The organism is Bradyrhizobium sp. UFLA05-112 (assembly GCF_053572325.1).
Map to the genome: position 1 here is coordinate 1 of NZ_JBANBK010000051.1, position 53824 is coordinate 53824.

Consider the following 53824-nt stretch of genomic DNA (forward strand, 5'->3'; position numbering starts at 1 on the left):
TGTCCGCGCCCACGATCTCCGAATCATGGTTGCCCATGGATTCAGAACTTCGCAAGAAACACAACTGTAATGCTAGGCCTTACGCCCCGCAGATGATCACGCCGTACCAGCCGAGCCCGCGGTAGGTCTCATAGCCCGGCGTGGCGTGGAAGGCGACGAGGGCGCCAGTGCGGTCGTGATAGAATCCGGAGCGCTGGCCGTTCATCGATAGCGAGACGCGCTCCGACAAAATGCCCTGGCCGTCGGATGCGGCGATGACGCGCAAGTTCGAGTCGACCAGCAGCACACGCGCCTTGTCGCTGTCGCCGACGCGCACGCCCTGCACGATGGCGCGGGCCTGCGACTCCCAGTCGAAATGGATGGCGAGCACGCCGATTGGTGCGCCATTGGCCTCGCCGCCCGCGCGGACGCTCGCGCAATAGGTCGCAACCTGCGCATTGCCGAGCAGTGGCTGGTTCTCGACGTCGCCAGCGACGTAATCGTCGCCGGAACGCAAGGTGCGCGCCTCACGAAACCATTTCGTGTTGGCGACGTTCTGGCCGACTACGCGAAAACGGTCGGCGCGGCCGTTGGCGATCACGTTGCCGTCGAGGTCGCAGAGCCAGAGATCGAGATAGACGGTGTAGGCGCCGAGGATGACGCCGAGGCGCTGCGAGGCGTGCGAAACCGCCGCCGCGCTCGGGGAGGCGGCGCAGTCGACCACGGCGGAGTCGGTCGCCCACCAGCGTACGTCGCAGGTGCGTTCATAGAGGTTGCGGTCGATCAGCTCGATGGCATTGAGCGACAGATCGACCATGCGCTCGCCGCGCGAGCGCTGGCTCATCCGCTCGATCGAGGAGACGAGATCGCCGGTGCGTTTCGTCAGTTGGGTCTCGAGCTCGCGTGCGATGGTCTCGACTTGCTGGCCGACGCCGCGCACCTCCTGCGCCACCACCGCAAAGCCCGCGCCTTGCGCGCCGGCGCGCGAGCTTTCGATCAGCGCGTTCAGCGCCAGCATCTTCATCTGGTTGGTGATCTGCTGGATCGATTTGGTCTTGTCGACCGCGATCTGGTTGACCTCGGCCGTCAGGCGGTTGATCAGGGCGGAGATGTCGGAATTGTCGTCGGCGGCTTCAGGATTGGTTCCGGTGGGAAGCGGCTTGGTCTTCAGGGCCAGCGCAGCAGACATCGAGGGGATTCCCTTGCAATGAAGTCTGACCTGCAATGACCCGGAACTAAAAATTACAGATCGAATACGGGCCTTTTTCGAGGATTCCGCCTAACGCCCACTTAATTTGCTGCCGCCCCGACTGCTCAAATGATAATCAGATCGCATACGGATTCGGCAATCCACCGCTTTATTCGGCCCGGACATTGCAAATGGCTCGAGTTTCCCGGCGGAATCCTGATCGCCATAGCCACACGACCTGATCTGAACTCATCGAAGCCGCCGAATCATGATGCCGTCTGCCACCGCGTTGCCCGTCGAGCTGCCCCAGGCGTTCCTTGGCGTTACGCGCTCGCTCACCGACAAGCTCTGGCGTGACCGGCTGGACGCGCGCGGGGCGGCGAGGGCGCTCGCCATCGTCCAGCGCCACCAGCTGCCGGAGCTTTTGGCGCGGGTGCTGGCGGGGCGCGACGTCGACATCGACGCGGTCAGCGACTTCCTCGATCCGACCATCCGCAAACTGCTGCCGGACCCGTTCACGGTGACGGAGATGGAGGCCGCCGCCAAGCGCATCGCGGAGGCGGCGGTGCGGGGCGAGAAGGTCGCTATCTTCGGCGATTACGATGTCGACGGCGCGACCTCGGCCGCGCTGCTCGCCTGGCACCTGCGCCATTGCGGGCTCGATCCCCTGATCCACATTCCTGACCGCATTTTCGAAGGCTACGGCCCGAACACGGAAGCGGTGCGGGCGCTTGCTGCGAAGGGCGCGACGCTGCTCGTCACCGTCGATTGCGGCACCACCAGCATCGAACCGCTCGCCGAAGCAAAACGGCTCGGCATGTCCGTGGTGGTGATCGATCACCATCAGGCCGGCGCGGAGCTGCCGGCGGTCGACGCGTTGGTCAATCCGAACCGGCTCGACGATCTCTCCGGCCTCGGCCATCTTGCCGCCGCTGGGCTGGTGCTGGTCACGCTGGTCGCGGTCAATCGCGAGTTGCGCCAGCGCGGCTTCTGGACGTCCGAGATGCCCGAGCCCGATCTCCTGGGCATGCTGCATCACGTCGCGCTCGGCACGGTGGCTGACGTGGCGCCACTGATTGGCCTCAACCGCGCTTTTGTCGTCAAAGGGCTGATCGCGATGCGGCGGCGCGACCATGTCGGCCACACCGCGCTGATGGACATCGCGCGGCTCAACGGTCCGCCGGAGGCCTGGCATCTCGGCTTCATGCTGGGACCGCGCATCAATGCCGGCGGCCGCATCGGCCGCGCCGATCTCGGCGTGCGGCTGCTGCTGGAAGGCGATAGCGTCGAGGCCGCACGCATCGCGGCCGAGCTCGACCGCCTCAACGGTGAGCGCCGCATCATCGAGCAGGCTGCCGAAGCGCAGGCCGAAGCCGAGGCGCTCGCCTCGATCGGCCTCGAGGATAAGCTCGGCGTGATCGTCACGGCCTCCGAAGGCTGGCATCCCGGCGTGGTCGGCCTCGTCGCCTCCCGCCTGAAGGAGAAGTTTTCGCGGCCCGCGTTTGCCATCGCGCTCGAGCCCGGTGGCATCGGCACCGGTTCGGGCCGCTCAATCGCCGGCGTCGATCTTGGCAAGGCGGTTCGGCAGGCTGTCGCCGATGGCATCCTGCTCAAGGGCGGCGGGCATGCCATGGCCGCCGGCGTCACGCTGCGCAAGGAGAAGCTCGCCGAATTCCGCGCCTACCTCGAAAGTGCGCTCGCGCGCGACGTTGCGGAAGCACGCCACGTCAACGAGCTCTTCATCGATGGCGCGGTGTCCGCGCGCGCGGTGACGCCCGTACTCGCCAACACGCTCAATCGCGCCGGCCCATTCGGCAGTGGCAATCCGGAAGCCGTGCTGGCGCTGCCGGCGCATCAGCTCGTCTATGCCGACGAGGTCGGGCAGGCGCATTTGCGGTTGCGGTTCAAATCGGGCGACGGCGCGATCGTCAACGGCATCGCGTTCCGCTCCATCGGCCAGAAGCTCGGCAACGCGCTTCTCGCCAATCGCGGCCAGCAGTTGCACGTCGCGGGCGCGCTGTCGCTCGACCGCTACCAGGGCGCCGAGCGCGTGCAACTTCGCGTCATCGACGTCGCCTTGCCTGACCAGGGGCCGCAAACCATCCGATAGGCGCACCAACAAAAAAAGGAGGTGCAGGCCGCGGAGGATGTGAGCTTACGCCAAGGTATCAGCCACCCTGCCGCAGCTTCGCCAGCACCTTCAGCCCGCCATAACCATCCGTGGGTGTGATGCCAGCCCTTTGCTGAAAATCCTTGATCGCTTTCATCGTATCGTTGCCGACGCGGCCATCGGTGCCGCCGGTGTCGAATCCGGCTTTCGTCAATCGCGTCTGCATCTCCTGCACCTCGGCGAGCGTCAATGCGCGCTCCGAGCCGGGGAAAGGCTGGATGAAGGGCGGCGCGCCGAGGCAACGGTCGCCGAGATGGCAGATCGCCAGCGCATAGTTCATCGATGGATTGTAGCTCTTCACCGAATAGAAGTTTGGCCCCAGCAAGAACGTCGGCCCGCCCGCGACCGGCGTCCAGATCTGAGCCGAGGCATTGGGTTGCGGAAATGGCTGGCCGTCGGCGCGCGTGACGCCAGCGGCTTGCCAGGCCGCATATGTTCGACCGCCGCTTAGGTTGCCGGGCGCGCGTACCTCATAACCCCAATGCTCGCCGCGATGCCACTTGCCGCGGTTGACCAGATATTTTGCCGTCGAGCCCAGCGCATCATCGGGCCTGCCGAATGGTGAGACCTTGCCGTCGCCGTCATAGTCGATGCCGACATTGAGCCAGACTTCCGGCATCCACTGCGAATGCCCCATCGCGCCGGCCCAGGAGCCGTGCATCTCTTCCGGCGTGCTCCAGCCTTTGTCGACGATGCGTAGCGCGTTGATCAGCTCGGTCTGCCAATAGGCCTTTCGGCGCGGCTCGTTCCAGGCGAGCGCAGCAAGCGAGGGAAAAACCGGCTTCATGTGGTTCTGCTGCACCAGCGGATCGCCATAGGCGGATTCCACGCCCCACAGCGCAAGCAACGTGCCGCGCTCGACGCCGAAATCACGCTCGATGCGGGCGAACAGTGCCTCGTTGTTCTTCAGAGCGATCTTGCCGTTGATGATGCGCCAGTCGGAGACGCGGCGGTTGATGTACTGCCAGACCTGTTCGTTGAACTCCGGCTGGTTGCGGATCTCCTTGAACACGCTCATGTCCGGCTCGACATGCGCCATCGCGCGCTGCCAGGTGGCGGCCGAAATGCCCTTCGCCATCGCGCGTGCACGAAAACTCTCGCGCCATTCCTCGAAGCCGGGCGGGGTGGCTGCAAGGGCAGGCGAAGCGATGAGGGCGGCCGCGCCGAGCAGGGATTGCAGCGCACTGCGACGGGTCGGGTGGGGTGAGGAATCAGGCTGGTTCATGCGGGCAGTTTAGCCGGAAGCAGGCGCTCTCGTTGGTGAAACCTGAAGCCGGAGGGGCGACTTTCGGCCCATCGGTTTACGGAACTTTCGCATGTCATTGCACAGAATGACGGCCATGCAGGAGCTATTCGACCTCATCCGCGCCAATCCATGGCCCTTTGCCGCCGGGTTGATCGTCGTCATCGTGGCGATTCTGGCGGAACATTACGGACGCGGTGGCGATGGCACCGAATTCCCTGACATTTCCTGGGACGACTAGACCGGGTCTTCCTAGTCCGCCTGCAACTCCGTTGCGATCCGCGCCAGCCAGCGGCGGATGGTAGTTTCGGCCTTCGCGTCGAGCCCTGCGGCAAGGCGCTGCTCCAAAGCGAGAACACGCTCCCGGCATGTCTTCAGGAGTATCTTGCCGCGCGCTGTCAGCGTCCATTGCAGGATGCGGCCGTGCACGGGATGCGGCGACTTGCGGATCGCGCCGTCGCGTTCGAGATTGCCGATGATTACGCCGACGGTCTGCGGCGTCAAAAAGGTCAGGCGGGCGACCTCCGCTCCGGAGAGACCGGGATAGGCCTTCAGCATGGTCAGCACCGCAAATTGCGGTGGCGTGACGCCGAGATCGGTGAGGCTGCGCTCCATGCTGAGCCTCACGGCGGCCTGGGCCTGGCGCAAGAGATAGCCGAGATAGCCCGCTTCGCCGCGTTTGCCTTCGCCGGGAGCGGGCGGAGCGATTGTCCGCTCCAGTTGCATATTTGTGATCCGACGAGGCTTGCGCATAATATCAGAGCCCTGATAACTTGTAAGTACACTGACAATATCAGGAGGTGAGGTCCATGTCACACGCCCGCAGTGAATATGAAGACTTCAAGGCGCTTGCCCCGGACGCCTATGACATGACGCTCGCGCTTGGCCAGCTTGCAGCCAAGGCCGGCCTCGACAAGCATCTGCTCGAGTTGATCAAGCTGCGCGCCTCGCAGATCAACGGCTGCGCTTTCTGCGTGCAGCATCACATCCTGCTGTCCGAACGGCTCGGCGTACCCATCGACAAGCTCAATCTGGTCGCAGTGTGGCGCGAGGCGCCGATCTTCTCGGCGCGCGAGCGGGCGGCGCTCGCCTGGACCGAGGTGCTGACATTCCTGCCCGAGGGTGTCAGCGACGACGTCTATGCCGAGGCAAGCCGCGAATTCTCGGCGGTGGAGCTAATGTACCTGACCTCGGCGATCGCCTCGATCAATGTCTGGAACCGCTTTGGGGTCGCCTATCGCTGGACGCCGCCGCAGCGGCCGGCCGTGGCGCACGCCAAGGCGTCATGATCCGTTACCCTTTCGGGAGGACACAAGAATGTCGTCAACGATATCAGCCATCTCCACTGCTCCCTGGCGGCTTCAATCGCGACCGCTGTCGCTCGCGATCGTCGCGGGGTTCGCCTGCGCGTTGGCCGTTGGAAAGGCGCTGCCGGTAACGATGGACACCGTCTCCGGTGCGCTGGCGCCGCTGTGCGCCAACGCAGCGGATGGATCGTCGCTCGACAAGGTCGAGCCTATCGGCTCCTATGCGCTGCCGAACGTGCCGGGTAAGCGTGTCACCATCGTGCGCGTCACTTACGGCCCGGGCGGCTTCTCGCGGCCGCACCGGCACGCCGGTTCCGTCACCGCCTATATCACCAAGGGCGAGATCCGCTCTCAGCTCGGCGGCGGCCCGGTCGAGACCTTCACAGTCGGGCAATCCTTCTTCGAACCGCCGGGCTCGACGCATCTGGTGTCGGCGAATGCGAGCAACACGGAGCAGGCGGAGCTGATCGCCGTGTTCGTGGCGGATGAAGGCGCCCAGCTCACGACGTTCATCGACTAACGCTGTGTGGTTAGAATGGCGCCGGCGTAAGTTCGCGCTATTGCGTCGCCTTGCCGGCGCCCGACACCATCGACTTCCAGTCGATCGCGGAGGCATGATCGGAATGGATCATGCGCTCGAAGTTGCGTTTGGCCTTGCCCGTGTCGTGATTGATGGAGGCATCCTTCAGCATGGCGGAGGCATCCCGATGCGCGCACAGCAGAAATACGGTGCTCGCAAGCACGGCCAATGTGGATGGTCTTTTCTGCATGATCCGGACATCCTATTCGGTGTAATCAGTGGCGCGCGACGTGCCGCACAATAGGGGCTCGCGGCGCGTTCCGGAACCGAGGGCAGCGTCAGAAGATCGTGAACCACGGAAGTTCCGAACCTAACCGACGCGCCTCGACCTTCTGCGCCGGCTGTCGCGATATTGCATCTCGGACGTCATAGCCTGCGGCCATTCCCACACTGCGAATGCCGACGATGATGGGGATTGGGGACATCGCGACTGTGAGAGCATTTTTGCATGCCATTGGCGTTCCAAACGCCAGGATGTTCAAAGCGCCTCGCATTGCGCCAAGCGCGGCTCGCCTCAATTGTCTTCGCTGCTTGAGCCTTCGCGCTGGTCCGGCTTGACCGCATCTTCGGGTAGCGCGTGCGCAAGCGGTTGCGCCGCGCCGGCGACCTCCGGGCCGATCTCGCGGCCGCGGCCGCGGATCAGGCGTTCATAGGCGGAGACGAGGGTGACGTAGGGATTGACCCAGATCCAGCCGTCGCGGGTGAACACTTGGACGTCGAAATGCAGGTGCAGCGAGGTGCCGCCGGGATGGTCAAGATAGTTGGAGATCACGCCGATCTTCTCGCCCTCGCTGACGGCGTGGCCGTTGACGAGGCCGTCGGCGTTCATCGCGGAGGGGTTCATGTGCATATAGCGGAAGCGGATATGCTCGGTGCGGCTGTTGACCTGGAGCGTCGCCGCTTGGTCATTCGGCCCGCGGATCACGGTCGCATCGCGCACGGCGACGACGCTCCGCTGCTTGGGGTCGCAGCGTTGGCCGGCGTCAGTATTCGCCGCGCAATCGGCGGCGCGGATGTCCTCACCCTGGTGGCCATAGCCGCCCGGGCACTGCCAGACCGCGAAGCTGCGGGACTCGCAAAAATTATCGCGCCAGGGATAAGTGGCCGGCCCGTCGATCCGGTCGCGCTTGCCATAGGATTGCGAGCGGACGAAGGCCGTCGCCTTCGCCAGCGGAAAGCGAATCTGCGCATAGGCCATGACGTCGGGATGGCCCGTCTGCTTGCGGTAGCCGGTGTTGGGAATGATGTCGCCGCTCGGCCGGTAGTCGAAATCCGCCGATCGCCCCAAAGGCCGATCGACGATTTCGGAGGCGATGTCCGTCAGCGGACGCACGCGCTGGCCGCCTGCCACATGCAGCGCCTTCAGGAAACGCTCCGCGACCGGGTAGGCCTCCTTGCAGGCGAGCCGCCGCGGCTTGGCAACGCTGTCGAGGCACTGGATCGACACGACATAGGCGGCGCCGAAGCGGCTGAAGGCGTAGCGCACATAGCCTTCGCGGATGAAACGGCGCAGATCCGGATATTGGCCGGATAGGGACTTGACCGGCTCGCCCTTGCCGCCGGCGGGATCGGCAAGATCGTAAATCAGGGCGGAACCAGTGATCTGGACCTCTACCGGCTTTGCGAAAACCCGTTGCGGCAGGCCGTCGCCGGCACCCGGCTCGAGCGAGAAAACGGCGTTGTAGCCGGCAGGTCCCGCATCGAACAGGTCGGCCGCACTGAAGTCGGACTGGTCGCGGGTAAGCGACAGGTTCGCTGGCGCGCCGCTGCGCTGCGCGTCGAGATAGGCGGCGGCATCGAAGGGCAGCAGCACCGGAACGGAGCTGCGGGCGATACCTGAGAAGAATTGCGAGGAAACCCCGTTGAGTTGCACCAGCGCTGGCAGCGCGCGAGGGTCGAAGCGGCCGACCGATCGGCGCTGTGCGAACACGAAGTCACCGGCGATCGCGGGATGGGCGTTGATTTCGCTGCGGAGCTGGTCGAGAGCTACACGCCAGTCGATGCGCAGCGCCGTGAGCGAGGGGGTGCGGAATTCGTCCGCGGACAGCGGCACCGCCTCGGCAACCAGAAGCGTAAGCAACCCCAGAAGAGACGAGACGAAGCGGAACCTGTGCCTGCCCACTGTTGTCCCGCCCCCCGGCGACCTTGCCTGTTCCGACCGCTCGGCCGCTTTGCCTAGTCCTTGGCGCGCTCGGAGTATGAGCCGTCTTCAGTCATCACCACGATGCGGGTGCCGACCGAGATGTGCGGCGGCACGGTGGTGCGGATGCCGTTGGAGAGCACGGCGGGCTTGTAGGACGACGAAGCCGTCTGGCCCTTGGTCACCGGCTCGGTCTCGACCACTTCCAGTGTCACGCGCTGCGGCAGAGCGAGCGAGACCACGTTGACATCGTGGGTCGACAGCTTGACGGTCATGTCTGGCTGAAGATAGGCGGCGGCATCGCCGACGACGTCCTTGGGGACCTGGACTTGGTCATAGGTCTCGGGGTTCATGAAGTGGAAGCCGTCGCCATCTTCATAGAGGAACGTGTAGTTGCGCTCTTCGATCGTGGCCTTCTCGACCTGGTCGGTGGTCTTGTAGCGCTCGGAGATCTTTACCCCGTCCGAGATTCGGCGCATTTCGATCTGGCTGACCGGCGTGCCCTTGCCGGGATGGATGTTCTCGGCGCTCACGACGACATAAAGCTTGCCGTCTTGCTCGATCACGTTGCCCTTGCGAATAGAACTGGCGATGACTCTCAAAGCTGTATTTCCTGCTTGCTTAGCCCGGCACCGGCCAGGGCGTGGTCAAATTGATGGGGGACTGCGGGCCTTGAGTCGGACCTCGGCGCCCTTTTCGGGCCGCAACATACTGATTTTGCCGTTGGATGCCAGCATTTTGCTGCCCCCCGGGATGGTCCGTTGATGGTTGGGGACAAGCCCATCAGCCCGTTTTGGGCCCCCAACCGGCACATCGACCGACGACCGTTCCTCCAGGCAAGGGGGGCGATCACGGCGGCAGTCCGGGCCTTCTTCGCCGAGCAGGGCTTTGTCGAGGTCGAAACCTCGGTTTTGCAGGTCTCGCCGGGCAATGAAACCCATCTGCATGCGCCCCGAACCGGGATCATTCGCCCCGACGGTAGCGCGGTGACGCGGTATTTGCGGACTTCGCCGGAATTTGCCTGCAAGAAGCTGCTTGCGGCCGGTGAGCCCCGGATTTTCGAGCTGGCGCGGGTGTTCCGCGACCGGGAGCGGGGCGACCTGCATCTGCCCGAATTCACCATGCTGGAATGGTACCGCGCTGGCGCCCCCTATGACGCCATCATGGCCGACTGCGTCGTCGTGATCGCACACGCCGCGCAGGCGACCGGAATCGGCCGGTTCTCATTCCGTGGCCGGACCGCCGACCCCTCCGCGGAGCCGGAGCTTTTGACGGTTGCCTATGCCTTCGAGCAATTCGCAGGCATCGACCTGCTGTCGACCATTTTAGGCGACGAGGGCGACCGCGATGCGCTCGCCGCTGCCGCCGGGACGAAGGTGCGGGTGACGGAGGACGACACCTGGTCGGATATCTTCAGCAAGGTCCTGGTCGAGCACGTCGAGCCGCATCTGGGGCAGGGGCGTTTGACCATTCTGTTCGAATACCCATCTCCCGAGGCAGCGCTGGCCCGGGCGAAGGCGGACGATCCGCGGGTCGCCGAACGGTTCGAGGTCTATGCCTGCGGGGTGGAGCTTGCCAACGGCTTCGGCGAATTGACCGATGCCCCGGAGCAGCGCCGGCGCTTTCAACTGTCGATGGCGGAGAAGCAGCGGCGCTACGGCGAGGCGTATCCCCTGGACGAGGATTTTCTTGCCGCCGTCGGCCAAATGCCGGAAGCGAGTGGCGTGGCGCTCGGCTTCGACCGGCTGGTGATGCTGGCGAGCGGCGCACAACGGATTGATCAGGTGGTATGGACGCCGCCTCAGGGTGAGACATGACGAAGGCCAATCTTGCACGCACCTTGCGTGAGCCCAGCGAGCTCGTAGAGCGCGGTCTCGCGCCGGCCCCGGAGCTCGCGGCGCTCGAGCGCGTCGCCTCGCGCTACGCGGTCGCGATCACGCCGGAGCTCGCCAGTCTCATCGACAGCTCAGATCCCGATGATCCCATCGCGCGGCAATTCGTTCCGAATGCTGCGGAACTCGAGGTCCAGCCGGGCGAGGATGCCGATCCGATCGGCGATCACGCCTGGTCGCCGGTTCCTGGCATCGTGCATCGCTATCCCGACCGGGTTCTGTTCAAGCTCGTGCACGTCTGCGCGGTCTATTGCCGCTTTTGCTTCCGCCGGGAAATGGTCGGCCCGGGCAAGGAGAACGCGCTGTCGGAGAGCGCCTATCGCGCAGCGATCGCGTATATCCGCGCGCGCAGCGAGATCTGGGAGGTGATCCTTACCGGCGGCGATCCCCTGATGCTGTCGCCGCGGCGGATGGGCGAGATCATGGCCGATCTCGCCGGGATCGATCACGTCAAGGTCATCCGCCTGCACACCCGCGTGCCGGTGGCCGATCCCGACCGCGTCACCGACGAGATGGTCGCCGCCTTGAAGGTGAAGGGCGCCACGACCTGGGTCGCGCTGCACGCCAACCACGCCCGCGAGCTTACGGACAAGGCGCGCGACGTCTGCGCCCGCCTCGTTGATGCCGGTATTCCGATGGTCAGCCAGTCGGTGCTGTTGCGCGGCGTCAATGACAGCGTCGCCGCTTTGTCGGATTTGATGCGTGCTTTCGTCGAATGCCGGATCAAGCCCTACTACCTGCATCACGGCGACCTCGCGCCGGGCACGTCGCATCTGCGCACCACGCTCGCGGACGGGCAGGCCTTGATGCGCGAGCTGCGCGGCCGGGTGTCGGGATTGTGTCAGCCGGAGTTCGTGCTCGATCTTCCCGGTGGCGCCGGCAAATCACCGGTTGGCCCGAATTACGTGTTGGCGGTGCAAAATACCGCAGCCGCCAAAGGTGATGCGGCGTCGGAAACGCGCTATCGTATCGTTGACTATTGCGGCGACGTTCATCTCTATCCGCCTGAGAGCTGAGCGGACAAGACGAGGACGCACCGGCCTTTCGGAGTGGAGGAGCAGAATGAGAAAAATCGTCGTGGCACTGTCGCTGCTGGTCCTGTTCGGCGGCACGGCCATCGCCCAGACCGGCAGCAAGGGATCGACGACGTCGGGTCAATCCGGCGGCGGATCCGTACTGCCCGCACCGGTCGGCCATCGCCAGCCGCGCGCCTCGGACGTGCCGAACGAGAAGAACCTCAGCGATCCCAGTGATCCCCTGAGCAAGGAAAACCAGGCGCTCGACAAGAAGATCAAGAGCATCTGCCGCGGGTGCTAGGTTATTCTCCGCGGGCAGGGCGCGACAGCTCGCCCCGCCCGCAAGGGTCCGCCTAGGCAGAGCGCTCGTGAATGCCCGCGCGCTGTGCGTTGCGCCGGATCTCGACCGCGTCGGCGAGCTGCTCGAGCGCACTCGCCGTCGTCGTCCAATCGATGCAGCCGTCGGTGATGCTCTGGCCGTAAGTGAGCGGCTTGCCCGGCACCACGTCCTGGCGGCCGGCGACGAGGTTGCTCTCGATCATCACGCCCATGATGCGGCTCTCGCCACCAGCGATCTGGCCGGCGATGTCGGCGGTGACGATCGGCTGGTTCTCCGGCTCCTTGCTCGAATTGGCGTGGCTCGCATCCACCATCAGGCGCGGCCCAACGCCGGACTTGGCGAGCTCGTTGCAGGCCGCCGCAACGCTCGCAGCGTCGTAGTTCGGCTTACTGCCGCCGCGCAGGATGATGTGGCAGTCCTCGTTGCCGGCGGTTGACGCGATCGCCGAGCGGCCGCGCTTGGTCACCGCCATGAAATGGTGCGGATGGGCGGCCGATTTCACCGCGTCCGCAGCGATGCGAACATTACCGTCGGTGCCGTTTTTGAAGCCGACCGGGCAGGACAGCCCCGATGCCAGCTCGCGATGGATCTGGCTTTCGGTCGTGCGCGCGCCGATCGCAGCCCAGGACACGAGGTCGGCGATGTATTGCGGTGTCGTCATGTCGAGGAATTCGGCGCCGGCGGGCAGGCCGAGATTGTTGACGGCCGAGAGCACGCTGCGCGCAAGCCGCAGGCCCTTGTTGATGTCGAAGCTGCCATCGAGGTCGGGGTCGTTGATCAGACCCTTCCAGCCGACGGTGGTGCGCGGCTTCTCGAAATAGACCCGCATCACGATCTCGAGCTGGTCGGCAAGATCCTCGCGCAGGCGTGCGAGCTTATCGGCGTAGTCGATCGCGGCCTCGGGATCGTGCACGGAGCAGGGCCCGACGACGACCAGAAGGCGGTCGTCCTGGCCGTTGAGGATGGCATGGATCGCATTGCGCGCCGCCATTACCACGCGGGTTGCGGTGAGCGTGCGCGGGATCTCCCGCATCACCTCTTCCGGCGTGCTCAGCTCTTTAAGTTCGCGGATGCGAAGATCGTCGGTCGTGCTCAGCACGGCGGGCTCCTGTTGTTAGAGAACCTGCCGGCCAATAAAAAAGCCGCCAGGTCTGGCGGCTGTTCAGATGTCTTGCTGCAATGTGTCAGATTGAGCGCGATCCTCCCGCCGCCAGCGAGCTGTCGTAGCTAAAGTACCAAAAATAGCTGGTGGCGAAGGTGATCATGGCGGGCTCTATAGCGCAGCATTTAGGGCTTGTCACCCCCCAAACAAGAGGGTGAGCGCGACGCGCCGATCAAGTGTTGCTGTTGCGTGCCGCAAGCGAGATGCCGATCAGCGTGGCGCCGCCGAACAGGAGGTTGATCCCGACGAGGATACCGATCGCCCATTCGGCCGAGCTGGGCAGGCCCGTGATGACCAGGAACGAGATCACGATGTCGACGAGGCCGGAGATCACGAGCCACGACCAGCGGCCGGTCAGCTCGCGGCGATGCTCCAGCGCATACATGATGGTGGCGACGCCTTCGGCGAGGAAATATGCCCCGAGCACGATCGTCAGCGTCAGCACCGCCTGCATCGGCCGCGCCAAAAGGACCATGCCGGCGAGCACGGCGAGCGCCGCGGAGATCAATGACCACCAGAAGCCCGGCATGCTGCGCGCCCAGAAGGTCACGAGCAGCCCGCCGATGCCGCTGATCAGGAACATCCAGCCGAGGAAGATCGTGATCGCAAGGCTCGCGAGCGGCGGCAGGATCAGCGCGGCGATGCCGAGAATGACGAGCAGGATGCCTTCGAACAGGAAGGCTTTCCAATGCGCCTTGACTGCTCGGCTCATGGCGGACTGCAAGCGCGCAAATTGCTCGGGCGACGTCATGGAGACCTCCAGGGCCGCAACGACGAGATGCGGCTCACTCTAGTGTGTGCGTTCCGCGGTGACCACCCGCCTCAGGGCGCGGATGAGAACCCTTCCGCGCTGGTGCGGATGCGGTTGCGGCCGAGAACGTAGATCGCCGTTGTGACAACCAGTAGGGCGATACCGAGCAGGATCGAGGTCAGACCGATGGGAATGAGCACCAGGGTCACGTTGTGATCGGGATTGACCAGCCAGTGATGGATCGAGGTCAGCACGAAGGCGAGGCCGACAAAGCCGAAGCCGCCGCCGATCACCAGCAGCGCCCACATGCGCCGGAGCTGGCTGAGGCGCTCGCGCGCGACCTCAGTGCGCGGCGCGTGGTGGCGCGCGACACGCCGCACCAGGCGGATGGCGAAAGCGATCGAACTGAATCCGATCAGAAGGCTCGCCGCGCCGAACCACATCCGCACATTCGGGTCGAGGTCGGGCATCCGCTGCAAGGTCAGCAGCGGAAAATCGAAGCTCGCATGCAGTGCGAGCGGCCCCATCAGCATCAGGACGCGGCTAGAGAAACGCGCCCAGTCGCGATGATGACGATGCGCGCCGAGCGCCGTACCCGAGCGGGCGATGGCGAGATAGGCTCCCGCAATGATGCCGAGTGCGCCGTGAAAGGGCACTGTGAGCACGCTGCGCAAGGCCGCGAGCGCGCGCCACATGTCGGCATGCTGCACGAGATAGGCGAGGTTTTCGTAGGCGGCAAAGCCGAGCCCGACTGCGGCGCCATAGACCACTGTGTCCATCGGATTGGCAAAGGTCCGCCGCTTGGTCGAGGAGACCAGCACGATGGCGATGACCTTCACCGCTTCCTCCGGCAGCGCCACGCCGAAGATCGAATGCATGGCGAGCGCTGCCCAGGGATCGTCGGGGGCTGCGACCATCTTGGCGAACGGCGCACGCGCGAGCCCCAGCAGCGAAATGCTGGCCGCGCCGAGCAGGAAGGCGGTCCAGACCTGGGCCGGCGGGCCGGGGCGCTCTTCGGCCGCGATGACGAGCCAGAGCATCAACAAGGCCGGTGCGACGGCGGCCGTCCCGATCACGGTCGGCAATGCTTCAAGCAGTGTCATCATCGGCTGGACAATAGGTTCCCTTGGTCAGCTTATCCACTTGAAGCGATGCGACGATGTGTCATGTGCTTGCTGTCGCAACGCTTAACGGTCCCGACAGCTTCCGTTCATCAGTGCGCGGCGCGCGAATCAAAAGCCCCAGCGCAATCAAGTGCATAACCATTTCCGCTCGATTTTTACATCAAGCACCGCGCACATTGCATAGAGCGATGATTAGTCCGAAAAATCAAAGAATTCAGACCTTTTCTTCGCGCCACGATGCGCGCGTTCGTACCGCGTGTCCATAAGCGAAATCGCAAAAGCCGGGCAGGCGGAGGCACTTGGAGCGCCTATCGTTGAGGCGGCGATTGGTTGCGGCGCGAGCGCACCTGCTCCAGCTGCCAGAAGACCCGCACAAAACATGAGCCTAGGCAAATGATGATGAGCAATAGCACGACGGCCTGATCGGGAGCGGCAAGGTGTATCATGCCCCTGACAAAGCAACAGCTATGCCATCTGTTCCCGGCGGCGCTCCGCGTCCGATGCAGACGCGCCGCTAGTGCAGCTCACCTGTCGCCGCACCCGCATATGAGCTGTCGGAAGCTGATTGAGCGTCGGGCGAGATGTCGAACGCGCCGAGATGGAATTCATCGCCGACGGCATCGGCCGACGGCACGTGCGCGAGGAGCGTGAAGGCCGCATCGGGATATTGCTGCCAGACCTGGAGGTCGCCCTCCGTGATTGTCAGCCAGCCGAACGTGTACATGTAGCGTCCAGGCTCGGTGACTCGGCCGACGCGTTCCCAGGTGATCTTGTTGACAGCCATTCGGTCTCCGATCGCAAGCGAGCAATGACAACGATGGCCGCGCACAAGGCACGGTCGACATGAGTTTGCCTCAGCAATTTGGGCCAAGACAAGGCAATCAGTCGAACGCGGTTAAGACCGCCCCGCGGCCATCGAGACCATGGGCCGGCCCGTCATCGCGAAAGCACGTGACCGCGACGCACGGGGGCAACCAGCCGAACGACTTCGCAGGTCGCAACGAGGCCGATCAACCATGCGATGTTGAGCAGTCCGAGGCGCGCCACGACTGCCGTCGTGAAGGCACCGGCACCGCCAAGGAGAGGCGTGACAGCGAGCAGCGTGAGCTCGTATGCGCCGTAGGCACAAAGGAGCGCAAGCGTGAGCACGAGCAGCGTGCTCTTCGAGGAGAGATGCTGGAGCACGACTGATGCTGCCGCGGTCGCAGTCAGTGCGGCGGCACCGATCGCAAGGCCCCAGGCCATCGTGCTTGGCTCGATCGGATAGTGAAGCGCGGCGAACCCGATGGTCTGATTGACGAGCCACGCACCGGCGACGACAAGCAGCGCCGGCCGTAGCGGCAGTGTCGCCGCGGCAATGACCGAGAACGCCGCAAAGGGCGTTGCACAGGCGAGCGCGAAGCTCGCAAGCATGCATGAGACGATCAGCAGCGCGAAACTGAATGCCGGTGCATGGTGTGGCTCGACCGGACGAAGGCGGACGTCATCGACGGAAGGCAGCATGAAATATCCTCTCGTCGAACTCTATTACATTTTCAGATCTGCGACAGTCCGGATGAGGTCTCGGGCTGGCGGAACCTAGATATCACCGGCCGATGAGCAGGACGATCGTCGCCAAGACAATGGCGAACCCGATCGCGGGGAGGATGATCCAGACTGTTTCGTTCCTCATGCCGACCGATGAGGCCGGAATTCGCGGTATTGCGATAGCTATACGTTGGTTTCGGCAAGTCCGGCGCTGGCTCCCCCGGCGGAGCCGGTAGTTCCTTCAAACTCAATTGGTTGATGAGCGTATGGGGGAGCTCCAATAGCTTTTTTCGCGTCTCCGACGCGAGGGCGCTCCTTATCCTCGCCGGGACGGGACATTCTGATTTCGACGATGGCAATCTTACCCGTCACCAGCCTACCCGCAGTCCGGCCTTGCCGGTGTAGGCGAATCCGCCGCCGTCAAACCGGCTCTGGTAGGACACGTTGGCGTAGAGCGTTGTGTTCGGTCTCACCTGCGCGCTGACACCGACATTGAGCTCGCCCCAGAGACCGCCGAGATCAGCAAAGAACGGAATGAAGCCGGTCTCTGAAGAGAACGACGTGACCGGGTTGCCGCGGAATTCGTTCCAGAGGTTTGGCCGGATCCAGGCGGTAATTTGTTGCGCGAACCCGTCAAGTGCCCATGTACGACCAAACCTTGCGCCAAATCGAGCGGCGAGCGAATCGACGTCGGCAAAGCGGACCTGGGCGGCGACGTCGGAGGCGTCATGGATGTTGATGTTCTGATAGATCAGCTGCGCCTGCGGTTCGATGAACCAGCCGCCGGCGAACTTGAAGGGATAGCCGCCCTCGAACGAGGTGGCCAAACCCTGGCCTTGAGTCCTGAATGTCGGCAGGCCGCGGCTAGCCGTCGAGTTGATGTCGTAGAAGGTGCCCTGCAGGATCGCATCGAGGTACCAGCCGCTCGGCCCGAAGTGAGTCCAGTAGCCGCCGAGCGTGTAGGCGGTGAAGTCGCTGTTGCCTTCCCTGCCGTCGAAATGGGTGACCTGTCCCTGGTTGCCGCCGATTGCGAAATAACCACCGGCGTGATCGCGCGAACCATCGGGTCGGTCTTGGCGGAGGAAATCCATGCCCGCCTGCAGCCCCAGGAATTGGTATTCAAAACGCGGACCGCCGGTGCCACCACTCAACACGCCGAGGCTATCGCCGTGCTGGGTACCGTTGACGCCGATGATCCGACCCCAGCCAAGATATGGTGAGCCGGGAACGAGCGGGGCGGCCTTGTAGTATCCGGCTGGGGCCGCGGTTGGATCGAACTCCTCTCCGACGCGCTCGTGCAATGTGTCGAGCAGATTGCGGCCATACAGGAGCGCCATCGACGGGATCGCCGCATAGAGGGAGGTCTCGATGCGGAAGTTTGGAGTGGTCGGCGTCGGTGGAATGGGAGGAACCGGTGTCTGACACTCCGGCAAGTTCGGGGTCAGCGTGCAATTCAGCGTCGAGCGCAGGTACCAGTTGCCGTTTCCTGCATCGGCGCCGACGCCGCCCAGGAACAGGGTGTATTCGTAAGGGCCGGCGACGGCGGGAGCGCCGAGCGTGAATACGCCACCGGCTGACCGGCCGGGATCAAGTGCCTGCACGACCAGGATGCCGTCGTTGACCGTCAGCGCGCCGGCACCACCGGCATTCTTGGCAAAAAGCCGCGTCGCACCGCCAGCGCCAAGGGAGGTGCCATCGACCACGAGCACGTCGGAATGCGAGTTGGCGCCCCCCTCGTTCAGCACGGTATCGAGCAGGAGCTGACCGCCGTTCGCGATGAATGTGCCACCACCGTTCATTCCGGGCGTATGGCCACCCGAAATCAGCAACACGTCACCGGCAACCGGATTGGCCTGCAGATCGATGATGCCGGAATTGGTGAAGCTGGTCGCACCGAGAATCTGGCCCTGCACCGGGCCGCCGAGCGCCATCGCGTTGAAATTCAGTCCCAGTGGCAAATACTGGCCGGTGGCATCAAGGATGGTCGCCCCGGGACCGCCCAGCAACGCCAACGTTCCGTTATTGGTGAAGGTACTGGGACCGCCACCAAGATCTGAAACCGCGACACGCAGCGTGTCGCGAACTCCGTCACCATTGGTGTCGGCGAAATGGCGCAAGTTGAAGATGCCGTTGTTGATGACATCGTTCACACCCGCGAGCTGGACAAAACCCGTGATGGTGCCGTTGTTGATGATGATCGGATCGCCGGCAATGGCGCGATCGGACAGTGCCCCAATACTTCCGTCATTGGTCAGGGTCGCGATCCCACCGGCGGAGCTGAGGAAAACACCGGTAGCCTGCAAACCCCAAATCGGTCCGACGCTGGTCAGGTCGGCCTGCCAGCCGCCCATGATCGATCCGCCTGGCGCGATATTGACCGTCACGCCACCGCTGCCGCTGGTTGCGCCGATTGCGGTACCGAACTGTCCCGGTGTCGATACGTTGGCCGCGTTGACTTCGACATGTCCTGTCGTTGTGGAGCGCGCAATCGGCCCGTGCAAAGTCTGGGTATCGGTGAGCAGCCCGTTGCTTCTGGCGAGTATCGTGCCACTGTCAGCCAATATGCCAACAGCATTGGAGCTGTTGGTCGTATCGATCGGCCCGGTGGCATTGACGGTGATGCTGCCACTGCCGGAAAGGGCAACGATGCCAGCGCCGCCACCGCCCTGGGTGGTAATGCCCGGACCGGTGTAGGTCACCGTGGTTGGCGCGTCGGCGTAACTGATGGTTCGGATAGCTACGGGGTTGTTGAAAATATTCGAATCGGGGACCGCGGTCCCGAAGCTCATGATGGTCGATGCTACGCTCGCAGTTAGCGACCGACCGTTTGCTGCGGTGGCCGAATCCAACTGGACGGCGATCCCAGCCTTCACAGGTTGTGTAGGGCTGCTGTCCCCGGGGTTCGCGCCACTGACTGTGATGACGGTGCCGGGGCTGGTGGTGACCGATGCCGACCCGTCGCCCTCGACCCATACGACGATGCCACGAGGCCTGTTTCCAAACACGTTGATCGTGCCGCTATTGTAAGTCACCGACGCATCGCCGGCTCCCGACGGGACAAGCAATGAGTCTCCGGCATGAGCGATCAAGCCGTAAAAGCCGGACCCACTCACACCCGGCGTGCCCGTGATATTGCCGGAAGCAACTATTGCGGCATTTCCTGTTCCGCGGTTATCGGCCTGGATGCCAGTAGCCTCGGTTCCGCTGGAGGTTAGGCTCCCGCCGCTCCAGGTTACGCCCGCCAGATGAGGAATCCCCGTCAGGTTTGGCATCGCGAACGCAACGATCGCGTCCTCGCTTGCGGTGCCGGCCACGTCGATCGTGGTGTTCGTTGCGCTGATGATCGCGCCGCCGCTCGACTGGATTCGCAATCCGGTGTTGTTCGCCGTGAGAGGATTGGCCGTATTGTTGATTGTTACGCCATCCGTAGTGATGGTGATGTTGGCACTCCCCGAAGTCACGCCCGTGGAGTTGGCGGCGTTGACAGCGTTAACGCCGCCTGCGCCAGCGGGGATGACGACATTGACACCGGGTAGAAGTGTGAGGCCGATGGGGGTGCCGCCGGTGCCGTTGTTGGTATCGACGTTGATGCCGCCGGAATAGGGGTTGCCGCCAAGCGTACAGATCGTGTTGCTCGCGGGACCTGCGCACTGCGCCAGCGCTGGCGACAGTCCCGCATCGAATGCGGCTTGGGCAGTTACAATGGCGGCTAACGAAACGGTTGATAGCAGCCGATAGCGAAGCAATCGACACGAGACAGGATTACGAACCAGTCGGGAGAGCGCGGCACTCGCAATCGAATGGTGTTCTCGGCGCTTTAGGGTGTTCCGGACTTGCCGATCCGACACACAAGCGCCGACGGCCGCGAATCCATACTTCATCGCTCTCCCCACCGAGGTGATACAAGCAAATGAAAAAGGCGCGCCGTCCCGTTTGGTTGGAACGCAAACACAATCGTTGCGTCACACGATCAGCATGACGCTTAAATTCAAGCTCCCCAGCCTGACTGTAAACCAACACCACAATCGTCAATGAAGTCGCGAGCGTCTCCTTGTCCCCGCGCGACGCCATCTGTGATTTGTGGTCGCAATCCCCAGCAACGGTCCGGCAACTGGCGGCAGCTACGGGACCGTTGCTTGTGAGGCCTGTCGGGTTGCCGATAGGCACCCTGATAAAAGACGACAAATCCAGAGCGTGCAATTGTCCTTAAAGACAATTGCCCGTCAAAGGTGTCGTCCTGGTTGTGACGATCAGCGGCACACTGTCCTTGAGCTGGTGCTTTGAGCACGCAAGGTGCGAAAGAAATCTTGCGAGCTCGGGCGAGGGAGGGAAAAATTTCGGTACAGCCATCCCATTCACGGAACTGCCCGACGCGCAACTTTAGGAGATCGCAGGACCGTCGGAGTCGCACACCGCGATGTCCCACTCGATCCGGCAGATCACCGGTCGGTATGGGGGATCTCGTAGCGCTCCAGCCGCTCGACGGCCGCCTGTTGCTCGTGATGTCCCAACCACAGGACGAAGAGGATCAGCGAGCCGCCTAAAGCAGCCAAGCCGAAAGCAAGCTGCCTCATCCCGCTTGAATGCGCAGGAGGGACCGACGTTCCAGCGCCGGCGCCACTTCGGTTCGGCGCCCTATATTGAAGGGCTGACCGATCCGCAGGGCATATGGGTTCTGACCAGGCGCCCGTGCAGGCACTCTCCATGTCGCTCGTGGACGAAGGCAAGCAAGCCCATGACAATCAAAGCGGCGACGACACACACGGTTACGAAGTTCTGCGTCATGGTGCCACTCCAGTTGCTGGAGTCTGATCCGCGGTTATCGGGCGGGATCAGCACATCATCGACGAGCTCGGCGGTGAACGACCAACTGCCAGCCCCTAGGCCGGCGGGTTCTCCATGCGCCGCGGCCGCATCCTGACAGGTGGCTTTTTTTGCTTTGTGGGAGAGCGAACCTGCGGACTGTCGCTGTCGGGCTGGCGTTCTTGCTGAGCTGGCGAAATAGACCGTTCAAATCTGGCGGCCCACCGCTGCGCGGACCGCCTTTCAAGTTCTAAAGGGACCATACTCACGACCGGAACTCCGGGTTCGCGATCCTGCCCTGGCTTGAAGACATCAACGCTCGCCACGTCTCAAAGGTCCATCGGACACAGCGGAAGAAGGAATGGGCAAGTCTTTGATTTTGTTGGCGCTCCCTAGCGGAATCGAACCGCTCTCTCCACCGTGAAAGGGTGGCGTCCTAACCGATAGACGAAGGGAGCAAGACTTGCGCCGGGGCCCCAAACGAGTCGTACCCGGAATGCCCTGCGGCGGGCGAACGTATAGTGGCCTTTGGCCGGTGGGGCAAGCCATTCGGGAACGTCTTTTGGGACCGGTGGAGAAACTCACCATCGGGAAAGTTCGGAGCCAATTTCAACGGTTTCTTAGGGTTCCCTGCGGTAGCGCTGGAGGGGGAGATTTCCAACCGATGGCCGCAACCAAGAAGCGGGCAGCACGCAAACTGCTGTCCCAGCACGCCTGGATCACGCTCGAGGGCGGGTTCGCCGCGCGGCATTGCCTCGTGGCCGACATCTCCACCTCGGGGGCGCGCATCACGCTTGACGAGGACGCGGCTCAGTTGCCCGGCGTCATCCGGCTGGCCTTCGCGCGCGATGCCCGGACGGGGCGGAGCTGCCAGGTGGTCTGGCGGCGCGGCAACTCCGCCGGGATCAAATTCATCTGACCTTGGGCCGCGCCGGCCCGGATGGAAACCGGATCGTACCCGCGCTACAAGGCGACATGCGCGCGCTCTCCATCATCGCCATCGGCTGTCTCGCAATCTCGTCGGCAAGTGCCGAGACGGCACGCCTGCCTACATCGGAGCGGTCGCCCCCGACCGGCAAGGTGCTGCCACTCAAGGGTACGGGGAACGCCAATGCCTGCGCCGCCTACGGCCCGGGCTTCGTCAAGGTCGAGGCCACCGGAAGCTGCGTGAAGATCGGCGGCGCGCTCGATGTCGGTGTTGGCGCCTCGATCCGGCGCTAGCGGCGCATGCCGGCGAACGGGCTGTCGCTCGATATCATCGTTCCCGTGCTGATGTATTGCGCCCTGCTCTGGTGGGTCGGACGCGGCATGAGTTGGACCGCACGCCTCGCAACCGCCGCCGTCACGCTGGTGCTGGTCGTCTGCGTGCTGCTGGTCGAGCGCGGCTGGCGCTAACCTTCACGACATGGGAGGTGCGACGTACTTTTCGAAGCCTGGCCTGTTCGCGAGCTCTGCAAACCAGCGGTTCAGATTGGAAAGCGTCGGGCGGGCGATGCCCTCGACGCCGAGCCAGCGCCGCGCATAGGCACCGAGTGCGATATCGGCAATGGTGAAGTCATCGCCTTCGACGAAGCGGCGTGATGCGAGCTGCTGATCGAGGATGCGCCACACCTCGGCCGCCGCGTCCGCATCCTTCTGGATCTGCATCATGTCGCGCGCGGCCGGCGGCGTGCGCACGATGCCCCAGAACACGGGCCGATCGGCCGGCTGCAGCGTCGAGAGCGTCCAGTCGAGCCAGCGATCGACGCCGGCGCGTTGTCTCGCGGCTAGCGGATAGATCGGCGTGCCCTGACGGTAGGCGAGACAGAGATAGCGCATGATGGAATTGGATTCCCACAGCACGTAGTCGCCATCGACCAGCGTCGGGACGCGCGAGTTGGGGTTCATCGCGAGGTAGTCGGCCTCGCGCGTGCGGCCGAACTGCATGCCGGCATCGATGCGCTCGAAAGCCAGATCGAGCTCGGTCAGGCACCACAGCACCTTCTGCACGTTGACCGAGTTGACGCGACCCCAGACCGTCAGTTGCGGCTTTTGCTCTGGCACGCTTGCTCCTCCCGCGTTCATGCGTTGCGCGGGTGATAGCGGAATATCACGCACCGCGCGAGCTGCGTTCGCGAAGCCGCCTCATGCAAAAAGCTCCGCCCGGGGCGGAGCTTTTAGACGCATCCGACAACCGGTGACAATCAGTGGCCGAAGAATAGCCACAGCAGAATGATCACCGGAATCGGCACGCCAAGCAACCACAGCAACAGCCCTCTCGCCATTCGCGTCCTCCTCCAGATTTCCTAGTCGAGGAGAGAACGCCGACGGGCAGGCCTCGTTCCAGACGGAACGCGCGTGCTGCTTTACCAGTGACCGGTGTTCGGCATCGACAGCCACGGCTCCTGCGGCGGTTTCGGCTCGCCCTTCTGGAGCAGTTCGATCGAATGCAGGTCGGGCGAGCGGACGAACGCCATGTTGCCGTCGCGCGGCGGGCGATTGATGGTGACACCGGCCTTCATGAGCCGATCGCAGGTCGCGTAGATGTCGTCGACCTCGTAGGCGAGGTGGCCGAAATAGCGGTCCTCGCCGTATTTCTCTTCGTCCCAATTATAGGTGAGCTCGACCAGCGGCGCGCCGCGCGTCGAGGGCTGCCTCTTGAGCGCTTCGAGATCGTCCGCCGAGCACAGGAAGACGAGCGTGAAGCGCCCCTTGTCGTTCTCGATCCGCCGCACCTCCTTCAGACCCAGTGCATCCTGATAGAATTTCAGCGCGACATCGAGATTGCGCACGCGCAGCATGGTGTGGAGGTAACGCATGGTTTTTTCTCCCTAGACGGTCTTTGATTGAGGCGGGCTTGGTTCGGCCGTTCCATAGCAGCAAACGCGCGCTGAGGGCAGGGGTAGGAGCGTGCAACCGGCTGCATGGCAGGCTCGCGATTCACGCCGCTGCTCGACGCTGTCGGCGCCAGGTTGTATCCTAGGGCCGCCATGAAGAACGGGCTCTACTCCATTCACATCCACATGCTCGACGGCGTGAAAGGCCGCGACAGCGGCGTGCTGATCCTGCGCGATGGAGTGCTGCTCGGCGGCGGACCCTATTTCTGGTCACAAGGCTCGTACACCGTCGGCAACGGCACCTGGAAGGGCGAGCTTGCCACCAACCAGCACACGCCATTTGCCGACCCCTTCGTCCGGCCGCTGTTCGGCGGGCAGGAGGTCACCAGCGGATTCTCCGGGACGTTCACCGACAAGGAGGCGGAGGTGTTCGGCACCGTGCTGGTCGGCAACCGCAGCCTGAGCTTTCGTGCAACGTTGAAGCTGCTCGCCGACGTCTGATCGCCCACCGGAAAGCGCCGCGCGGCAAAGCCTAACGAAAGCTTGCACGAGATCGGATAACCCTATTCGGTTAGGTTAAAAGCCAGATCGCGTTGCACTTGCGACGCATTGCGATAGGTGTCGGCTCGCAGGCAAAGCGAAACGAGAGAGCCAGGCACGATGGCCATGACACCACCTTCGACGCCATCCTTTTACCAAGCCGACCGACAGACTTTTCGTCGTGTCGCCGTCGTCGGTGTGCTGTTCTGCGCCGTATTCGTAGTGATCAGCTTTTCGCTTCGTCCGCAGGTGGAAGACGGGGCGCACGTACTCGTCAAGGCCGACCGGCTGGTGCGGACGGCGGGGCAACCGCCGCAGGCGCATTGAGTGCGCCACCGCTCGCTCTAATCCTATCGCTGCAAATGCGAGTCATCGCCGGGGCCGCGGGCGCGCGAGGTGCTGCGCGCAGCCAACGCCAGGAACCCGGCGTAGCCAACCAGATTGAGCAAGACTTCAAGCCACGCTGGCATCGCAGCCTCTTTGCGCGAACGAGGATAGCCAACGCGCTAGGGCCAAGTTTGTTCCAGCATCGTGAGATGACGTGCTCAGGTCCGGGAGGACGGATCCAGCCACCGCCCGAGGCTGGAGACTGAGACTGCCGAAGGCGAGTCCTTCAGGAACTCCGCGATTGCGCGGGCAAGTTCGGCGTCGCTCATCGGCGTCGGTGGCGGGCGCAAAGCGCCGACGCCGAAGCTGCGAACGATCTCCTCGTAGTGTTCATCTTGGCGTCTGGGGATCAGCCTGCGGATGCGGGCCAGCAATGCGGATATCGGCAAACGGACCTCCTCACGTGCCCTCCCCATTGGCAAAGGGGCGCCTCTGCTGCCATCGCGCCCTGAAACCGAAAACCCCGCCAACACCACGGAGGATGCTGGCGGGGTCTTCGTGCTTTCGCCTCGACCCGGATGGCGGAGGCTGCCGCACTTGAAGAGCAAATGCGCCGCCGAGCACGTTTGTTCCACATTGGCTCGGTTTTTTTCAACTAACCCCGGGTTTCGCCGGAGTCGATCGGCCGCAACTATCGGACGGTGCGAGCGTTGGTCCTCCACGAGCGATGGAGGAGAAAGCGCATGAGAAAGACTTTGGCAGTTCTGGCCGCCGTTGCGACCGTCGGCGCGACCGCGATTGCGGCACCGGCAGAGGCGCGCGGGCGCGGCATCGGACCGGGTCTCGCGTTCGGTCTAGCAGCCGGCGCACTCACGGCGGGCGCGATCGCAGCGTCCCATCCATACTATTATGGTCCGGACTACTATGGTTACGGCCCGAGCTATTCCTACGGACCGGGTCCTTACGCCTATTACGGCGGACCGGTCTACTACCGGCACCATCACTGGCGCCACTGGTAAACCAAGGCGCCAAAATGAAAAGCCCGGAGCTGCGCTCCGGGCTTTTTGCTTGTTCAATTCAAAACGGCCTTACGGCCAAAGCGATGGCCGCTCGACCTTGCGGGCGTTCTCCAGCGTCGAGACAAAATATTCTTCTCGTTCGCGTTTGAATTTTTCCTGTGTCGCGCGAAAAGCGGCGACGCGCGCTGCGATCTCGTCACGCTCCCTTGCTTTACGCTGTTCTTCTTCTGTCATGTCCATCCCCTTCTTACCAACTGACCTCAAGCGCTGCCGCCGCATCGCGTTGAGTCGGATTCGACGGATGCATTGATCGACCTCGAATGGGGCGTCAATGGGGACGAGCCATTGCCGGATTGTGATAAGGGATGGGCGGAAAAACTTGCCGACCCTGGTCGCACTTCATGGTGGATAAGAGTGTCAACGATCTTGTCGCTCACGCGCTCTGACGCTAGCCCAAATGAGCAAATCAGCAGGCCGAGGTGGCGACGATCTGGAAGACTCTCGCAGCATCGTGCGATTTCGCGAGCGTGCGAACGCGAAACTCCTGGAGAAGGTCGCCGCGCTGGTGCCAGATCCACAGGCAGAGGGGCGTCATTTGCGATGAGCGAGATCATCGCGACGGGCAGGGCGTGCTATAGGAGACGCGTTCGCGAACGGATGGCTGCCTATGATTGCATCAGATCTTCGCAGCGGGGTCGACAGGCTCGGCGACATGATTGCCGCAGCACGCACCATCGTGCCGTTCACCGGTGCGGGCATCTCGACCGAGTGCGGCATCCCCGATTTTCGCTCGCCGGGTGGATTGTGGACGCGTAACCGTCCGATCCCGTTCGACGAATTCGTCGCGAGCCAGGAGGCGCGGAACGAATCCTGGCGCCGCCGCTTCGCGATGGAGCCGACTTTTGCCGCGGCAAAGCCCGGCCGCGGCCATCGCGCGCTGGCCGCGCTCTACCGCGCCGGCAAGACTCCCGCCGTCATCACCCAGAACATCGACAATCTGCACCAGGCTTCGGGCTTCGCTTCCGATCACGTGATCGAACTCCACGGCAATACCACTTACGCGCGCTGCATCAACTGCGGCGAGACCTATCAACTCGATTGGGTGAAGCGGCGGTTCGACGCAGACGGTGCCGCGCCCGATTGCAGCGTGTGTGCCGAACCGGTGAAGACGGCGACGATCTCGTTCGGGCAGGCGATGCCGGAAGATGCGATGCAGCGTGCGACCGAGCTTGCACAGCAGTGCGATCTCTTTATCGCGATTGGTTCCTCGCTCGTGGTGTGGCCAGCGGCGGGCTTTCCGATGATGGCGAAGAATTGCGGCGCGCGTCTCGTCATCATCAACCGCGAGCCAACCGAGCAGGACGACATCGCTGACCTCGTGATCCATCACGATATCGGCGAGACCCTGGGGCCCTTCGTCGGCAACTGACGACGAATTGATTCGTGGCTGTGCAAGGCTGTTCATAGGTTCCGGCGAATCTCTTTTTTGTCTATGCGCCGCAACCGGGAATGTTATCTTTTGATTCGAGAGATTCGTGTGGCGTCATGGTGAGAAGTTCTCGTCCAGACGCGTGATTCGGTACCGTCGCTGAGGGCGGTCCGCCTTTGATGTGTGAGGTCCGGGGTTATGGGGTCGTCGGACGGATTCGAGTCCAAGAAGGTCGGGGTTCCCGCGCCAGGCGCGTCGTCTGGGCGGCTGGCACCAGGCGAGATCGCAGGTGTCGGTCGCGATGCAGCGCTTAATCCTTTCACCGGGCTCGGTGAGGGCAGCGGAAATCTTGTCGAAGTCACGGGCGTCATCAAATGGTTCGACGCTTCGAAAGGCTACGGCTTCATCGTTCCCGACAATGGCTGGCCCGACGTGCTCCTGCACGTTACCGTGCTGAGGCGCGACGGTTTTCAGACCGCCTATGAGGGTGCCCGGGTCGTCGTTGAGTGCATCCAGCGCGCCAAGGGCTACCAGGCGTTCCGCGTCGTCTCGATGGATGAGTCGACCGCGATCCACCCAGCTCAGATGCTGCCGCCGCGCACCCATGTCACGGTGACGCCGACGAGCGGGCTCGAGCGGGCGCAGGTCAAGTGGTTCAACCGCCTCCGCGGTTTCGGCTTCCTGACCTGCGGTGAGGGCACCCCCGACATCTTCGTGCACATGGAGACGCTGCGCCGCTTCGGCATGACCGAACTGCGACCGGGCCAGTATGTGCTGGTCCGCTTTGGGCCGGGCTCTAAGGGCATGATGGCCGCCGAGATCCATCCCGAGACCGGATCGCCGGGGCTCCAGTCCCACTAACCACAATGCTTCCAGCCGGCTGTTCCCGGATTCGTGAGCAGCCCGGGCGGGCGGGGCCGTCTGGCATTTGCCATGATCGCCGGGTTAGGATGCGCAGCCCCATCCCCTGCCGTTGGCATGAGTGCCGTTCCATGAATTTTGATCGTAAGGCAGCCTGGTCCCTGGTCCGGGGCTTGTTGGCCATAGTCCTCGTTCTTGCCGCTTGCGCTGGCCCCATGCGGGCTGCGAGTTTCCAGCCGCTCGAGATCGCGACCAGGAACGGCGTTCAGGTATTCTCCGTCGAGATGGCCACGACCGAGCAGGAGAAGACCACGGGCCTGATGTACCGAAAGGAACTCGCAGACGGGAAGGGCATGCTGTTCGACTTCTCGCCCGAGCAGGAAGTGACGATGTGGATGAAGAACACCTACATCTCGCTCGACATGATCTTCATCGGTGCGGACGGCCGCATCCTGCGGATCGCCGAGAATACCGAGCCGCTGTCGACCAAGATCATCCCTTCGCGCGGTCTTGCCAGGGCCGTCCTTGAGGTGCCGGCGGGCACGGCACAGAAATACGGCATCCGCCCGGGCGACCGCGTCGCCCATCCGCTGTTCGGTGCCAAATAGAGCCAAGATCGGCGGCGCACAGCCGCCTTGCTGGCAGCCCTTGAAGCGTGTATCGACGGGCCTGCTGGACATTCGGGGTATAGCGCAGCCTGGTAGCGCGGCAGTTTTGGGTACTGCAGGTCGTTGGTTCGAATCCAGCTGCCCCGACCAGTAATTTCAAGCACTTACAGCAAAATAAGCGGGTCTATTCCTTCGCAGAATAGCCCTGGTTCAGAGCATCCATCCCCGCTCTGGCGAAATCCGCTTGCGCGCGACCGGCGGTTGCCCGAGCATCTGCGGATTGTCGAGATCAGGGGGAGGAGAAATGACATGGCGGAGACCGTTCATTCGGACATGATCCGAAAGCTGATTGCCGTCTCAATGGTTCTAGGCAGCACCAGCGCTCAAGCGCAAAACTGCATGCAATATCCCCCCGGTCCCTTCCGCCGTCAGTGCGCCGAAGCAAACCATCCGCAGTTCGATGCAAAGATTGAAAGGTGCAAAGAGGAGGCCCTAGCGATGGGCCTCAACCGAAGCGTGTTGGATCCGGCCATGAAGGAGTACGTGCAGGCCTGCATGCACCGTCGATAACTGCGAGGGCAAGCTCACAGACGCCACGCGGGGTGCGTCGGCGCGCCGCTCAGCCAAAGCCATGGCCGTGATGCCGCCATTTTCCGGGCGATCTTGACGCCTGATCCGGCCGGGAGCTGCGTTGAAGGAAAGGGCGGATCGTGCATCTCGCGTTGCGCCCGGCAGCATCTTCCTAAGGCGAGGCTCCCATGTCGATCACGGCGATCAGTTCGATCTCCAGCGCAGCGGCAACGTCTCACTCCGCGGCAAGCTCCTCTTCCTCGGCAACATCATCCACACCGGAGACGACCTCGTCTTCGGCGACTGCATCGTCCTCCCAGTCGGCGGACGGTGGAGCGGGCGGCGGTGGCGGCAGCTCGGCCAAAACCATCGTCAGCGAGGTCTCCACGACGGTGAATGGGATCACCACCACGGTCATCACCTATTCCGACGGCACGACCGAAGTCGAAACCTCGGTCAACGCGCAAGGCGGCCAGAACCAGGGTGGTCAGACCGGCCCGGCTGGTCAGACCTACACGGCTCAGGGCACGCTCGGCAGTGCCGGGAGCACCTGAGGCACAGGCGCGAGACCGGGAGTGGCGGTCGGTCGACGCGCCGACGTATTGCACAAGCGCCTGTTCAAACCTTGGGTCTTTGTTCGCAGCGCGTCGCGACTTCTACGCGATTTTTCAGCCAGTTGGTGCATCGGCCGCGCGCGAAATTATCAAGGCGCATCGAACCTTTGGCGTCCGCAATAGACATACGAGTATTGGGGATTTCAGCGCCCAATATCTAAACGGACGCCGCCAAGCGACGATATTCCGCTTGTGCGGCGTCGCGCTTTTCAGAGCCAACAAACTGGCCGTGCGTCCTGGAGTGCGATGAGCTTGGGATGAATCGCCATCGCGCTTGAGATCGTTGTTTGCGCATGATCTCCGCGCAAACGCGTTCCGTGTTTGTCGCGAGGGAAAACCGCTTCGCACTTTGCGCGAACGCGGCCCTTCGGGGCCGGATCATGCTCTAGCTCGACGCGCACCAACCCACCGGGAACGGGACGAGCGGCCAGACCGTCTCGTTATCGTTCGCTGCATCGGGGAGTTCTTCGGCGGCTTGTTCGACGGTCGGCGCCGCCGGCGGAGACGTGATCGCTAGATGCAAACACGCACATTGGAGATTCATGTTGAGCAAATTCATGTTGAGCAAACTCATGGCGATCGACCCGGATAGCAGGCGTCTCAAAAATTCAAATTCAGTTCAAAATCGTCACGCGCCTCAAAACGGCACGGTCATCTCAAATCTCACCCGCATTCTAGAAAAGACCGGGCACAGTTTCAACCGCCACGGCCTGCACACCCTCGATAGTTAAGGTTGACCAGTTAGGTTAAGTGCGCCCTCTTGTTGCGGCCATTTTGTCGACTGTTATCAAATCAGTCCCGGCTCGCCGCCGTGCCTACGAAAATAGCTCACACAACATCACAGACATCGCGGCGTCTTCGTTTTCTTGCGAGTTTTTCGTCATGATTTTCGATCGCAGCTCCCAAATCCCCGATTCACGATCCGGTTGGGCCGAGATCTGGCACCTGTGGACCATCATCGTACCGAGGCGCTCGATCAACGGGCAGTTGGTCTACGGCAAGGTTTGGCGCCGCCACGATGGCCGACAGTGGATCTACAAGAAGTTCACCGAATATAGCGAGGACGAGGCGGCCTGAAGCGGCCGCTTCGGGTTTGCTGCTCAGCCCGCCTTCGCGGGGGTGGCCGCTGCCTTCGTCGTGGCGGGCGGCTTCAGCGGCTTGTCCTGCCGCTTCGACCAGGAGATGTAGTAGGCGACCGTCGTCATGATCGCGATCCCGGCGATGCTGACGAACAGCTGCGCGAACAGCGAACCCGAGCTCATCGATAATTCGAAATGGCCGACGAAGGACAGGAACACGCCAACGCAGAAAACGGCGAGCGACTGCTGGCCGCAGACGATCACGGGATCGAAAATCTTCCACTCCAGACCCGGCCAGTCCTTCGGCACGAAGCGGATCACCAGGATCACGATCACGACGAAATGGATGAAGCGATAAGGCGCAAGGTTGGTCTTGTCGTTCGGGTTGAAGGCTGAGAACAGCCACTCCGGAAACATCGCGCCGAGGCTCGGGAAGCGGCCCGCCATGGTCATGGTCAGCGCGAACAGGAGGTAGGCAAGGCACAGATAGAGCGTGACCTTCGAGTTGATCAGCGTCATCGAACGCCGCGCTCCGCCCATCGCGCACCAGGCACCGAACACGAACAGCACCTGCCAGCAATAGGGGTTGAAATACCAGGTGCCGGCCGGGTAGGCGGTGAGATTCCAGCCGAAATGCCGCGCTGCCAGCCAGAGGATGATGGAGAGCCCCATCGTGAGGTCCGGTTTGCGCAGCATGAACCACAGGACCGGCGGGAATAATCCCATCAGCACGATGTAGAGCGGCAACACGTCGAGATTGAGTGGCTTGAAGCGCAGGAACAAGCCCTGCCGCAGCGTCTCGGCGGCGTTGTCGACGAGACCGGCGACATTGAACTCATCGATGATGTCGGAATCGCCGAAGCGCAGCGCCAGATAGCTGATCGCGGCGATGTAGATCACGAACAGGATAATGTGGGCGACGTAGAGCTGCCAGACACGCTTGGTCAGCCGGGTGGCGCCGACGACGAAGCCGCGCTCGAGCATCATCCGCGCGTAGACGAACGAGGCGGTATAGCCGGAGATGAAGACGAAGAGATCGGCGGCGTCGCTGAAACCGTAATTTCGCGTCGTGATCCAGTTCACGACGTTGTCGGGGATGTGATCGAGGAAGATCGCCCAGTTCGCGACCCCGCGAAACAGGTCCAGCCGGAGGTCACGGCCTTTTTCGGGAAGCGTTGCGTTGATGTTCAGGAAGGCCATTCGAAGCTGACTTTCGAGGAGGAAACACAGAACACGAGGCGCGCACGGCGAGCCGCCAGCAGATCAGCCGCACCGCGGGGGCAGGCTACCGGTCCGCGGTGAGCGGGGAGCGAGATTGTCACGGCGCAGCATAATGACTATACCCGTTGGCAACGCTACCTCCAGGATTGTGGAATCACCGTTCAAATTCCCGATACGGTGTTCTCTATACTATCCCGGTGGTTTCCACCAATAGCTTCGGTGACGCATAGAGTTAGACCGAATAGACGTTAAAGGGGTCCGGCCGTCCAATGACCGCACGCATTTTCAAGCCCGCCAAGAACGCGATGCAATCGGGCAAGGGGAAGACCCGGGAATGGCAGCTCGATTACGAGCCGGAGCAGCCGCGCGCGGTTGAGCCGCTGATGGGCTGGACCTCCTCGGCGGACATGAAGCAGCAGATCACGCTGCACTTCGAGACCAAGGAGGAGGCGATCGCTTATTGCGAGCGCAAGGGCATCGCCTACCAGGTGATCGAGCCCAAGGAGTCGATCCGCCGCTCGGTCGCCTATGCCGACAATTTCTCCTTCCGCCGCGGCGAGCCTTGGACGCACTGATCTGGACGCACTGATCTGGACGCACTGAGCCGGACGCACTGAGCCGGACGCACTGAACGCCAGCTTCCCGCTAAGGTCCTTGGCGGGGGTTTTGTCGTGTGCTCCGCTGGGCGAAGCGTGACGGGATCATGACGAGGTGGGTATGGCCGGGCGTTACCAGCTCGACAGCGTCGATCTGAGGATATTGTCGGAGCTCCAGGAAGACGGCCGCGTCCGCAACAACGAGCTGGCGCATCGTGTCGGCATCTCAGCGCCGAACTGCCTGCGGCGGCTCAAATCCCTCATCAGCCGCGGCGTGATCAAAGCAGTCCGCGCCATTCTGGACGAGCGGCTGCTTGGTTACGAGGTGATCTCGTTCGTCACCATCCAGCTCGGCAGCCAGGCCCAACCGGTTCTGGAGGACTTCGAGACGTCCGTTGCGGCGGTACCGCGTATCCAGCAGTGCTGGCGGATCTCCGGCGATACCGACTATCTCCTGAAATGCGTGGCTCCGAACATGGAAAGCATGCGGCAACAGCTCCTGAATTTTGCGGCCATGCCGAACGTGAAGAACGTGCGCAGCTTTCCGGTGCTGGGCGTTGCCAAGGATGTGTCGCTGCCGGTGCAAGCCTAGCGATACCTGGCGCGAAACTCGCGCGGCGAGGCGCCGGTCCAGTTGCGGAAGGCGCGCGAAAAGCTCTTCTCGTTGCGAAAACCGGCGATCTCGGCGATCCGCTTGATCGGCGCGCGGCCGCGCATCAAGGCTTCCCTGGCGAGTTCGAGCTTTGCCTCTTCCTTCAACGCACGTAGCGAAGTTGCCTCGTCGCTTAGGCGACGATGCATCGTGCGGGTCGACAGCGCAAGCTCACTTGCGACGTCGTCGGCGGTCAGGATCCGACCGCGCGCGCTGCGCAGCACGTGCCTGATCCGCTCCACCATCAGGCGGTCGCGTCGGTAGGGCAGCACGGTCAGGCGCAGCGCACCCTTCAGCATGTGATCGAGATCGGACGGGCTGCGCTTCAGCGGGAGCGCCAGGTAGCGCTTGTCGAAGGTGATGCTGGCGCGCTCCGCATCGAAGCGAACGTTCCTGCAGAAGATTGTTGGATAGACCGAGACGTGGCGCGGCTCGGCATGAGGGAATTCCGCGGTGCGGAGCGCGATCGCGGAATCCACGACCCAGCAGGAGAAGCCGAGCACGTAGCGCAGCAGCGTCACCAGGCAGAATTCGCGCAACGGCCCGAGGTCGCGCTGCTCGCGAATACCGATCATGGCCGTGTCGCGATCGAAGCCGAACTCGAACAGCACGTCCTCGGTGAGGATGCGGTGATGCCGGCACCAGCGCTTCAGCGCCACCTCGAGATTGGGGGCGGTGATCGAGGCCCGGCATAGCATGCCATAGGTGCCCCAGGGAAACCGGCGCGAGAACCAGCCGAGCGCCTCGTCGTCGAGTTCGCGCATGGCATGGCCCGCCAGGACCTCGAACTGGGCTGCCGTGACCCGCCCATCAGCGGATCCGAGGAGGTCCGCGGGCACCTGGCTTCTGGCTAGCGCCTCGGCCGCGTCGCGGCCATATCTGGCGTAAGCAGCAACCACTCCGCGCACGAAGGCGGCCGGTGTCATGGCCCGGCGAGGAACTGCAGCGGAGGCTTGAAAAGGCATACCGAATCTTCGCCAACTATGGCGGAAAATGCAACCTTTTCGACCGCCCGAATGCCCGATCGGGAGTAGGTTTGCGGGCAAGACAAGATCGGAGGAGCAGCCCATGAACATCCCGAGCATCGATTTCGACCTCGGCGAAGACATCACCATGTTGCGCGATACGGTCCGCGCCTTCGTGGAGGCTGAGGTCGCGCCGCGCGCGGCCGAGGTCGAGAAGGCGAACCTGTTTCCCGCCGACCTCTGGAAGCGCTTCGGCGATCTCGGCCTGCTCGGGATGACCGCGCCGGAGGAATATGGCGGCTCCAACATGGGCTATGTCGCCCACATCGTCGCCATGGAGGAGATTTCGCGCGGCTCGGCCGCGGTGGGCCTGTCCTACGGCGCGCATTCCAATCTCTGCGTCAATCAGATCCGCCGCAACGGCAACGACGCGCAGCGCCAGCGCTATCTGCCAAAACTGATCTCCGGCGACTATGTCGGCGCGCTCGCGATGTCCGAGCCGGGCGCCGGCTCCGACGTCGTCTCCATGAAGCTGCGCGCGGACCGGCGCGGCGACCGCTACGTGCTCAACGGCTCGAAAATGTGGATCACCAATGGCGGCGACGCCGACGTGCTGGTGGTCTATGCCAAGACGGATCCGGACGCCGGCCCGCGCGGGATGACAGCTTTCCTGATCGAGAAGGGCTTCAAGGGCTTTACCCATGGCCAGCATCTCGACAAGCTCGGCATGCGCGGATCCAACACCTATCCGTTGTTCTTCGACGAATGCGAGGTGCCGGCCGACAACGTGCTGGGCGGGGTGGGCGAGGGCGTCAAGGTCCTGATGTCCGGCCTCGACTATGAGCGCGCGGTGCTGTCCGGCGGTCCGCTCGGGATCATGGCGGCCTGCATGGACGCTGTCGTGCCCTACATGCACGAGCGAAAGCAGTTCGGTCAGCCGATCGGCGACTTCCAACTCATGCAGGGAAAGCTCGCCGACATGTATTCGACCTGGCAGGCGACGCGCGCCTATGTCTACGCGGTGGGGCGCGCCTGCGATCGAGGCGGTCACGCGCGGACTCTGCGCAAGGACGCTGCCGCCGCGATCCTGTATTCCGCAGAGAAGGCGACATGGATGGCAGGTGAGGCGATCCAGGCGCTCGGCGGCGTCGGCTATACGAACGAGTTTCCGACCGGGCGTCTGTGGCGCGATGCAAAGCTGTACGAGATCGGCGCCGGCACGTCTGAAGTGCGCCGCATGCTGATCGGGCGTGAGCTGATGGCGGAGACCGCCTGAACGCATTTGGAATCGCCGCGAAAATGGGTCAACCTGCCGCGGCATCTCACCACGACGAAAGAAGCGCTGGACACATGCCGCTCCATTCCACGATCGATCCTTCATCATCGGATTTCGCAGGCAATGCCGAAGCGATGCGCGGGCTCGTCGGTGACCTCCGGGAAAAGCTCGCCCAGGTCGCCGGCGGCGGCGGCGAGGCCTCGCGCATGCGCCACACAGCGCGCGGCAAGATGCTGGCGCGCGAGCGCGTCGATCTGCTGGTCGATCCCGGGACTGCGTTCCTGGAGCTGTCGCCGCTTGCCGCATATGGCCTGTACGGCGGCGACGTGCATTCGGCCAGTGTCGTCACGGGGGTCGGGCGGATCTCGGGGCGCGAATGCGTCATCGTCGCCAATGATGCCACCATCAAGGGCGGCACCTACTACCCGATGACGGTGAAGAAGCACCTGCGCGCGCAGGACATCGCGCGCCAGAACAATCTTCCTTGCGTCTACATGGTCGATTCCGGCGGCGCGTTCCTGCCCATGCAGGACGACATCTTTCCGGACGAGCGGCACTTTGGCCGCATCTTCTACAACCAGGCGCAGATGTCGGCAGCCAGCATCCCCCAGATCGCGATCGTGATGGGATCCTGCACGGCCGGCGGCGCCTATGTGCCGGCGATGTCGGACGAGAGCATCATCGTGCGCAACCAGGGCACCATCTTCCTCGGCGGCCCGCCGCTGGTGAAGGCCGCGACCGGCGAGGTCGTGAGCGCCGAAGAACTTGGCGGCGCCGACGTGCATTCGCGGCAGTCCGGCGTCACCGATCACTACGCGCAGAACGATGCTCATGCGATCGGTATCGCGCGGCGTATCGTGGGTACGTTGAAGCCACAGGCGCGGCCGAACCTCAACATGCATCCGCCGCGCGATCCGCTGTTCGCCGCGGAGGAGATCTACGGCGTGGTGCCAGTCGACGGCAGAAAGCCGTTCGACGTGCGCGACATCATCGCGCGCGTGGTTGACGGCTCCGAGTTCGACGAGTTCAAGAAGCTATACGGCACGACGCTGGTCTGCGGCTTTGCCCATATCTGGGGCTATCCGGTCGGCATCATCGCCAACAACGGCATCCTGTTCAGCGAGAGCTCGCTGAAGGGCGCACATTTCATCGAGCTGTGCTGCCAGCGTGGAATTCCCCTGGTTTTCTTGCAGAACATCACCGGCTTCATGGTCGGCAAGAAATACGAGGCCGGTGGCATCGCCCGCGACGGCGCGAAGCTCGTCACGGCGGTCGCCACCGCCTCGGTGCCGAAGTTCACCGTAGTGATCGGCGGCTCCTACGGCGCCGGCAATTACGGCATGTGCGGGCGCGCCTACAGCCCGCGCTTCCTCTGGATGTGGCCGAACGCGCGCATCTCCGTGATGGGCGGCGAGCAGGCTTCGATGGTGCTGAGCCAGGTCAGGCGCGACAACATCGAGGCCAGGGGCGAGAGCTGGTCCAAGGAAGAGGAAGAGAAGTTCCGCAGCCCCATTCGTGCGCAATATGAAAGCCAGGGGCATCCGTACTATGCGACGGCGCGGCTGTGGGACGACGGCGTGATCGATCCGGCCGATACGCGGCTCGTGCTCGGGCTTGGGCTGTCAGCGGCGTCGAACGCGCCGATCGAACCGACGAAATTCGGCCTGTTCAGGATGTGACGCAGGAACTGATGATGGACCGCTCAAATCTCTACCGGCGCTTTCGCACGCTCCTGATCGCCAATCGCGGCGAGATCGCCTGCCGCGTCATCCGAACCGCGCGCGCCATGGGCCTGCGCACAGTCGCGGTCTATTCCGAGGCCGACCGCGACGCGATGCATGTTGCGCTCGCGGACGAGGCCGTTCTGCTCGGGCCCGCGCGGACACGCGACAGCTATCTCAATGTCGAGCGATTGATCGAGGCAGCGCGGAAAACCGGTGCGGAGGCGGTGCATCCCGGCTACGGATTCCTGTCGGAGAATGCCGAGTTTGCGCGGGCGTGCCTGGACGCCGGATTGGTCTTCGTCGGCCCGACAGCCGGGATGATGACCGCGATGGGCTCAAAGTCAGGCTCCAAGGCGCTGATGGAGAAGGCCGGCGTGCCGCTGGTGCCTGGCTATCACGGCGAGGCGCAGGATGAGACGACGCTCGCGAAGGCTGCCGACAAGATTGGCTTTCCCGTGCTGGTGAAGGCTTCCGCGGGCGGCGGCGGCCGTGGCATGCGCATCGTGCGCTCGGCTGCCGAGCTTGGACCGGCGATCGTCAGCGCCAAGCGGGAAGCAAAAGCCGCGTTCGGCGACGACACCATGCTGATCGAGAAATATGTCGACAATCCCCGCCATATCGAGGTGCAGGTAATCGGCGACAGCCACGGCAATCTGTTGTCGCTGTTCGAGCGCGAATGCACTCTTCAGCGGCGGCACCAGAAGGTGATCGAGGAAGCACCTTCGCCGACGCTCAATGCCACGCAACGCGAGACCGTCTCTGCCGCCGCGCGCAAGGCGGCCGGTGCGGTGAACTATGTCGGCGCCGGCACCATCGAGTTCGTCTCCGACGGCAAGAACGTGTTCTTCATCGAGATGAACACCCGCCTCCAGGTCGAGCACCCCGTGACCGAGCTGATCACCGGGATCGATCTCGTCGAATGGCAGTTGCGCGTCGCCTTCGGTGAGGCGCTGCCGCTGAAACAGGACGAGATCCGTCTCAACGGGCACGCCATCGAGGCGCGCGTCTACGCGGAGAATCCGACCAAGAACTTCATGCCCTCGGTCGGCAGGATCTCGACCTGGCGTTTGCCCGAGGAGGCCGGCGGTCTGCGCATCGACGCTGGCTATCGCAAGGGCGATGCCGTCTCGCCTTACTATGACGCAATGCTCGCCAAGATGATCTCCTGGGCGCCGACACGGGATGCGGCGATCGAGCGATTGAACCGCGGGCTCGAGAATTCCGACGTCCGCGGCATCGTCACCAACATTCCGTTCCTCTCGGCGCTGATGACGCATCCCAAGGTCCGGTCGAACTCGATCGACACCGGCTTCATCGAGCGGGAGCTGGCCGGGCTGACGGCGGCGGGCGCCGCGCCCGGCGAGCTCGAGCTGTGTGCGGCCGTCGCGGCTATCGTCAATGAGGAACGTAGAGCCGCTCAGGGCGAAACCGTTTCACCCTGGCGAACTTTCGGCTGGCAGCCGGTCGGACGACGTCAGCGCAGCTTTGCCTTCCGTGTCGGCCACGGGCCGGAGCAGACGATTTCGCTGAATTACGGCAGCGGCCCCTCGACGCTCGTCATCGGTGAGCGGGAGCTGGCTTTCGCGATGGTACCGAAGGAGGGTGGATTCGATTTGGCGCTCGACGGCGTCAAGACGGCGGTTGCCGCGGTTGTTGATGGCCATGAGCTCTATCTGCGTACGCGCAATGGCCGGTTCGATCTGCACTGGGTCGATCCGTTCGGCGGCGAGAGCGAGGAGCATGTCGGCGAGGACAAGATTGCAGCGCCCCTGCCGGGCACGGTCGTGGCGGTGCTCGCGGAGGAGGGTGCCAAGCTCGAGAAGGGCGCGCCAATCCTGACGCTCGAAGTGATGAAGATGGAGCAGACGCTGCGCGCGCCGTTTGCAGGCGTTCTGAAGGCGATCAAGTGCAAGGTCGGCGACATCGTGCAAGAAGGCGTCGAGCTTGCCGAGCTCGAGCCGATCGGCGAGTGAGCAAGACATGAGCGACCAGGTCCGCATCATTGAAATGGGGCCGCGCGACGGCCTCCAGAACGAGAAGACACCGGTCAGCGTGGAGGCGCGCATTGCCTTCGTCGAGGCGCTGGTCGCGGCCGGCCTTCACACCGTCGAGGTCGGCGCCTTCGTCTCGCCCAAGGCGATCCCCCAGATGGCCGGCTCCGATGTGGTGCTGCGCGGGGTGAGCCACGTCAAGGGCGCCGAATTCCAAGTGCTGGTGCCGAACGAGAGGGGCTATGACGCCGCGCGCGCGGCCGGTGCGCAGGTCGTGTCCGTGTTCGCGGCAGCTTCGGAAGGATTCTCGCGGGCCAACATCAATTGCTCGATCGCCGAATCCATCGAGCGGTTCAAGCCCGTCCTTGCGCGCGCGAAAGCCGACGGCGTGAGAGTACGCGGCTATATCTCCTGCGTGCTGGGTTGCCCGTTCGACGGCGAGATCAAGCCCAACGCCGTCGCCGATCTCGCCAAGACCCTGTGGGATCTCGGCTGCTACGAGATTTCGCTCGGCGACACCATTGGCGTCGGCACGCCGACCAAGGCGAAGGATATGCTGCGCGCCGTTGCCGCGAACATCCCGGCGGCCCATCTCGCGATGCATTTCCACGACACCTACGGCCAGGCGCTCGCCAATCTCTATGCGGGGTTGGAGGAGGGCGTCCGCGTCATCGACGCAGCCGCCGGCGGGCTCGGCGGTTGTCCGTATGCGCCGGGCGCGACCGGCAATGTCGCGACGGAGGATGTCGTCTACATGCTCGAGGGCATGGGGATCAAAACTGGCGTCGACATGGAAAAGCTGCTGGCGGCGACGAACGAGATCAGCCGACTGCTTGGCCGGACGCCGGTGAGCCGTGTCGCATCGGCGCTGAATGCGAGGAAGAACCAGGCGGCTTCGTAGGGTGGGCAAAGGCGCGGAGCGCCGTGCCCACCATCTCTCAACGATCATGGTCTTGATGATGGGCACTCTTCGCTTGGCCCACCCGAGAGCGTCTACCTGCTCCCGTCAGGCCCCATCACCAGATCCGGCAGCCAGGTCGATATCTCCGGCACGAAACAGAGCAGGAGCACGGCGCCCATCATCAACAGCACGAAGGGCAGCGTGCCCCAGATCACCTCGCTCAGGGGGATATCAGGCGCGACATTGCGGATGACGAAGATGTTGAGACCGACTGGCGGGTGGATCAGCCCCATCTCCATCACGATGGTCATGACGACGCCGAACCAGATGATGTCGAAATTGGCGGCACGCAAGGGCGGCAGGATGATCGGGGCGGTCATCAGGATGATCGAGACTGGCGGCAGGAAGAAGCCGAGCACGATCACCATAGCGAGGATCGCGAACAAGAGGCCCCAGCGCGGTAGGTGCATCGCGACGATGGATTCCGCGGCCGATTGCGAGATATGCAGATAGCTCATCACGTAGGAATAGAGCAGCGACATGCCGATGATCATCATCAGCATGGTCGACTCCCGGATCGTCGACTTCATGATCGGCCCGAGATCTGTCGGCCGCCAGACGCCGTAGATCATCGCGATCAGCGCGAGCGCGAGGAGGCCGCCCAGTCCCGCAGTTTCCGACGGCGTGGCATAGCCGCCATAAAGCGCGATCATGACGCCCGTGAGCAACAGCACGAACGGAATGACGCGCGGCAGCACACTGAAACGTTCGGCCAATGTGTATTCGTCGCGGGTCAGGATCGCAGCCTCAGGGCCGCCCGTCTTGTAAACGGCTTCAGCCGCAGCATATTCCCGGCGGAAGCGGATCACGGCATAGGCGCCGAACAGGCTGACCAGCAAAAGCCCTGGGCCGATGCCGGCGAGGAAGAGCCGCCCGAGCGATTTTTCCGCGGCAACCGCAAACAGGATCATGGTGATCGAGGGCGGCAACAGAATGCCGAGCGTGCCGCCGGCGGCGATGATCCCGGCGGCAAAGCCACCGGAATAGCCGCGTTTGCGCATCTCGGGAATGCCGGCCGAGCCGATCGCCGAGCATGTCGCGGGCGAGGAGCCGGCCATTGCGGCGAACAGCGCGCAGGCGAAGACGTTGGCTACGCCAAGGCCGCCGGGCACGCGATGAAGCCAGGCATGCAGGGCCGAGTAGAGATCCTGGCCGGCGCGCGACTTGCCGATCGCCGCACCCTTCAGGATGAAGAGCGGAATCGACAGCAGCGTGATCGAGGCCATTTCCTCGTAGACGTTCTGCGTCACGGTATCGAGCGAGGCGGCCGGCATGTAGATGCCCATGAACACGACCGCGACCGCGCCGAGCGCAAACGCGATCGGCATGCCGGAAAACATCACAAACAGCGTCGCCAGCCCGTAGGACAGGCCGATACCGAACACGCTCATCGGCGCTTGGCTCCGGTGAAGGGAAGGACGAGCTGCACGATGATCTGTACGCAAAGCAGGGTCATGCCGATCGCCATCAGGCTGTAGGGAATGGCGAGCGGAGGCGACCACATCGAGTTCGAGACCTGGCCGTCGACATAGGCCTCATGCGTGAGCGTCCAGGACTTCCAGGTAAAGAAGGCGCAGAACAGCAGCGTCACGGCGTCGACGAGCCAGAGTCGGATTTTGTTCGCGAGCGGCGACAACAGCCCGACAAAGGCCTCGATGCCGATATGGCCGCGATGTTGCTGCACATAGGCCGCCGTCATGAAGGTGGCGCCGACCAGCAGGAACACGGCCGCCTCGTCCTGCCAGTAATTAGCGGCCTTGAAGAGGGCGCGGCTCAGCACGCTGTAGCTCAGAATCGCGCAGGCGGCGATCAGCGCGAGCGCAGCCAGCACGACGATAACGCTGTTGAGGACAGCGAGACCGCGATCGAGCACCGCCGCAAGCCCACGGCGTGCGGCGGCATCCACCGGGTCGTCACGATCCGGAAGCAGACCGTGCATTATGCCGAGACTTCGGAGGCGAGCTTGAGCAGGTTCGCCGCGGTCGCAGTCTTCGCGCCATAGTCCTTCCAGGCGGTATCGCGGGCGATCTCGCGCCACTTGCCGACGGTCGCCGCATCGAGTGCGCTGACCTTGGCGCCGGCTTTCTCGTAGACCTTGGCGACCTCGACGTCGTCGTCCTGCGCGCCCTTGCGGCCGAAGGCTTCGAGCTCGGTGCCGACGGCAAGCAGGATATCCCGATGGTTCTTCGGCAGCTTGTCGAAGATCGCTTTCGACATCATCAGGGGCTCGAGCATGAACCAGTAGGAGGCGCCGGCGCCCGAGGTCAGCGATTTGGCGACCTCTTCGAGGCGGAACGAGATCAGGCTGGTGGAGGAAGTGATGCCGGCATCGCAGGCGCCGGTCTGCATTGCAGCGTAGATTTCGTTCGATGGCACCGACAGCACGGACGCGCCGGCAGTTTGCAGCACCATATCCATCTCGCGCGAGCCGCCGCGCACCTTCATGCCCTTGGCATCTTCAGGCGCAACGATCGCCTTGGAGCGGCTGGCGACGCCGCCGGCCTGCCAGATCCAGCTCAGGAGGATGATGCCCTTGTCGGCGAGGAAGTCGGAGAGCGCCTTGCCGACCGGCTCCTTCTTCCAGCGCATGCCCTGGTCGTAGGTCGTGACGAGGCCCGGCATCAGGCCGATGTTCGTCTCAGGCAATTCGCCGCCGGCATAGGGCATCGGATAGAGGGAGATGTCGAGCGCACCCTTGCGCATCGCGGAGAACTGCGCGTTGGTCTTGATCAGCGAGGAGTTCGGATAGATCTCGGCGGCGATGTCGCCATTGCTGCGCTTTGCGACCTCGGCGGCGAACATGCGGCAGAGACGGTCGCGGAAGTCGCCCTTGTCGATCGTGCCGCCCGGGAATTGGTGCGAGATCTTCAGCGTGGTCGCGGCCTGGGCGGTCCCGATGCCGAAGCGCAGAATGGCGGGCGCGGCAACAGCCGTCGCGAGAAGTTGACGTCGCGTGAACATGGAATGATCCCCTTGAACGGTTCTTGATGATTGGGTCTTGAGGCCGGCGTTTAGGCGCATCCTAGCCGGTCTTTCACCCGATATTCTGTAATCTGATAGTTCGAGAGCGAATGCGGCGGCAAGTCGCGGGGGCGCCGATGCTGCGCTGCACACTCGTTCCTCAGGTTCCGCGCACTAGCATGGCAGACGCGGGCAAAATTGTGTCGGGCTGAACACGGAAACGGGGCAAGGGCTCGGAAAAAATTCGGCCGCTCGCGTAACAAGCGTGCCCGTCGACCCGTCGAGCGTGAGTAGCGGCATCCGTCGCTGGCAACCTCCACCCCTCGAAGGGAAGATGAACCATGACCATTCGCACCCGCATCGCACTCGGCGTCTCCGCTGCCGCTCTCTCGCTCAGCCTGGCGCTCGCGCCGGCCGCCTTCGCTCAGGACAAGATGGGCAAGGATGACGCCATGAAGAAGGACGCGATGTCCAAGGATGGCATGAAGAAGGATTCCATGTCGAAGGACGACGGCATGAAGAAGGACACGATGTCCAAGAACGGCATGAAAAAAGACGACGGAATGATGAAGAAGAACTGATCGCGCCGTCGTCGTCATTCCGGGGCGCGCGACAACGCGAGCCCCGGAATGCGCAACGACACGTTGTGGACTCGATACGGTTGGGCTCGTGCTTGGCGCGGTCCCGTCGCATCGCTCCGGTGTGACGGTTACTTTCGCTTGCCCTTGGCTTTGCGGGCGGCGTAGCGCGCATCGCGCTTGGCCTTCTGCTCGGCTTCGAGATCGGCCTGCCTGGCGGCGGCCTCCTCGGCTTCGCGAGCAATGCGTGCGGCTTCGGCGGCCACAGCCTCGTCCTCACGCCGCTTGTGCTCGGCCTTTTCTGCTTCGCGTGCCGACTTTACCTCGGCACGCTTGGCGGCAATCGCCTCGCGCTCGGCACGCCGCGCCGCGACCGCGGGGTCGTCGTGCCCCGGCTGCGATTTGAATTTGTTCAAAAGATTTTTGCGGGCGTCCTGTGCCGCCTTTTGCCGGTCTGCGAAGCCGGGTTCCCTGAATCCACTCATCGAACGAGCCTTGTCTTCCTCGCTTTCAATCCTACATCGGCACCTGTGGGTGCAGCGGCCGCGAACAAGCGCGCGCCGCGCGACGAACAAGCGTGTACATCTATGCGCGTCGCGAAGCCACCCATAATCGCAGCCTATCAGGTCGCGAAAAATCGCTGGAATCGCCGATCTTTCGTAGTCCGGAAAAACTGCCGAATTGTGATCCCCCTAACAAGGGAGCACGGGGGCGGCGCCTAGTGTCCGCACCGAGACGAACGGAGCTACGGCGATGACTATTTTCCGGGTGTCTTTGCGAAGGCTCGCGATCACATTTGCGACAGTGGCGCTCGTCGGCATCGTGGTTTACCTGGCCCAGCCCAAGCCAGTCGAGAGTGATTTACTCGGCGCCGAATGGCAGTGCAGCCAGACGGCCTTTGTGCTCACGACCTGCGCGCCGCGGGTACAGCAGGCCACATCGGCATCGAACAAGGTGGCACTCCGCGCACCCAAGCCTTAAAGCGGGGTGTGACGTGGCGCCGCAGAGATGGTAAGGGCAGCAATTCTCGGCTTCACCTTGCCATGCCCGATACCCAGCCCAGCTCGCATTCAAAGCCGCAGCCAAGGCCGCCCGGCGACAATCGGCGCGGCGCCATCGCCGGACTGATTATTGCCGTCGTCATCCTCGGCGTCGGCCTTTGGCTGGCGCGCGATCTCACCGCCGCCAGCAAGATGCAGGACTGCCTGATGTCGGGGCGGACCAATTGCAACGTGATCGAGCCGGCGCGCTAACGCCGCGGACGAAAAATTGCCGTGATCTTAACTGTTTGTAACGGGACATCGCTGATCAACGGGATCAACGTTGTCCGCCGGCATCAACCGGGACCTGAGATTGTTCGGGCATCCGGACCACGGCGACGACAGATGAGAGATAGAGGTAAGGGGTAGGCACCAATGCGTGCATCCAGCCGGATGAAGATTATCATTCCCTTGGTTTCGGCCGTGTCGCTGCTCGCGCTTTCGGCGCAGGCACAGGATTCAAACACGGGGAGGGGCGGTCAGCCGCCGGGTGCGGGCGCGGCGCCACACGCCAATGCTCCCACGCGAGTTGCGCCGCCGCAGCAGGCCACACGAATCGCGCCGCCTCACGCTGGGCATCAGGGTCCCCCCGGCGGATCGCCGCAGGGGCGTTACGTGGCCCGCGGACCGGTGCCGCAGCGCGATTGGGGCGGACACGCCTATCGCGGCAATCTCGCCTGGGAGGGGGGCCGCTGGCGGCATGAGAACCACAATGGCCGTTATGGCTGGTGGTGGGACGTTGGCGGCGTCTGGTATTATTATCCGGAGCGCATAGAAGGGCCGCCCGCGTACATCTCCGAAGAGTACATCGATGATGTGCCGGTGGCCTATGCGCCGCCACCTCCGGCGGCCTATGCGCCGCCTCCGCCGCCGCCTGCTCCGGCAGACCCGGGTGCCAGTGCGCTCGGCGGGGCCATCGTCGGTGGCGTATTGGGCGGGCTGATCTCCGGCAACGCAACGGGAGCTGCCGCGGGCGCTGTGCTCGGCGGCGCGACCGGTGCGATTGCCGGCGCAACGGCGGCGTCGCAGCCGGGCTATTATTGGTCGCAGGGCAATTGCTACTACCGCTATCCGAGCGGCCAGTACGTGCTTGCCGATCGGCGCGCGTGCTACTGATCCGTGGATCGATCCACGATCTGACCGAGGCGGGCTCACGGCCCGCCTCTTTCGTTTGACACGCTGCTTCGGATCGCGGCGCGATCGCGCGGCGGGCGTGCCGACAAGCGTTGTTAACTGGCCTCCGCTATGAAGCGCCGATGAGGTCTTCCACGTGCATTCCTTGGATTCTGTACGCCGCGCCGCTTTGTCTGGCGGTGCTCGCGGCCGGTCCAGTGCACGCCGGCGCGGCGGATGATGCGGCGGCGGCCGACGTCACCGGCGCGGTCGCGTCGGATAGTGTCGAAGCTCCAATGGCCGTAGATGCCGAGCCGTTTCCGGTGCGCGCATCCGTTCGCGCGCTGATCGAGAAGGAAGCCGCGAAGACGAAATTGCCGCCCGATATCGCGGAAGCGGTCGTCTTCGTCGAAAGCCGCTACGATTCCACGGTGGTCGGCCGCGTCGGCGAGATCGGGCTGATGCAGGTCAGGCCCGAGACGGCGGCCATGCTCGGCTTCAGGGGCACCACGGCCGAACTCGCCAGGCCCGAGATCAATATCCGCTACGGCGTGACCTATCTCGCCAGGGCCTGGCGGCTGGCGCATGGCGACCTCTGCCGCGCACTGATGAAATACCGCGCCGGCCACGGCGAAGAGACCATGACGCCGCGCTCCGCCATCTACTGCAATCGCGCGCGCAACCGCCTCATCGCGATGAACTCGCCGTTTGCGACAACAGACGCGGCGACGGCCGTAGCGCCGGATCCCGCGCCCGCGCGGGCGGTGGTGAGCGCTAAGCCGCAAGCACGGCCATCACCGGTCAAGCCGACCGACGTCTACGCGACCTACAAACACGGAACGGCGGCGGCCAGCCGCGCATTCTGGGCCGCGCACGAAGCACGCGTCCGCGCGATCAAGGCGCGGATCGAGGCCAAGTGGCGGCGCGTGGCGTCGCGTTAGGCAATCTGCGCAGCTGCCTGCGTCTCAATCATTGCCGGGCATGCGGATATCGTCCTTGACGAGCGCTGTGCATCCTTCGGCGATGCACAACAACTGCCTGAAAATTTCTCTGGCGCTCCCGGCCAGATCGCGGTTTTGATCAAAGAAAAAAAGTTTGAAGTTGATTCGCGGGGAAACGGGACATGCTGGATGCTATCCAAATCAGCGTTGCACTTTGGGGAATGATCGTGTGCGGCAGCATCAAGGCCGCACAACTGGCGCCACATCTTTTCTAGAAGATCAGCCAACGGACCACGGCTACTCCGGCCCAGATCAGGCCGCCGATCCAGGCGACCATGACGACGCCGATGGTCGCGAGATAGGCGAAGCCGAGCAGATCGCGACTCCGGCGCGGTGCCTGTGCGTCTGCGTCCGTGGCTGCTGCTTCGGCGTCGTGTGTCATGGCGGGGAGGGCGTCGGTTGGTGCGTCGTTGCGTGGCCCGCGGCCGCTACATCGCGCGGCCGCGTGGCCTGCCTTTTAGCCGAGGAATCGCGCCACCTCTGTGATTAAATTCACAATCGCGGCCGCTATCCGTGAACTGCCGTCAACACGACCCACCGGCCTCAGGCGGCCCGGCCCCAATCGGGCGAGGGAGCAATGGCCTCGAGCTGCCGCTGCAGGGTCGCAACCGTCGCCTGCAAGTTGTCGCGGCGTCCCCGCAGCGTCACGGCCAGCATGGGATAAGCGAGGCTCGCGGGATCGGACACGCCGGCCTTGCGCTCCTCTTCCTTGATGTCGGCGTCGAGGAGTTGAACCCTCCAGCGCAGGTCGGCGATCAAGGCATGGAGTTGTGTGGTGGCGGTCGCTTCGAAGCGGGACATCGGCTGCATGGGCTTGCCTCACTGTGAAACAGACCCACGGCGGGTCTGGCTGATTGGGCTTGGCTGAGCAAGGCGAGTGCCAATTCGAACGAAGGGCCGGGGGCCGCAAGACGTGTTGCCCGCATCTTGCTGCGCTGCCGCGTTAACCAAACCTGCATTAATGACGAAAGCCAGACGCGACGGCAGGCTTTAATGGCGTGCCAGGCCGGATGTCCCGGCCGGCTGCGTCGCGAGCTGGGGGTATGCGTCATGTCCAAGGCCATCGAGCTGATCGTCGACGGTTTTACGCGCATCAGGGATCGCCAGTCACTGGAGGATCTGCGGATGCACAGGCGGCGCCTTGCCGTCGATCTCAAATCCATCAAGGGATTCGACTGCCGCCAGTCGATCGCGCAGATTGCCGACGATATCGAGGCGATCGAGAGCGGCTTGAGAAGGCTCGACGAGCCCGCCGCGGCGACTGTGAAAGAGCTTTAGCCGCATCGAAGGGCGTCCCGCGTCGATTGCGGGTTTCCCGATTATTTCGCAGGTGCACTGTGATGACGCCCCCCGCATTCATACGGGACGAATTGTCATGCCCTCGTCCACTTTTACGAGTCATGATCGCCGTCATGAGTGCGGAATATGACCCCGAGAGTGAAGCCGCGGCGGCGATGAAGCGCGCTGCGGCCTCCGAAGGTGCCGACCGGCAGCGGCTGATCCAGCTTGCTCTGGCGTGGCATCAGCTCGCGCGTGAGCGCCGTCAGAACGACGCGGAGTAGGGCGTCCCGCAACCGGCGCTCGGCGTCTTGGAACCGTTGGCTCCTGACCGACTTGCCTTGTTGTGCCGACGACCGCCGACTGTCGGCACGTCGGAATGGCGGCCTCGGTGTGATGCCCCCCGTACCAGCCGAGGCCGTTTTTGATCGCGACAACGGACGCCGACGATGCGGCGATCTTCACTTCGACCACTTCGCTCAAAGCGTGCGCGCATGAACGTCGCCTGGTTCGCGATCGTTGCGGTGGCGGGCTTCGTCCTCTTCCTGTGCCTTCATTTTGGCGAACGCGCACAGCAGGCGGCCCTCGAGAAACTTTCGACGAACTCCTCGCAATCGGTCGGCCAGGGAAAGTGATTCTCCAGATCCGCCATCGCCCACGTCGCGCGCATTTTCGCGAGAACAACCCCATGCAAAGTAGGACGTGCCCGGCCATGACGCCCCATTCGGGACACGCCGTTCACTTCGCGTAAAATGCGCCTGCACTATGTTACCGGCAAGGCTTTGCTCAAGAGGCGCAGATTCATGGGTAGGTTTGATCGGCGTGCCAGTCCCCCCGCGTCGCATCTTGCGAGCTCACCTGAGTGAACGGCAGACTTCGTCTGCGTGACATTCCTGAACCGGGTCAAGGAAAGGTCGAAGCGGGACGAGATCCTGGTGACGTAGCGGTCATTCGCCACGTGTTGGCTCATGAAAAACAGCAGGGCTTCCGCCGCCGCGGAAGGGATGCCTGTCGTGGACCTTTCGAAAGTCTCTTGTCCGACGCCTGCGTCCTGTCTGTTTACACCTTACACGCCGTAGAAGATCTTGATTCCCCACAACACGATGACAATACCCATGACCAAACTGGCTGCCGCCAGTACACTTTCCAAGGAAGCGACTCTCATTTTACTCTCCGCTTCCCAGCCCCACTTGCGGTTTAGGTGATTCGCGGAATCCCCGGCAATTGTACGCGCGCCACGTCCAGACGTTCTCCCAGAGGTCGTGGCGTGCGCGCCACAGCCGTATTTTTCCGGAGTGAAGGGCGTGCGCGGCGATTCCCACGGACGGTGCGGAAACGGTGAAAAGCGGAGCTTAAAAGCGCAGCGCACTGCCGCGCCAGGAAAGACGCCGGCGGCCGCCGTAGATAAGCCACAGCGGACGAGTTCGCTACAAAGCAAGACGGTTCCGACATCGGACGCGCATCGGACTGGAGGCAGGTAATTTGATGGCTGATCAACGCAGGCTCATGCGCCCGGTGGCGACCGGTATCGGTCCACAACAACCCATCGAAAAGGACAATGTTGCGGAGGCAATCGATCACGCGTTGCACGAGGTGCATGCCGCACGGCGTGACCTCTCCATAACCGGCTTCTGCATGCGTCAGGCAGAGTTGCTCCGGAGAATAGATCAAGCCCAAGCCCATCTTGCTGATCTGGTGCAGTCAGGAACTCCGGAGGCATTCCTCCCGTCTCACCCGACAACGCGCTCCTTCACGCGACCCATGGCGAGATGACCCGCGGTCTTCTGACCTGGCCCCTGCGGTACGCCGATCGCCGCGCTTGGAAACCAATCCCTCAAGGCACATGCGGCACACTGATGCCCGTCTGGCCGCGCGCCACTAGCCTTTCGGAGCTCGTCTTCCGCAAAGTAGGGCGCAGTTTGCGCGGATCGTGACCGTCCATCGCGTGGATGAATTTGCGGCAAGCCCTGCGATGTCACGTGCCAGCTCTCAGGGCGTCAGGCAGTATGCTCCACGCGGGCAGCGCACGTTGGGCGTCGCGGCGCCGCCTATTCCAAACGCTCCGCTGTCTTTGGTCTCGCGGAACTGGTGCTTCGGCAACCGAATCGTCGCATTGGGACGGTCCGCGTTGGCCGGCATGTCTTTTTCTCCGAGCGGCATTTGGGAGGCCATGGCTGGCACGATGGAAACGGCAGCCAGCGCGGCGGCTGCCGCGAACAAGCGGCAAAGGGCCCTGTACATGTTTTTGATCCTCTCATGTGGTCGCTTGCATCCGTGCAAGCCGCCGCACAATGCGAGACCGGAACGTCTTCATCTATGAGGAGCGTCACGGTGCAAGCTCGGCAAAGGACGGAGCTTACAGCAACCGCTAGATATCCCGGTTGCGCGCGATTGGATTGTCCGAGGAGCGGTCGAGCCAAGCCCCATGCTCGCCAAACTCTATCGCGTCGCCATGCTCAAGGCGTACCGATACGAAAGCGCTGCCGGGCTCGAAATGCCAGTCCCCCCGGCAGCGCTCGTGTCTCAAACTGGGCGCTGAAATCCCAGTTGGTTATGAATTAGCAAGGCTCATGCCACAGGTTTGTGACAGGGCCGAAGCGGGTCTATCAGTAGGGGCCCCCGTAGGGGCTCACATAGAACCGAGGCGGAGGGGCATAAGCAGGTGGATACCCGTATCCTCCGCCATAATAGGGATCCCCATACCCGGGGTCCGGATACACGTAGCCGTAGGAGCCGTAGGAATTGTAAGGATCGTAGTAGCCGCCCCCATAATAAGGGGCAGCAAGGGCGCCTGCGATCAGACCGCCCGCAAGAAGTCCCGCGCCTACGCCCCAGCCTCTTCCATGCCAGCCGCCGCCACCCCGCCAGCCACCACCCCAGCCTCCGTGCCAGCCACCACCCCAGCGAACTTGTACCGTATTCTCAGTCGATTTCGCTAATCCGGAAAGGGACGACAGCGGTGCAGCAGAAGCGGGCGCGCTGACCAACGATATCGTGCCGGCGACAAAGAGCGCGGCTGCTGTCTTGACGATGCTCATGGATCACCTCCACTCGTAAAAGACAAAGGCGTGACCAACAACCCTGCAAAACGCCCCGGGTTCCTTATGGTCGTTGCCAGTCACAAGCCTGCTGCCCCTGCCGATGGACTTCTGCTTCTCGTGGGTGTGGAGAAATGGCGTTCGAAAGATACGCCATCGAATATAGCGCTGACCGATCTCGTCTTTCGTGTCGGCGGCAGCGCCACCGAGCAGTGAACGCGAATTCGCGGGTTGCGCTCGCGTTGCGCGGAGCGGTTTGTAATGTCCCGTAGCGCGTGGAATTTGCTGCAAGCGTGAAGTGGGGCGCCACGTATCGGTTCGAAGAGCGACGCCAATACGCCTGCCTGTCGATTTGCGGAAAATGGCGATCCCGGCAGATCTGCCAGAACCTCACGTGATCAACTGGTTACGTTTACAAACCGTTCTATCCGCGCGCCCTGAGGCTAAAGGGCTTTTTCCCAGAGTTACAAACCGCTCCCGCCAGGACGACGCCTCACCCAACGACGGCGAGGTACGCCATGACCGCTGAATCCATCGCCAAGACCCTTGGCGGATCTGGAGAATTTGCTGGTTCGACAATCAACGGTGCGCAGTATGGCGCAATCCACTACGACCATCACTCGGCGCATTCGATCAACCTTTTTTGCGCCAGCACGCCAATGTGGGTGCTGGAAAAGATGCTTGGTCTCAGGCAGCCGGTTGGCGCGCCGGCGCACTGTGGTGTTGCCGTCGAGAATGGCGTCACCCATGGCCTCATGAACCCTGAGGCGCCGCCGTCCGAGTGCGTCAAGATTGCCATTGTCAGGTACGACACGCTCATGGCGCTTTCGCCCGACGGCCGCCGCGAAAAGTATCGGCAGACCATCGAGGACATGGTCCGCCTGGCGCTGGACGAGCTTCGCCCCTATGGCGTTCCCTCGCGCACGCAAGGCCTTGTTCAGTGGAAGCCGGAAGGTCTGCGCCTGCCCATCATTGGTTATTTTGATTTCGAGTGGGCGCAGCACGGCCTGATCGTCGATTTGAAGACCACAGAAAAACTGCCGTCGCAGATCAAGGTGTCGCATGCGAGGCAGGCGGCGTTCTATGCCGCGTCCGACAACATGGCCGCGCGGCTGACCTACGTCACACCGCGGAAGTGTGAGACGTATGAACTTGAAAACGTCCGCGAGCATCGCGAGGCGCTGCGTCAGATCGCGGTGAGGGTCGAGAATTTCCTCGCTCTGTCGGATGACCCCGAGTTCTTCAAGAGCATCACGGTCCCCGATTTGGACAGCTTCTATTGGGGTGGCCCGGCGAGGCAGCTCGCCTACGAGCACTGGCACATCTGAATTCCCGCAGAAAGCGGGATTGGCACCTGCTTCGGGCCTGATCGAAGCAACATAAAAGGAGTCTTATCATGGCCAACCTGTTTGGCTTTTCCACCGCGCCTTCTGATAGCGGCGACTTCACACCGATCATCAAGTACGACGCGCGTGCCGGCCGGATCTTTCGGATGGACCGCGTCGACACCGGCAACAGCTTTGAAAGTACGGCTATCGATATCACCGACGCGTTCAAGGCGATCGTTGATTTCGAGAACGTGGAGGTTGGCTGGATCCATTTCTTGGCCGGCTCGGCACCGGCCTTCGCTGTGGTGCCGATGGGATCGGAACTGCCCAACCGGCCCACCCCGAACCACAAGAACGGCATCCGCTTCATGGTGAAGTTGGCCAAGGACTGCGCCGGCGGGTCTGCCGCCGTGCGCGAGATCGCCGGCACCAGCAAAGCCTTTTTGTCGGGCATTGAGGCGCTGTACGAGGAGTACCTTGCGAAGAAGGGCGCCAACCCCGGCAAGCTCCCGGTAGTCGTGCTCGAGAAGGTCACGCCCATCAAGACGGGCAGCGGCGCCAAGAGCAGCACCAACTTCCAGCCGACGTTCCGCATCGTCAGCTGGGTCCCGCGCGGTGACTTTGTGTTTGTGGCCAAGGGTACACAACCCGCTCAGGCCATGCCGCAGCCGCAGACCACGCAGGTCCCCACGCCGCCGTCCACTGGCTCGACCCGCGCCCAGGCTCCGTCGGAGGAGGAGGCAACGGCCGACGATTTCTGACTCAAAGAGCGGGGTCAGGAAGGCGGCAACCGACCTGACCCCCTGCACCACGTCAAGCTTAAGGCCTTCGAGAACCAGCAGCGTCCGAGGTGCGTTTTGGACATACCCGAAAATGCCCGGCTTGAAAAACTTTTGGGCATGCTGGGCTCGTCATTCGACGGCGAGCGCGCCAACGCTGCGCGCTTGATGGCCGAGAAGCAGGGCCTGACTGTCGTCGAGCTGATCTACGGCGTCGGCTTGCAGCGGTGCCGCCA

At 63.3% G+C, this 53824-nt stretch carries 65 protein-coding genes and 2 tRNA genes (1 of these 67 cut by a window edge); 39 read left to right on the top strand and 28 right to left on the bottom strand.

Features of this window, described 5'->3' with window-relative positions:
- Positions 1–79: 79 nt before the first annotated feature.
- The gene (locus SO180_RS26280; protein ID WP_449381736.1) at positions 80–1168 is read right to left on the bottom strand and encodes a methyl-accepting chemotaxis protein; all 1089 of its coding nucleotides are present in this window, start codon (positions 1166–1168) and stop codon (positions 80–82) included.
- Positions 1169–1436: 268 nt separating this feature from the next.
- Between SO180_RS26280 and recJ the strand changes: the two genes are divergently transcribed.
- Complete coding sequence (gene recJ, locus SO180_RS26285; protein WP_449381737.1) at positions 1437–3278, top strand: single-stranded-DNA-specific exonuclease RecJ; 1842 nt, start codon at positions 1437–1439, stop codon at positions 3276–3278.
- Positions 3279–3336: 58 nt separating this feature from the next.
- Here recJ and SO180_RS26290 read toward each other — a convergent pair whose 3' ends face one another.
- Complete coding sequence (locus tag SO180_RS26290) at positions 3337–4563, bottom strand: lytic murein transglycosylase (RefSeq protein WP_449381738.1); 1227 nt, start codon at positions 4561–4563, stop codon at positions 3337–3339.
- A 91-nt stretch (positions 4564–4654) separates the two neighbouring features.
- On the opposite strand from SO180_RS26290, the gene SO180_RS26295 reads away from it, so the two are divergent.
- Positions 4655–4822, top strand: coding sequence for a hypothetical protein (locus SO180_RS26295; RefSeq protein WP_449381739.1), 168 nt, complete (start codon positions 4655–4657; stop codon positions 4820–4822).
- Between the two features lie 11 nt (positions 4823–4833).
- Here the strand turns inward: SO180_RS26295 and SO180_RS26300 are convergent, their stop codons facing one another.
- Entirely contained in the window at positions 4834–5334 is a 501-nt protein-coding gene (locus tag SO180_RS26300) for a MarR family winged helix-turn-helix transcriptional regulator (protein WP_449381740.1), read from the bottom strand.
- Between the two features lie 56 nt (positions 5335–5390).
- Between SO180_RS26300 and SO180_RS26305 the strand changes: the two genes are divergently transcribed.
- Both SO180_RS26305 and SO180_RS26310 read left to right on the top strand, forming a co-directional pair.
- The gene (locus SO180_RS26305) at positions 5391–5870 is read left to right on the top strand and encodes a carboxymuconolactone decarboxylase family protein (protein WP_449381741.1); all 480 of its coding nucleotides are present in this window, start codon (positions 5391–5393) and stop codon (positions 5868–5870) included.
- 28 nt (positions 5871–5898) lie between these two features.
- Complete coding sequence (locus tag SO180_RS26310) at positions 5899–6408, top strand: cupin domain-containing protein (RefSeq protein ID WP_449381742.1); 510 nt, start codon at positions 5899–5901, stop codon at positions 6406–6408.
- Between the two features lie 37 nt (positions 6409–6445).
- On the opposite strand, the gene SO180_RS26315 is transcribed toward SO180_RS26310, so the two are convergent.
- The 3 genes from SO180_RS26315 to efp all read right to left on the bottom strand — a co-directional run bounded on the left by SO180_RS26315 (position 6446) and on the right by efp (position 9210).
- Positions 6446–6658, bottom strand: a complete 213-nt coding sequence (locus tag SO180_RS26315; RefSeq protein ID WP_449381743.1) for a hypothetical protein — start codon at positions 6656–6658, stop codon at positions 6446–6448.
- Positions 6659–6982: 324 nt separating this feature from the next.
- Positions 6983–8590 (bottom strand): M23 family peptidase, encoded by a 1608-nt coding sequence (locus SO180_RS26320; RefSeq protein WP_449381744.1) that lies wholly within the window; start codon positions 8588–8590, stop codon positions 6983–6985.
- 53 nt (positions 8591–8643) lie between these two features.
- On the bottom strand, positions 8644–9210 hold the full coding sequence (efp, locus tag SO180_RS26325) for an elongation factor P (RefSeq protein ID WP_194476041.1): 567 nt from the start codon (positions 9208–9210) through the stop codon (positions 8644–8646).
- 162 nt (positions 9211–9372) lie between these two features.
- Here efp and epmA point away from each other — a divergent pair, with 162 nt between their 5' ends.
- From epmA to SO180_RS26340, 3 genes are read left to right on the top strand one after another with little or no spacing between them, the layout of a single operon-like run.
- On the top strand, positions 9373–10425 hold the full coding sequence (gene epmA / locus SO180_RS26330) for an EF-P lysine aminoacylase EpmA (protein WP_449381745.1): 1053 nt from the start codon (positions 9373–9375) through the stop codon (positions 10423–10425).
- Entirely contained in the window at positions 10422–11516 is a 1095-nt protein-coding gene (locus SO180_RS26335; RefSeq protein WP_449381746.1) for a lysine-2,3-aminomutase-like protein, read from the top strand. Before epmA ends, SO180_RS26335 begins: the two co-directional genes overlap by 4 nt.
- A 46-nt stretch (positions 11517–11562) precedes the next feature.
- Positions 11563–11817, top strand: coding sequence for a hypothetical protein (locus SO180_RS26340; RefSeq protein ID WP_449381747.1), 255 nt, complete (start codon positions 11563–11565; stop codon positions 11815–11817).
- A 52-nt stretch (positions 11818–11869) separates the two neighbouring features.
- On the opposite strand, the gene SO180_RS26345 is transcribed toward SO180_RS26340, so the two are convergent.
- The 8 genes from SO180_RS26345 to SO180_RS26380 all read right to left on the bottom strand — a co-directional run bounded on the left by SO180_RS26345 (position 11870) and on the right by SO180_RS26380 (position 21681).
- Positions 11870–12955 carry a 3-deoxy-7-phosphoheptulonate synthase gene (locus SO180_RS26345; protein WP_449381748.1) on the bottom strand — a complete coding sequence of 362 codons (1086 nt, stop codon included), beginning with the start codon at positions 12953–12955 and terminating at the stop codon, positions 11870–11872.
- 235 nt (positions 12956–13190) lie between these two features.
- A complete protein-coding gene (locus SO180_RS26350; RefSeq protein ID WP_449381749.1) occupies positions 13191–13769 on the bottom strand; it encodes an HdeD family acid-resistance protein in 579 nt (192 codons plus the stop codon).
- A gap of 71 nt (positions 13770–13840) precedes the next feature.
- A complete protein-coding gene (locus tag SO180_RS26355; RefSeq protein ID WP_449381802.1) occupies positions 13841–14872 on the bottom strand; it encodes a PrsW family intramembrane metalloprotease in 1032 nt (343 codons plus the stop codon).
- A gap of 535 nt (positions 14873–15407) precedes the next feature.
- Positions 15408–15677, bottom strand: a complete 270-nt coding sequence (locus tag SO180_RS26360; RefSeq protein WP_449381750.1) for a hypothetical protein — start codon at positions 15675–15677, stop codon at positions 15408–15410.
- Between the two features lie 152 nt (positions 15678–15829).
- Entirely contained in the window at positions 15830–16396 is a 567-nt protein-coding gene (locus SO180_RS26365; protein ID WP_449381751.1) for a hypothetical protein, read from the bottom strand.
- A gap of 392 nt (positions 16397–16788) precedes the next feature.
- Positions 16789–20301, bottom strand: a complete 3513-nt coding sequence (locus SO180_RS26370) for an autotransporter outer membrane beta-barrel domain-containing protein (protein WP_449381752.1) — start codon at positions 20299–20301, stop codon at positions 16789–16791.
- A gap of 558 nt (positions 20302–20859) precedes the next feature.
- Entirely contained in the window at positions 20860–20994 is a 135-nt protein-coding gene (locus SO180_RS26375) for a hypothetical protein (RefSeq protein ID WP_449381753.1), read from the bottom strand.
- Positions 20995–21606: 612 nt separating this feature from the next.
- Positions 21607–21681: transfer RNA gene (locus SO180_RS26380), tRNA-Glu, on the bottom strand.
- Between the two features lie 206 nt (positions 21682–21887).
- On the opposite strand from SO180_RS26380, the gene SO180_RS26385 reads away from it, so the two are divergent.
- Genes SO180_RS26385 through SO180_RS26395 form a run of 3 tightly spaced genes read left to right on the top strand, consistent with a single transcriptional unit; the run spans position 21888 to position 22618 of the window.
- Positions 21888–22142: a PilZ domain-containing protein gene (locus tag SO180_RS26385; protein ID WP_449381754.1), complete on the top strand. Its 255-nt coding sequence runs from the start codon at positions 21888–21890 to the stop codon at positions 22140–22142.
- A gap of 56 nt (positions 22143–22198) precedes the next feature.
- Positions 22199–22444 carry a hypothetical protein gene (locus SO180_RS26390; RefSeq protein ID WP_449381755.1) on the top strand — a complete coding sequence of 82 codons (246 nt, stop codon included), beginning with the start codon at positions 22199–22201 and terminating at the stop codon, positions 22442–22444.
- 6 nt (positions 22445–22450) lie between these two features.
- Positions 22451–22618 carry a hypothetical protein gene (locus SO180_RS26395; protein ID WP_449381756.1) on the top strand — a complete coding sequence of 56 codons (168 nt, stop codon included), beginning with the start codon at positions 22451–22453 and terminating at the stop codon, positions 22616–22618.
- Positions 22619–22621: 3 nt separating this feature from the next.
- On the opposite strand, the gene SO180_RS26400 is transcribed toward SO180_RS26395, so the two are convergent.
- Positions 22622–23266 (bottom strand): glutathione S-transferase family protein, encoded by a 645-nt coding sequence (locus SO180_RS26400; RefSeq protein WP_449381757.1) that lies wholly within the window; start codon positions 23264–23266, stop codon positions 22622–22624.
- A 302-nt stretch (positions 23267–23568) separates the two neighbouring features.
- Positions 23569–24021 (bottom strand): VOC family protein, encoded by a 453-nt coding sequence (locus SO180_RS26405; RefSeq protein ID WP_449381758.1) that lies wholly within the window; start codon positions 24019–24021, stop codon positions 23569–23571.
- A 171-nt stretch (positions 24022–24192) separates the two neighbouring features.
- Here SO180_RS26405 and SO180_RS26410 point away from each other — a divergent pair, with 171 nt between their 5' ends.
- Positions 24193–24540 carry a GrlR family regulatory protein gene (locus tag SO180_RS26410; RefSeq protein ID WP_449381803.1) on the top strand — a complete coding sequence of 116 codons (348 nt, stop codon included), beginning with the start codon at positions 24193–24195 and terminating at the stop codon, positions 24538–24540.
- Between the two features lie 165 nt (positions 24541–24705).
- Positions 24706–24906: a hypothetical protein gene (locus SO180_RS26415; RefSeq protein WP_449381804.1), complete on the top strand. Its 201-nt coding sequence runs from the start codon at positions 24706–24708 to the stop codon at positions 24904–24906.
- 218 nt (positions 24907–25124) lie between these two features.
- On the opposite strand, the gene SO180_RS26420 is transcribed toward SO180_RS26415, so the two are convergent.
- Entirely contained in the window at positions 25125–25355 is a 231-nt protein-coding gene (locus SO180_RS26420) for a hypothetical protein (protein ID WP_449381759.1), read from the bottom strand.
- Positions 25356–25649: 294 nt separating this feature from the next.
- Here SO180_RS26420 and SO180_RS26425 point away from each other — a divergent pair, with 294 nt between their 5' ends.
- Complete coding sequence (locus tag SO180_RS26425; RefSeq protein ID WP_449381760.1) at positions 25650–25925, top strand: hypothetical protein; 276 nt, start codon at positions 25650–25652, stop codon at positions 25923–25925.
- 69 nt (positions 25926–25994) lie between these two features.
- Here SO180_RS26425 and SO180_RS26430 read toward each other — a convergent pair whose 3' ends face one another.
- Positions 25995–26159 carry a hypothetical protein gene (locus SO180_RS26430; RefSeq protein WP_449381761.1) on the bottom strand — a complete coding sequence of 55 codons (165 nt, stop codon included), beginning with the start codon at positions 26157–26159 and terminating at the stop codon, positions 25995–25997.
- A 433-nt stretch (positions 26160–26592) separates the two neighbouring features.
- Here SO180_RS26430 and SO180_RS26435 point away from each other — a divergent pair, with 433 nt between their 5' ends.
- The 5 genes from SO180_RS26435 (at position 26593) to SO180_RS26455 (ending at position 29393) form a co-directional block, all read left to right on the top strand.
- Entirely contained in the window at positions 26593–27354 is a 762-nt protein-coding gene (locus SO180_RS26435; protein WP_449381762.1) for an SIR2 family NAD-dependent protein deacylase, read from the top strand.
- A 198-nt stretch (positions 27355–27552) separates the two neighbouring features.
- Positions 27553–28215, top strand: coding sequence for a cold-shock protein (locus SO180_RS26440; protein WP_449381763.1), 663 nt, complete (start codon positions 27553–27555; stop codon positions 28213–28215).
- Positions 28216–28346: 131 nt separating this feature from the next.
- Positions 28347–28823, top strand: a complete 477-nt coding sequence (locus SO180_RS26445) for a DUF192 domain-containing protein (protein WP_449381764.1) — start codon at positions 28347–28349, stop codon at positions 28821–28823.
- Between the two features lie 73 nt (positions 28824–28896).
- A tRNA-Pro gene (locus tag SO180_RS26450) sits at positions 28897–28973 on the top strand.
- Positions 28974–29132: 159 nt separating this feature from the next.
- A complete protein-coding gene (locus SO180_RS26455) occupies positions 29133–29393 on the top strand; it encodes a hypothetical protein (RefSeq protein WP_449381765.1) in 261 nt (86 codons plus the stop codon).
- A gap of 235 nt (positions 29394–29628) precedes the next feature.
- Here the strand turns inward: SO180_RS26455 and SO180_RS26460 are convergent, their stop codons facing one another.
- Entirely contained in the window at positions 29629–29805 is a 177-nt protein-coding gene (locus tag SO180_RS26460) for a hypothetical protein (RefSeq protein ID WP_449381766.1), read from the bottom strand.
- On the opposite strand from SO180_RS26460, the gene SO180_RS26465 reads away from it, so the two are divergent.
- The 3 genes from SO180_RS26465 to SO180_RS26475 all read left to right on the top strand — a co-directional run bounded on the left by SO180_RS26465 (position 29786) and on the right by SO180_RS26475 (position 31084).
- A complete protein-coding gene (locus tag SO180_RS26465; RefSeq protein WP_449381767.1) occupies positions 29786–29947 on the top strand; it encodes a hypothetical protein in 162 nt (53 codons plus the stop codon). The two genes, SO180_RS26460 and SO180_RS26465, sit on opposite strands and share 20 nt — an antisense overlap.
- 602 nt (positions 29948–30549) lie before the next feature.
- On the top strand, positions 30550–30738 hold the full coding sequence (locus SO180_RS26470; protein ID WP_449381768.1) for a hypothetical protein: 189 nt from the start codon (positions 30550–30552) through the stop codon (positions 30736–30738).
- Between the two features lie 151 nt (positions 30739–30889).
- Positions 30890–31084: a hypothetical protein gene (locus tag SO180_RS26475; protein WP_449381769.1), complete on the top strand. Its 195-nt coding sequence runs from the start codon at positions 30890–30892 to the stop codon at positions 31082–31084.
- A 23-nt stretch (positions 31085–31107) separates the two neighbouring features.
- Here the strand turns inward: SO180_RS26475 and SO180_RS26480 are convergent, their stop codons facing one another.
- Positions 31108–32286 carry an OpgC domain-containing protein gene (locus tag SO180_RS26480; protein ID WP_449381770.1) on the bottom strand — a complete coding sequence of 393 codons (1179 nt, stop codon included), beginning with the start codon at positions 32284–32286 and terminating at the stop codon, positions 31108–31110.
- 290 nt (positions 32287–32576) lie between these two features.
- Here SO180_RS26480 and SO180_RS26485 point away from each other — a divergent pair, with 290 nt between their 5' ends.
- Positions 32577–32882: an ETC complex I subunit gene (locus SO180_RS26485; protein WP_449381771.1), complete on the top strand. Its 306-nt coding sequence runs from the start codon at positions 32577–32579 to the stop codon at positions 32880–32882.
- Between the two features lie 142 nt (positions 32883–33024).
- Positions 33025–33495, top strand: a complete 471-nt coding sequence (locus SO180_RS26490) for an Lrp/AsnC family transcriptional regulator (RefSeq protein WP_449381772.1) — start codon at positions 33025–33027, stop codon at positions 33493–33495.
- Here SO180_RS26490 and SO180_RS26495 read toward each other — a convergent pair.
- The gene (locus SO180_RS26495) at positions 33492–34520 is read right to left on the bottom strand and encodes an AraC family transcriptional regulator (protein ID WP_449381773.1); all 1029 of its coding nucleotides are present in this window, start codon (positions 34518–34520) and stop codon (positions 33492–33494) included. The two genes, SO180_RS26490 and SO180_RS26495, sit on opposite strands and share 4 nt — an antisense overlap.
- A gap of 103 nt (positions 34521–34623) precedes the next feature.
- Between SO180_RS26495 and SO180_RS26500 the strand changes: the two genes are divergently transcribed.
- The 4 genes from SO180_RS26500 to SO180_RS26515 all read left to right on the top strand — a co-directional run bounded on the left by SO180_RS26500 (position 34624) and on the right by SO180_RS26515 (position 40412).
- Positions 34624–35796, top strand: a complete 1173-nt coding sequence (locus SO180_RS26500; protein ID WP_449381774.1) for an isovaleryl-CoA dehydrogenase — start codon at positions 34624–34626, stop codon at positions 35794–35796.
- Positions 35797–35870: 74 nt separating this feature from the next.
- On the top strand, positions 35871–37475 hold the full coding sequence (locus SO180_RS26505) for a carboxyl transferase domain-containing protein (protein ID WP_449381775.1): 1605 nt from the start codon (positions 35871–35873) through the stop codon (positions 37473–37475).
- Between the two features lie 14 nt (positions 37476–37489).
- On the top strand, positions 37490–39493 hold the full coding sequence (locus tag SO180_RS26510; RefSeq protein WP_449381805.1) for an acetyl/propionyl/methylcrotonyl-CoA carboxylase subunit alpha: 2004 nt from the start codon (positions 37490–37492) through the stop codon (positions 39491–39493).
- A 7-nt stretch (positions 39494–39500) separates the two neighbouring features.
- Complete coding sequence (locus SO180_RS26515) at positions 39501–40412, top strand: hydroxymethylglutaryl-CoA lyase (RefSeq protein ID WP_449381776.1); 912 nt, start codon at positions 39501–39503, stop codon at positions 40410–40412.
- Between the two features lie 92 nt (positions 40413–40504).
- Here the strand turns inward: SO180_RS26515 and SO180_RS26520 are convergent, their stop codons facing one another.
- From SO180_RS26520 to SO180_RS26530, 3 genes are read right to left on the bottom strand one after another with little or no spacing between them, the layout of a single operon-like run.
- On the bottom strand, positions 40505–41863 hold the full coding sequence (locus SO180_RS26520; protein ID WP_449381777.1) for a TRAP transporter large permease: 1359 nt from the start codon (positions 41861–41863) through the stop codon (positions 40505–40507).
- Positions 41860–42414, bottom strand: coding sequence for a TRAP transporter small permease (locus tag SO180_RS26525; protein ID WP_449381806.1), 555 nt, complete (start codon positions 42412–42414; stop codon positions 41860–41862). Before SO180_RS26525 ends, SO180_RS26520 begins: the two co-directional genes overlap by 4 nt.
- Positions 42411–43433 (bottom strand): TRAP transporter substrate-binding protein, encoded by a 1023-nt coding sequence (locus SO180_RS26530; protein WP_449381778.1) that lies wholly within the window; start codon positions 43431–43433, stop codon positions 42411–42413. The genes SO180_RS26525 and SO180_RS26530 overlap by 4 nt, the downstream gene beginning before the upstream one ends.
- Before the next feature lie 341 nt (positions 43434–43774).
- Between SO180_RS26530 and SO180_RS26535 the strand changes: the two genes are divergently transcribed.
- Complete coding sequence (locus SO180_RS26535) at positions 43775–44014, top strand: pentapeptide MXKDX repeat protein (RefSeq protein ID WP_449381779.1); 240 nt, start codon at positions 43775–43777, stop codon at positions 44012–44014.
- A 128-nt stretch (positions 44015–44142) separates the two neighbouring features.
- On the opposite strand, the gene SO180_RS26540 is transcribed toward SO180_RS26535, so the two are convergent.
- A complete protein-coding gene (locus SO180_RS26540; RefSeq protein ID WP_449381807.1) occupies positions 44143–44496 on the bottom strand; it encodes a DUF6481 family protein in 354 nt (117 codons plus the stop codon).
- 268 nt (positions 44497–44764) lie between these two features.
- Here SO180_RS26540 and SO180_RS26545 point away from each other — a divergent pair, with 268 nt between their 5' ends.
- The 4 genes from SO180_RS26545 to SO180_RS26560 all read left to right on the top strand — a co-directional run bounded on the left by SO180_RS26545 (position 44765) and on the right by SO180_RS26560 (position 47105).
- Positions 44765–44992 carry a hypothetical protein gene (locus SO180_RS26545; protein ID WP_449381780.1) on the top strand — a complete coding sequence of 76 codons (228 nt, stop codon included), beginning with the start codon at positions 44765–44767 and terminating at the stop codon, positions 44990–44992.
- Between the two features lie 62 nt (positions 44993–45054).
- Positions 45055–45264: a DUF2273 domain-containing protein gene (locus tag SO180_RS26550; RefSeq protein ID WP_449381781.1), complete on the top strand. Its 210-nt coding sequence runs from the start codon at positions 45055–45057 to the stop codon at positions 45262–45264.
- 162 nt (positions 45265–45426) lie between these two features.
- On the top strand, positions 45427–46167 hold the full coding sequence (locus SO180_RS26555; protein ID WP_449381782.1) for a hypothetical protein: 741 nt from the start codon (positions 45427–45429) through the stop codon (positions 46165–46167).
- 140 nt (positions 46168–46307) lie between these two features.
- A complete protein-coding gene (locus SO180_RS26560; RefSeq protein ID WP_449381783.1) occupies positions 46308–47105 on the top strand; it encodes a transglycosylase SLT domain-containing protein in 798 nt (265 codons plus the stop codon).
- A gap of 271 nt (positions 47106–47376) precedes the next feature.
- Here SO180_RS26560 and SO180_RS26565 read toward each other — a convergent pair whose 3' ends face one another.
- Both SO180_RS26565 and SO180_RS26570 read right to left on the bottom strand, forming a co-directional pair.
- Positions 47377–47547 (bottom strand): hypothetical protein, encoded by a 171-nt coding sequence (locus tag SO180_RS26565; protein ID WP_449381784.1) that lies wholly within the window; start codon positions 47545–47547, stop codon positions 47377–47379.
- A 161-nt stretch (positions 47548–47708) separates the two neighbouring features.
- On the bottom strand, positions 47709–47975 hold the full coding sequence (locus SO180_RS26570; RefSeq protein WP_449381785.1) for a hypothetical protein: 267 nt from the start codon (positions 47973–47975) through the stop codon (positions 47709–47711).
- A gap of 240 nt (positions 47976–48215) precedes the next feature.
- On the opposite strand from SO180_RS26570, the gene SO180_RS26575 reads away from it, so the two are divergent.
- From SO180_RS26575 to SO180_RS26585, 3 genes are all read left to right on the top strand, one after another.
- A complete protein-coding gene (locus SO180_RS26575) occupies positions 48216–48443 on the top strand; it encodes a hypothetical protein (RefSeq protein WP_449381786.1) in 228 nt (75 codons plus the stop codon).
- A gap of 134 nt (positions 48444–48577) precedes the next feature.
- Complete coding sequence (locus SO180_RS26580; RefSeq protein ID WP_449381787.1) at positions 48578–48727, top strand: hypothetical protein; 150 nt, start codon at positions 48578–48580, stop codon at positions 48725–48727.
- Positions 48728–48937: 210 nt separating this feature from the next.
- Positions 48938–49078: a hypothetical protein gene (locus tag SO180_RS26585; RefSeq protein ID WP_449381788.1), complete on the top strand. Its 141-nt coding sequence runs from the start codon at positions 48938–48940 to the stop codon at positions 49076–49078.
- Positions 49079–50432: 1354 nt separating this feature from the next.
- On the opposite strand, the gene SO180_RS26590 is transcribed toward SO180_RS26585, so the two are convergent.
- Positions 50433–50684: a hypothetical protein gene (locus SO180_RS26590; protein ID WP_449381789.1), complete on the bottom strand. Its 252-nt coding sequence runs from the start codon at positions 50682–50684 to the stop codon at positions 50433–50435.
- 827 nt (positions 50685–51511) lie between these two features.
- Between SO180_RS26590 and SO180_RS26595 the strand changes: the two genes are divergently transcribed.
- The 4 genes from SO180_RS26595 to SO180_RS26610 form a co-directional block, all read left to right on the top strand.
- Positions 51512–51697: a hypothetical protein gene (locus SO180_RS26595; RefSeq protein WP_449381790.1), complete on the top strand. Its 186-nt coding sequence runs from the start codon at positions 51512–51514 to the stop codon at positions 51695–51697.
- A 302-nt stretch (positions 51698–51999) separates the two neighbouring features.
- Positions 52000–52809 (top strand): hypothetical protein, encoded by an 810-nt coding sequence (locus SO180_RS26600; protein WP_449381791.1) that lies wholly within the window; start codon positions 52000–52002, stop codon positions 52807–52809.
- 68 nt (positions 52810–52877) lie between these two features.
- A complete protein-coding gene (locus SO180_RS26605) occupies positions 52878–53570 on the top strand; it encodes a hypothetical protein (RefSeq protein WP_449381792.1) in 693 nt (230 codons plus the stop codon).
- Between the two features lie 96 nt (positions 53571–53666).
- Positions 53667–53824: the start of a hypothetical protein gene (locus tag SO180_RS26610; RefSeq protein ID WP_449381793.1), read on the top strand. Its footprint extends 247 nt past the window's final position; the window shows 158 of its 405 coding nt (coding positions 1–158); the start codon lies at positions 53667–53669; the stop codon falls past the right edge of the window.

Excerpts from the sequence above, each read along its gene's own strand:
- SO180_RS26440 (WP_449381763.1), top strand. The coding sequence starts at position 27,553 with ATGGGGTCGTCGGACGGATTCGAGTCCAAGAAGGTCGGGGTTCCCGCG.
- SO180_RS26540 (WP_449381807.1), bottom strand. The coding sequence starts at position 44,496 with ATGAGTGGATTCAGGGAACCCGGCTTCGCAGACCGGCAAAAGGCGGCA.
- SO180_RS26430 (WP_449381761.1), bottom strand. The coding sequence starts at position 26,159 with ATGACAGAAGAAGAACAGCGTAAAGCAAGGGAGCGTGACGAGATCGCA.
- SO180_RS26515 (WP_449381776.1), top strand. The coding sequence starts at position 39,501 with ATGAGCGACCAGGTCCGCATCATTGAAATGGGGCCGCGCGACGGCCTC.
- SO180_RS26335 (WP_449381746.1), top strand. The coding sequence starts at position 10,422 with ATGACGAAGGCCAATCTTGCACGCACCTTGCGTGAGCCCAGCGAGCTC.
- SO180_RS26370 (WP_449381752.1), bottom strand. The coding sequence starts at position 20,301 with ATGAAGTATGGATTCGCGGCCGTCGGCGCTTGTGTGTCGGATCGGCAA.
- epmA (WP_449381745.1), top strand. The coding sequence starts at position 9,373 with ATGGTTGGGGACAAGCCCATCAGCCCGTTTTGGGCCCCCAACCGGCAC.
- SO180_RS26475 (WP_449381769.1), top strand. The coding sequence starts at position 30,890 with ATGATTTTCGATCGCAGCTCCCAAATCCCCGATTCACGATCCGGTTGG.
- SO180_RS26495 (WP_449381773.1), bottom strand. The coding sequence starts at position 34,520 with ATGCCTTTTCAAGCCTCCGCTGCAGTTCCTCGCCGGGCCATGACACCG.
- SO180_RS26470 (WP_449381768.1), top strand. The coding sequence starts at position 30,550 with ATGTTGAGCAAATTCATGTTGAGCAAACTCATGGCGATCGACCCGGAT.
- SO180_RS26290 (WP_449381738.1), bottom strand. The coding sequence starts at position 4,563 with ATGAACCAGCCTGATTCCTCACCCCACCCGACCCGTCGCAGTGCGCTG.
- SO180_RS26280 (WP_449381736.1), bottom strand. The coding sequence starts at position 1,168 with ATGTCTGCTGCGCTGGCCCTGAAGACCAAGCCGCTTCCCACCGGAACC.
- SO180_RS26570 (WP_449381785.1), bottom strand. The coding sequence starts at position 47,975 with ATGCAGCCGATGTCCCGCTTCGAAGCGACCGCCACCACACAACTCCAT.
- SO180_RS26590 (WP_449381789.1), bottom strand. The coding sequence starts at position 50,684 with ATGTACAGGGCCCTTTGCCGCTTGTTCGCGGCAGCCGCCGCGCTGGCT.
- SO180_RS26300 (WP_449381740.1), bottom strand. The coding sequence starts at position 5,334 with ATGCGCAAGCCTCGTCGGATCACAAATATGCAACTGGAGCGGACAATC.
- SO180_RS26315 (WP_449381743.1), bottom strand. The coding sequence starts at position 6,658 with ATGCAGAAAAGACCATCCACATTGGCCGTGCTTGCGAGCACCGTATTT.
- SO180_RS26510 (WP_449381805.1), top strand. The coding sequence starts at position 37,490 with ATGGACCGCTCAAATCTCTACCGGCGCTTTCGCACGCTCCTGATCGCC.
- SO180_RS26350 (WP_449381749.1), bottom strand. The coding sequence starts at position 13,769 with ATGACGTCGCCCGAGCAATTTGCGCGCTTGCAGTCCGCCATGAGCCGA.
- SO180_RS26535 (WP_449381779.1), top strand. The coding sequence starts at position 43,775 with ATGACCATTCGCACCCGCATCGCACTCGGCGTCTCCGCTGCCGCTCTC.
- SO180_RS26520 (WP_449381777.1), bottom strand. The coding sequence starts at position 41,863 with ATGAGCGTGTTCGGTATCGGCCTGTCCTACGGGCTGGCGACGCTGTTT.
- SO180_RS26375 (WP_449381753.1), bottom strand. The coding sequence starts at position 20,994 with ATGAGGCAGCTTGCTTTCGGCTTGGCTGCTTTAGGCGGCTCGCTGATC.
- SO180_RS26480 (WP_449381770.1), bottom strand. The coding sequence starts at position 32,286 with ATGGCCTTCCTGAACATCAACGCAACGCTTCCCGAAAAAGGCCGTGAC.
- SO180_RS26425 (WP_449381760.1), top strand. The coding sequence starts at position 25,650 with ATGAGAAAGACTTTGGCAGTTCTGGCCGCCGTTGCGACCGTCGGCGCG.
- SO180_RS26415 (WP_449381804.1), top strand. The coding sequence starts at position 24,706 with ATGACACCACCTTCGACGCCATCCTTTTACCAAGCCGACCGACAGACT.
- SO180_RS26395 (WP_449381756.1), top strand. The coding sequence starts at position 22,451 with ATGCCGGCGAACGGGCTGTCGCTCGATATCATCGTTCCCGTGCTGATG.
- SO180_RS26435 (WP_449381762.1), top strand. The coding sequence starts at position 26,593 with ATGATTGCATCAGATCTTCGCAGCGGGGTCGACAGGCTCGGCGACATG.
- SO180_RS26575 (WP_449381786.1), top strand. The coding sequence starts at position 48,216 with ATGTCCAAGGCCATCGAGCTGATCGTCGACGGTTTTACGCGCATCAGG.
- SO180_RS26555 (WP_449381782.1), top strand. The coding sequence starts at position 45,427 with ATGCGTGCATCCAGCCGGATGAAGATTATCATTCCCTTGGTTTCGGCC.
- SO180_RS26390 (WP_449381755.1), top strand. The coding sequence starts at position 22,199 with ATGCGCGCGCTCTCCATCATCGCCATCGGCTGTCTCGCAATCTCGTCG.
- SO180_RS26545 (WP_449381780.1), top strand. The coding sequence starts at position 44,765 with ATGACTATTTTCCGGGTGTCTTTGCGAAGGCTCGCGATCACATTTGCG.
- SO180_RS26365 (WP_449381751.1), bottom strand. The coding sequence starts at position 16,396 with ATGCTGCCTTCCGTCGATGACGTCCGCCTTCGTCCGGTCGAGCCACAC.
- SO180_RS26605 (WP_449381792.1), top strand. The coding sequence starts at position 52,878 with ATGGCCAACCTGTTTGGCTTTTCCACCGCGCCTTCTGATAGCGGCGAC.
- SO180_RS26500 (WP_449381774.1), top strand. The coding sequence starts at position 34,624 with ATGAACATCCCGAGCATCGATTTCGACCTCGGCGAAGACATCACCATG.
- SO180_RS26385 (WP_449381754.1), top strand. The coding sequence starts at position 21,888 with ATGGCCGCAACCAAGAAGCGGGCAGCACGCAAACTGCTGTCCCAGCAC.
- SO180_RS26600 (WP_449381791.1), top strand. The coding sequence starts at position 52,000 with ATGACCGCTGAATCCATCGCCAAGACCCTTGGCGGATCTGGAGAATTT.
- SO180_RS26560 (WP_449381783.1), top strand. The coding sequence starts at position 46,308 with ATGAGGTCTTCCACGTGCATTCCTTGGATTCTGTACGCCGCGCCGCTT.
- SO180_RS26505 (WP_449381775.1), top strand. The coding sequence starts at position 35,871 with ATGCCGCTCCATTCCACGATCGATCCTTCATCATCGGATTTCGCAGGC.
- SO180_RS26445 (WP_449381764.1), top strand. The coding sequence starts at position 28,347 with ATGAATTTTGATCGTAAGGCAGCCTGGTCCCTGGTCCGGGGCTTGTTG.
- SO180_RS26490 (WP_449381772.1), top strand. The coding sequence starts at position 33,025 with ATGGCCGGGCGTTACCAGCTCGACAGCGTCGATCTGAGGATATTGTCG.
- SO180_RS26580 (WP_449381787.1), top strand. The coding sequence starts at position 48,578 with ATGAGTGCGGAATATGACCCCGAGAGTGAAGCCGCGGCGGCGATGAAG.
- recJ (WP_449381737.1), top strand. The coding sequence starts at position 1,437 with ATGATGCCGTCTGCCACCGCGTTGCCCGTCGAGCTGCCCCAGGCGTTC.
- SO180_RS26295 (WP_449381739.1), top strand. The coding sequence starts at position 4,655 with ATGTCATTGCACAGAATGACGGCCATGCAGGAGCTATTCGACCTCATC.
- SO180_RS26455 (WP_449381765.1), top strand. The coding sequence starts at position 29,133 with ATGGCGGAGACCGTTCATTCGGACATGATCCGAAAGCTGATTGCCGTC.
- SO180_RS26340 (WP_449381747.1), top strand. The coding sequence starts at position 11,563 with ATGAGAAAAATCGTCGTGGCACTGTCGCTGCTGGTCCTGTTCGGCGGC.
- SO180_RS26565 (WP_449381784.1), bottom strand. The coding sequence starts at position 47,547 with ATGACACACGACGCCGAAGCAGCAGCCACGGACGCAGACGCACAGGCA.
- SO180_RS26410 (WP_449381803.1), top strand. The coding sequence starts at position 24,193 with ATGAAGAACGGGCTCTACTCCATTCACATCCACATGCTCGACGGCGTG.
- SO180_RS26530 (WP_449381778.1), bottom strand. The coding sequence starts at position 43,433 with ATGTTCACGCGACGTCAACTTCTCGCGACGGCTGTTGCCGCGCCCGCC.
- SO180_RS26485 (WP_449381771.1), top strand. The coding sequence starts at position 32,577 with ATGACCGCACGCATTTTCAAGCCCGCCAAGAACGCGATGCAATCGGGC.
- SO180_RS26585 (WP_449381788.1), top strand. The coding sequence starts at position 48,938 with ATGAACGTCGCCTGGTTCGCGATCGTTGCGGTGGCGGGCTTCGTCCTC.
- SO180_RS26550 (WP_449381781.1), top strand. The coding sequence starts at position 45,055 with ATGCCCGATACCCAGCCCAGCTCGCATTCAAAGCCGCAGCCAAGGCCG.
- SO180_RS26310 (WP_449381742.1), top strand. The coding sequence starts at position 5,899 with ATGTCGTCAACGATATCAGCCATCTCCACTGCTCCCTGGCGGCTTCAA.
- SO180_RS26305 (WP_449381741.1), top strand. The coding sequence starts at position 5,391 with ATGTCACACGCCCGCAGTGAATATGAAGACTTCAAGGCGCTTGCCCCG.
- SO180_RS26355 (WP_449381802.1), bottom strand. The coding sequence starts at position 14,872 with ATGACACTGCTTGAAGCATTGCCGACCGTGATCGGGACGGCCGCCGTC.
- SO180_RS26405 (WP_449381758.1), bottom strand. The coding sequence starts at position 24,021 with ATGCGTTACCTCCACACCATGCTGCGCGTGCGCAATCTCGATGTCGCG.
- SO180_RS26360 (WP_449381750.1), bottom strand. The coding sequence starts at position 15,677 with ATGGCTGTCAACAAGATCACCTGGGAACGCGTCGGCCGAGTCACCGAG.